At 70.6% G+C, this 57,671-nt stretch carries 52 protein-coding genes (1 of these 52 running past the window's edge); 45 read left to right on the forward strand and 7 right to left on the reverse strand.

The genetic code is table 11. The annotated features are described in order from the left end of the window. Positions 1–270: 270 nt before the first annotated feature. A complete protein-coding gene (locus tag ACFV9O_RS17060) occupies positions 271–999 on the reverse strand; it encodes a 3'-5' exonuclease (protein ID WP_385418206.1) in 729 nt (242 codons plus the stop codon). Positions 1,000–1,319: 320 nt separating this feature from the next. On the opposite strand from ACFV9O_RS17060, the gene ACFV9O_RS17065 reads away from it, so the two are divergent. From ACFV9O_RS17065 to thrS, 3 genes are all read left to right on the forward strand, one after another. Continuing rightward, the gene (locus tag ACFV9O_RS17065) at positions 1,320–1,883 is read left to right on the forward strand and encodes a DUF4365 domain-containing protein (RefSeq protein ID WP_385418209.1); all 564 of its coding nucleotides are present in this window, start codon (positions 1,320–1,322) and stop codon (positions 1,881–1,883) included. Next, positions 1,883–3,151: a hypothetical protein gene (locus tag ACFV9O_RS17070; RefSeq protein WP_385418212.1), complete on the forward strand. Its 1,269-nt coding sequence runs from the start codon at positions 1,883–1,885 to the stop codon at positions 3,149–3,151. The genes ACFV9O_RS17065 and ACFV9O_RS17070 overlap by 1 nt, the downstream gene beginning before the upstream one ends. 439 nt (positions 3,152–3,590) lie before the next feature. Next, positions 3,591–5,567 carry a threonine--tRNA ligase gene (thrS, locus tag ACFV9O_RS17075; protein ID WP_385418215.1) on the forward strand — a complete coding sequence of 659 codons (1,977 nt, stop codon included), beginning with the start codon at positions 3,591–3,593 and terminating at the stop codon, positions 5,565–5,567. 48 nt (positions 5,568–5,615) lie between these two features. Here thrS and ACFV9O_RS17080 read toward each other — a convergent pair whose 3' ends face one another. Further along, positions 5,616–6,302, reverse strand: a complete 687-nt coding sequence (locus ACFV9O_RS17080; protein WP_385418219.1) for a potassium channel family protein — start codon at positions 6,300–6,302, stop codon at positions 5,616–5,618. 66 nt (positions 6,303–6,368) lie between these two features. On the opposite strand from ACFV9O_RS17080, the gene ACFV9O_RS17085 reads away from it, so the two are divergent. Beyond that, on the forward strand, positions 6,369–6,929 hold the full coding sequence (locus ACFV9O_RS17085) for an HIT family protein (RefSeq protein ID WP_385418222.1): 561 nt from the start codon (positions 6,369–6,371) through the stop codon (positions 6,927–6,929). Between the two features lie 36 nt (positions 6,930–6,965). Here ACFV9O_RS17085 and ACFV9O_RS17090 read toward each other — a convergent pair whose 3' ends face one another. Together ACFV9O_RS17090 and ACFV9O_RS17095 are read right to left on the reverse strand one after the other, a co-directional pair. Then, positions 6,966–8,624, reverse strand: a complete 1,659-nt coding sequence (locus tag ACFV9O_RS17090; protein WP_385418225.1) for a hypothetical protein — start codon at positions 8,622–8,624, stop codon at positions 6,966–6,968. 203 nt (positions 8,625–8,827) lie between these two features. Next, positions 8,828–11,035: an elongation factor G-like protein EF-G2 gene (locus ACFV9O_RS17095; RefSeq protein WP_385418228.1), complete on the reverse strand. Its 2,208-nt coding sequence runs from the start codon at positions 11,033–11,035 to the stop codon at positions 8,828–8,830. 257 nt (positions 11,036–11,292) lie between these two features. Here ACFV9O_RS17095 and pgsA point away from each other — a divergent pair, with 257 nt between their 5' ends. The 15 genes from pgsA to ACFV9O_RS17170 all read left to right on the forward strand — a co-directional run bounded on the left by pgsA (position 11,293) and on the right by ACFV9O_RS17170 (position 26,588). Continuing rightward, positions 11,293–11,958 (forward strand): phosphatidylinositol phosphate synthase, encoded by a 666-nt coding sequence (pgsA, locus tag ACFV9O_RS17100; RefSeq protein WP_385418231.1) that lies wholly within the window; start codon positions 11,293–11,295, stop codon positions 11,956–11,958. Next, positions 11,955–12,866 (forward strand): phosphatidylinositol mannoside acyltransferase, encoded by a 912-nt coding sequence (locus ACFV9O_RS17105; protein ID WP_385418233.1) that lies wholly within the window; start codon positions 11,955–11,957, stop codon positions 12,864–12,866. Before pgsA ends, ACFV9O_RS17105 begins: the two co-directional genes overlap by 4 nt. Further along, positions 12,863–14,071, forward strand: a complete 1,209-nt coding sequence (locus tag ACFV9O_RS17110; RefSeq protein WP_385418235.1) for a glycosyltransferase family 4 protein — start codon at positions 12,863–12,865, stop codon at positions 14,069–14,071. The genes ACFV9O_RS17105 and ACFV9O_RS17110 overlap by 4 nt, the downstream gene beginning before the upstream one ends. A 145-nt stretch (positions 14,072–14,216) precedes the next feature. Continuing rightward, positions 14,217–14,759: a hypothetical protein gene (locus tag ACFV9O_RS17115; protein WP_385418237.1), complete on the forward strand. Its 543-nt coding sequence runs from the start codon at positions 14,217–14,219 to the stop codon at positions 14,757–14,759. A gap of 113 nt (positions 14,760–14,872) precedes the next feature. Continuing rightward, positions 14,873–15,799 carry a pyridoxal 5'-phosphate synthase lyase subunit PdxS gene (pdxS, locus tag ACFV9O_RS17120; protein WP_385418239.1) on the forward strand — a complete coding sequence of 309 codons (927 nt, stop codon included), beginning with the start codon at positions 14,873–14,875 and terminating at the stop codon, positions 15,797–15,799. A 6-nt stretch (positions 15,800–15,805) separates the two neighbouring features. Then, positions 15,806–16,393, forward strand: a complete 588-nt coding sequence (gene pdxT / locus ACFV9O_RS17125) for a pyridoxal 5'-phosphate synthase glutaminase subunit PdxT (protein ID WP_385418242.1) — start codon at positions 15,806–15,808, stop codon at positions 16,391–16,393. A 63-nt stretch (positions 16,394–16,456) separates the two neighbouring features. After that, complete coding sequence (locus tag ACFV9O_RS17130) at positions 16,457–17,209, forward strand: YebC/PmpR family DNA-binding transcriptional regulator (RefSeq protein ID WP_385418245.1); 753 nt, start codon at positions 16,457–16,459, stop codon at positions 17,207–17,209. A 163-nt stretch (positions 17,210–17,372) separates the two neighbouring features. Beyond that, positions 17,373–17,906 carry a crossover junction endodeoxyribonuclease RuvC gene (gene ruvC, locus ACFV9O_RS17135; protein WP_385418248.1) on the forward strand — a complete coding sequence of 178 codons (534 nt, stop codon included), beginning with the start codon at positions 17,373–17,375 and terminating at the stop codon, positions 17,904–17,906. Then, positions 17,903–18,514 (forward strand): Holliday junction branch migration protein RuvA, encoded by a 612-nt coding sequence (ruvA, locus tag ACFV9O_RS17140; protein ID WP_385418250.1) that lies wholly within the window; start codon positions 17,903–17,905, stop codon positions 18,512–18,514. The genes ruvC and ruvA overlap by 4 nt, the downstream gene beginning before the upstream one ends. A gap of 121 nt (positions 18,515–18,635) precedes the next feature. Further along, positions 18,636–19,730: a Holliday junction branch migration DNA helicase RuvB gene (gene ruvB, locus ACFV9O_RS17145; protein ID WP_385418253.1), complete on the forward strand. Its 1,095-nt coding sequence runs from the start codon at positions 18,636–18,638 to the stop codon at positions 19,728–19,730. 163 nt (positions 19,731–19,893) lie between these two features. Further along, positions 19,894–20,370, forward strand: a complete 477-nt coding sequence (gene yajC, locus ACFV9O_RS17150; protein ID WP_385418256.1) for a preprotein translocase subunit YajC — start codon at positions 19,894–19,896, stop codon at positions 20,368–20,370. Positions 20,371–20,517: 147 nt separating this feature from the next. After that, the gene (gene secD / locus ACFV9O_RS17155) at positions 20,518–22,263 is read left to right on the forward strand and encodes a protein translocase subunit SecD (RefSeq protein ID WP_385418258.1); all 1,746 of its coding nucleotides are present in this window, start codon (positions 20,518–20,520) and stop codon (positions 22,261–22,263) included. A 1-nt stretch (position 22,264) separates the two neighbouring features. Further along, a complete protein-coding gene (gene secF, locus ACFV9O_RS17160) occupies positions 22,265–23,377 on the forward strand; it encodes a protein translocase subunit SecF (protein WP_385418260.1) in 1,113 nt (370 codons plus the stop codon). Beyond that, positions 23,374–23,916 carry an adenine phosphoribosyltransferase gene (locus ACFV9O_RS17165; RefSeq protein WP_385418262.1) on the forward strand — a complete coding sequence of 181 codons (543 nt, stop codon included), beginning with the start codon at positions 23,374–23,376 and terminating at the stop codon, positions 23,914–23,916. The genes secF and ACFV9O_RS17165 overlap by 4 nt, the downstream gene beginning before the upstream one ends. 167 nt (positions 23,917–24,083) lie before the next feature. Continuing rightward, positions 24,084–26,588, forward strand: coding sequence for a RelA/SpoT family protein (locus tag ACFV9O_RS17170; RefSeq protein WP_385418265.1), 2,505 nt, complete (start codon positions 24,084–24,086; stop codon positions 26,586–26,588). Between the two features lie 113 nt (positions 26,589–26,701). Here ACFV9O_RS17170 and ACFV9O_RS17175 read toward each other — a convergent pair whose 3' ends face one another. Both ACFV9O_RS17175 and ACFV9O_RS17180 read right to left on the reverse strand, forming a co-directional pair. Then, complete coding sequence (locus tag ACFV9O_RS17175) at positions 26,702–27,931, reverse strand: DUF349 domain-containing protein (protein WP_385418267.1); 1,230 nt, start codon at positions 27,929–27,931, stop codon at positions 26,702–26,704. A 174-nt stretch (positions 27,932–28,105) separates the two neighbouring features. Further along, positions 28,106–28,891, reverse strand: coding sequence for a peptidylprolyl isomerase (locus tag ACFV9O_RS17180; RefSeq protein ID WP_385418268.1), 786 nt, complete (start codon positions 28,889–28,891; stop codon positions 28,106–28,108). A gap of 151 nt (positions 28,892–29,042) precedes the next feature. Between ACFV9O_RS17180 and ACFV9O_RS17185 the strand changes: the two genes are divergently transcribed. From ACFV9O_RS17185 to nusB, 19 genes are all read left to right on the forward strand, one after another. Next, positions 29,043–29,756, forward strand: coding sequence for an MBL fold metallo-hydrolase (locus ACFV9O_RS17185; protein ID WP_385418270.1), 714 nt, complete (start codon positions 29,043–29,045; stop codon positions 29,754–29,756). 11 nt (positions 29,757–29,767) lie between these two features. Then, positions 29,768–31,030 (forward strand): histidine--tRNA ligase, encoded by a 1,263-nt coding sequence (gene hisS, locus ACFV9O_RS17190; RefSeq protein ID WP_385418273.1) that lies wholly within the window; start codon positions 29,768–29,770, stop codon positions 31,028–31,030. A 171-nt stretch (positions 31,031–31,201) separates the two neighbouring features. Then, on the forward strand, positions 31,202–31,849 hold the full coding sequence (locus tag ACFV9O_RS17195; RefSeq protein WP_385418275.1) for a vitamin K epoxide reductase family protein: 648 nt from the start codon (positions 31,202–31,204) through the stop codon (positions 31,847–31,849). Between the two features lie 72 nt (positions 31,850–31,921). Next, complete coding sequence (locus ACFV9O_RS17200) at positions 31,922–33,289, forward strand: replication-associated recombination protein A (RefSeq protein ID WP_385418278.1); 1,368 nt, start codon at positions 31,922–31,924, stop codon at positions 33,287–33,289. Positions 33,290–33,660: 371 nt separating this feature from the next. Then, positions 33,661–34,275 (forward strand): 30S ribosomal protein S4, encoded by a 615-nt coding sequence (gene rpsD / locus ACFV9O_RS17205; RefSeq protein WP_351224211.1) that lies wholly within the window; start codon positions 33,661–33,663, stop codon positions 34,273–34,275. A 362-nt stretch (positions 34,276–34,637) separates the two neighbouring features. Then, on the forward strand, positions 34,638–35,072 hold the full coding sequence (locus ACFV9O_RS17210) for a DUF948 domain-containing protein (protein WP_385418281.1): 435 nt from the start codon (positions 34,638–34,640) through the stop codon (positions 35,070–35,072). Between the two features lie 6 nt (positions 35,073–35,078). Beyond that, a complete protein-coding gene (locus ACFV9O_RS17215) occupies positions 35,079–35,438 on the forward strand; it encodes a DUF6167 family protein (RefSeq protein ID WP_385418284.1) in 360 nt (119 codons plus the stop codon). After that, positions 35,438–38,107, forward strand: coding sequence for an alanine--tRNA ligase (gene alaS, locus ACFV9O_RS17220; RefSeq protein WP_385418287.1), 2,670 nt, complete (start codon positions 35,438–35,440; stop codon positions 38,105–38,107). Before ACFV9O_RS17215 ends, alaS begins: the two co-directional genes overlap by 1 nt. A 5-nt stretch (positions 38,108–38,112) precedes the next feature. Further along, positions 38,113–38,577 carry a Holliday junction resolvase RuvX gene (gene ruvX / locus ACFV9O_RS17225; protein ID WP_385418290.1) on the forward strand — a complete coding sequence of 155 codons (465 nt, stop codon included), beginning with the start codon at positions 38,113–38,115 and terminating at the stop codon, positions 38,575–38,577. Between the two features lie 100 nt (positions 38,578–38,677). Beyond that, entirely contained in the window at positions 38,678–40,438 is a 1,761-nt protein-coding gene (gene mltG / locus ACFV9O_RS17230; protein ID WP_385418293.1) for an endolytic transglycosylase MltG, read from the forward strand. Continuing rightward, complete coding sequence (locus tag ACFV9O_RS17235; protein ID WP_385418295.1) at positions 40,435–41,256, forward strand: shikimate dehydrogenase; 822 nt, start codon at positions 40,435–40,437, stop codon at positions 41,254–41,256. The genes mltG and ACFV9O_RS17235 overlap by 4 nt, the downstream gene beginning before the upstream one ends. Positions 41,257–41,540: 284 nt before the next feature. After that, a complete protein-coding gene (gene aroC, locus ACFV9O_RS17240; protein WP_385418298.1) occupies positions 41,541–42,725 on the forward strand; it encodes a chorismate synthase in 1,185 nt (394 codons plus the stop codon). 26 nt (positions 42,726–42,751) lie between these two features. After that, the gene (locus ACFV9O_RS17245) at positions 42,752–43,234 is read left to right on the forward strand and encodes a shikimate kinase (protein WP_385418301.1); all 483 of its coding nucleotides are present in this window, start codon (positions 42,752–42,754) and stop codon (positions 43,232–43,234) included. Next, positions 43,231–44,325 (forward strand): 3-dehydroquinate synthase, encoded by a 1,095-nt coding sequence (aroB, locus tag ACFV9O_RS17250; protein WP_385418304.1) that lies wholly within the window; start codon positions 43,231–43,233, stop codon positions 44,323–44,325. Before ACFV9O_RS17245 ends, aroB begins: the two co-directional genes overlap by 4 nt. After that, a complete protein-coding gene (gene aroQ / locus ACFV9O_RS17255; RefSeq protein ID WP_385418307.1) occupies positions 44,322–44,762 on the forward strand; it encodes a type II 3-dehydroquinate dehydratase in 441 nt (146 codons plus the stop codon). Before aroB ends, aroQ begins: the two co-directional genes overlap by 4 nt. A gap of 133 nt (positions 44,763–44,895) precedes the next feature. After that, positions 44,896–45,732 carry a Pro-rich N-terminal domain-containing protein gene (locus ACFV9O_RS17260; RefSeq protein ID WP_385418310.1) on the forward strand — a complete coding sequence of 279 codons (837 nt, stop codon included), beginning with the start codon at positions 44,896–44,898 and terminating at the stop codon, positions 45,730–45,732. A 337-nt stretch (positions 45,733–46,069) separates the two neighbouring features. Beyond that, complete coding sequence (locus tag ACFV9O_RS17265) at positions 46,070–47,185, forward strand: aminopeptidase P family protein (RefSeq protein WP_385418312.1); 1,116 nt, start codon at positions 46,070–46,072, stop codon at positions 47,183–47,185. Positions 47,186–47,250: 65 nt separating this feature from the next. Beyond that, positions 47,251–47,817, forward strand: coding sequence for an elongation factor P (gene efp, locus ACFV9O_RS17270; RefSeq protein ID WP_385418316.1), 567 nt, complete (start codon positions 47,251–47,253; stop codon positions 47,815–47,817). Between the two features lie 2 nt (positions 47,818–47,819). Beyond that, positions 47,820–48,251, forward strand: coding sequence for a transcription antitermination factor NusB (gene nusB, locus ACFV9O_RS17275; protein ID WP_385418319.1), 432 nt, complete (start codon positions 47,820–47,822; stop codon positions 48,249–48,251). 308 nt (positions 48,252–48,559) lie between these two features. On the opposite strand, the gene bldD is transcribed toward nusB, so the two are convergent. Continuing rightward, positions 48,560–49,060, reverse strand: coding sequence for a transcriptional regulator BldD (gene bldD / locus ACFV9O_RS17280; RefSeq protein WP_017945577.1), 501 nt, complete (start codon positions 49,058–49,060; stop codon positions 48,560–48,562). A 219-nt stretch (positions 49,061–49,279) separates the two neighbouring features. Here bldD and pyrR point away from each other — a divergent pair, with 219 nt between their 5' ends. From pyrR to ACFV9O_RS17315, 7 genes are all read left to right on the forward strand, one after another. Beyond that, on the forward strand, positions 49,280–49,855 hold the full coding sequence (gene pyrR, locus ACFV9O_RS17285; protein WP_385418322.1) for a bifunctional pyr operon transcriptional regulator/uracil phosphoribosyltransferase PyrR: 576 nt from the start codon (positions 49,280–49,282) through the stop codon (positions 49,853–49,855). Positions 49,856–49,998: 143 nt separating this feature from the next. Continuing rightward, positions 49,999–51,006: an aspartate carbamoyltransferase catalytic subunit gene (locus tag ACFV9O_RS17290; RefSeq protein WP_385418325.1), complete on the forward strand. Its 1,008-nt coding sequence runs from the start codon at positions 49,999–50,001 to the stop codon at positions 51,004–51,006. Between the two features lie 3 nt (positions 51,007–51,009). Next, entirely contained in the window at positions 51,010–52,305 is a 1,296-nt protein-coding gene (locus ACFV9O_RS17295) for a dihydroorotase (RefSeq protein ID WP_385418328.1), read from the forward strand. After that, positions 52,302–52,892 carry a hypothetical protein gene (locus ACFV9O_RS17300; RefSeq protein WP_385418331.1) on the forward strand — a complete coding sequence of 197 codons (591 nt, stop codon included), beginning with the start codon at positions 52,302–52,304 and terminating at the stop codon, positions 52,890–52,892. The genes ACFV9O_RS17295 and ACFV9O_RS17300 overlap by 4 nt, the downstream gene beginning before the upstream one ends. Further along, complete coding sequence (gene carA, locus ACFV9O_RS17305) at positions 52,889–54,028, forward strand: glutamine-hydrolyzing carbamoyl-phosphate synthase small subunit (RefSeq protein ID WP_385418334.1); 1,140 nt, start codon at positions 52,889–52,891, stop codon at positions 54,026–54,028. Before ACFV9O_RS17300 ends, carA begins: the two co-directional genes overlap by 4 nt. Next, on the forward strand, positions 54,021–57,329 hold the full coding sequence (carB, locus tag ACFV9O_RS17310) for a carbamoyl-phosphate synthase large subunit (protein ID WP_385418338.1): 3,309 nt from the start codon (positions 54,021–54,023) through the stop codon (positions 57,327–57,329). Before carA ends, carB begins: the two co-directional genes overlap by 8 nt. 55 nt (positions 57,330–57,384) lie before the next feature. Then, positions 57,385–57,671, forward strand: the start of a protein-coding gene (locus tag ACFV9O_RS17315) for a quinone-dependent dihydroorotate dehydrogenase (RefSeq protein WP_385418341.1). 823 nt of this gene lie beyond the right edge of the window; the window shows 287 of its 1,110 coding nt (coding positions 1–287); its start codon is at positions 57,385–57,387; its stop codon lies beyond the right edge, outside the window.

Here is a 57,671-nt window from a genome sequence, read left to right on the forward strand (position 1 = left end):
CCCGTCGGCCCCACAGACGCTGACCGGGCGACCGTGAACGATCCCGCCGATCAGGACCTCCCGGCCAGCTGACGGTTACTGAGACGCGCTCCTAGGCCGTCCTGTGGGTCCGGTCCTGTCGGGCGTCCCGGCAGGACCGGGCCGACCGGCCGGACTCGCCGGTCCGGCCGAGTGCACGACCGTACGGGTGCCCCGAAGCGGCGGGGCACCCGTACCGCGGCACTCGTACCGCGGCACTCGTGTCGCGGCAGTCCCGCCGCGGCACCGAACTCACGCCGCCTGTGCGGGAATCTCCGGCCGCAGCGGCCATGCGGGATCCACCGACTCCTCCGAGCCGTTCCGCGCGAACCACGCCTGCAGGCCCCGCGCCTGCGCCGCGTGCCACACCGCCTGGAGCGTGTGCAGCTCCGCCGGGGACAGCCGCTCCAGGCGCGCGGCGAAGCGCCGCCCCACCGCCCGTACGACCTCCAGTGCGGCGGTCGCGTCCGCCGCGGCGTCGTGCGCCTCGTCCAGCACGACCTCGTACTGGGCGCACAGATCCGTGAGGGTGCGCCGGCCCTTCCGGTAGCGGTCCAGATGCTTGTCGAGGACGCGCGGGTCCAGGACGCACATCGGTACGTGCTCCAGATAGTGCGCCAGCGACGAACACCGGTGGCGACGCAGTTCGCGGTCCACCAGGGTCAGATCGAACGGCGCGTTCATGACGACGAGCGGACGGCCCGCCGCACACTGTTCGGCAAGCGCCCGGCCTATCTCCTCCATCACGGGAGCGGGCCAGCGGCCGTTGCGCTGCAGATGCTCATCGGTCAGCCCGTGAACGGCAGTGGCCTCCGCAGGTACCGGTATGCCCGGATTGACCAGCCAGCTGGTGACGCGCGGGCGACCTCCCGCCGAATCCTGGACGACCAGCGCGGCGGACACGATCCGGTCCGTCTCGACGTCCACGCCCGTTGTCTCCGTGTCAAATGCCGCCAGGGGCCCCTCATACCAGAGTGTCATCCCCGAACTCCTCGCCCATGCCTGGCAGATGGCGTGATCCCCCTGCCCGAATCGGTGATACCCGGACTGTTTGCGCAGTACGCAGGCGGGTGACAACACAGATGACGGGGCGCGAAGTTGACGGCCCGTCGCATGAGCGGAAGGGGCGCGTGGCTGTCGAAAGGGAGATTGCAATCGATATGCGGCTAGCGCCGCGCGTGCGGAGACTGCGAGGAACGAGCAGTCGAGCACGATCGACCGTCGACAGACGCTTGAGCGGCCCGGAAGCGAACAGAGCAAGGGGCAAATCGATCGGCACAGCCCGGAAGGCAGACGGAGCCATGGCGCTCGCGCAGCCCGAACCGGGTGCGCTGCCCGAGCGGACCGTACCGCTGCGCGGAGCACTCGCCACCACCGCCTGCATGGAGACCCTCCAGGTGGGGTACCTCCACGCGGTGGCGGCCGCCGCGGGCTGCTCGCTGTCCCAGCCGTTCCCGGACAACGGGATCGACTGGCACGTCAGCCACAGCGCTCCCGGACACACCGTCGACGACGAAGTCACCATCAAGGTGCAACTGAAGGCGACCTACCAGATCCCGCCGCACCCACCGGGTCCGGCGTTCTCTTTCATCCTCGACAACGAGCACCTGGTGAAGCTGGCCCGGACACCGGTGTCGGTGCACAAGATCCTCGTCGTGATGATCGTGCCGAGAACGCAGGACGAATGGCTCCGGGCCAGCCACGACCGGCTCGACCTGCGGCACTGCTGCTACTGGATCAACCTGGCCGGCCACCCGGTGACGGGCCGGCGCAGGACCACCGTGCGGATCCCGACCTCGCGCATCTTCGACGACCGGGCGCTCTGCGAAATCATGACGCGGGTCGGGACGGGAGGAAAACCGTGATGCACCGGCCGATCGACGAACCCCTGCAGCCGTACGCCGGCTCCCACCCGCTTCCGCACCCGCATCCCCTGCCGCTGCCGCTCCCGGACGACGTGCCCGCGCCCTGGTACGGGAGCGACGGGCCCGATCCCGCGCATGTCGATCCCGTCGTGCTGGGCGCGCTCCTCGACCGGCACGGCTGGCGGCGGCGCGGGGGAGCGGCGGGGCGGTACGCCCGCTGGACCCCACCCGGCCCGGCGGCCGGGGGCACGAGCCTGCTCGTCCCGGAGAGCCGGGCCTTCCCGGACAGCGAGGACCTGCTGAGCGAGGCGCTCACGGCGCTCGCCCGGTCAGCCGCGCCGTCGGCCCGTGAGGTGCTCGTCGGGCTCGCCGTGCCCAGCGACGAGATCCGCTGGTGGCGGGACGTGCCGCAGGGGCCGTCCGGCGCGGCTGCCTGGACCGTGCAGGAACAGCTGCGCGCGGCCGCCCGGCAGATGCTGCTCGCGGGCGCGCTCGCCGCGCGCGGACGGGCCGGGTACTACGGGGCGCGGCACCGCCGGCAGGCGCTGGCCGCGCTGGCGGGGATCCTGGTCGGGCCGGCGCCGGGCGGGCGGGGGCTCACCGCGTTCGTGCCCGCGGAAACCGGGCGGGCCGTCGCCGTCAGACTGCACCACGCGCTGCACGCCACCCGCGAGGCCGTCGACTACCAGCGGGCCACCGGCGGCATGGAGGCCTTCGACACCGCCGTGGAGGCCGGGGTCAGCCGTGAGCTGACCGAGGCCGTCGTGGCGCTCGTGCGCGGGGCGGAGGGCGCGCGGATCGCCCTGGCCTGGTCACCGTCGGCCGGGGTGCCGGAGGGTTGCGCGGCCCGGCCGGAACCCGTCGAGTTCTCGCCGGGTGACCTGCCCGCACTGCGCGAGGCCGGCGCCCGCTATCTCCGCGACGAGCCGTCCGTCCCCGTCCGCATCACGGGTGCGGTGGTACGGATGCGCCGCTCCGGCACGCGCGGCGAGGGCACCGTACGGCTGCGCGTCCTGGCGGGCGCCGAGGTGCCCCACGTCCGTGCGGTCCTCGACGAGGAGTCCTACCGCACCGCCGGCCACGCCCACCTCGTGGGTGTGCCGATCCGGGTCATCGGGCGCCTCGAGAGCCGCGGGGGGTTCAGGCGCCTGACCGATGCGACCGGTGTCGTGCCGGTGCAGGTCGACGAGGCCGAGCGCGACCGCCTGATGAAGTCGCTCCACGAGAACCTCGACTTCTTCGAGGAGGCCTGTGGGGGCGACGACTGACGGGCCCGGGGCCCGTCTCCCCCTCGGGCGTCGCCTGCGGCGGGCCCTGTCCCACCCCGCCCCTTCCCGAACTGGGGCTGAGCCCCTGACCGTCGGGGCTGTGCCTCGGCTCCTTTCCGTACGCCCTGCGGGCGTGGGGGCCGCAAGCGGGGCTGGGTTCTGGACCCGGCTCCAAGCCCCTGCCCCCTTCGCCCTCCGGGCGCGGGAAGCGGCTCCGCCTCATTCGTCGGCGGGGCGTTGAAGCCTGTCAGGCGTTCGAGGACGGACACCCGGGCTCACCGGGCGGTGCCGGGCGCGGTCCCCGGGGGCCGGGGGCTTGCCCCGAGGGCCCCCGCCCCGCCGCGTGGACCGTTTCGCGGGCGGGGCATCGGGCTCGGTAGCATGACGTATTGCGTGCGTCGTACGACAGCGCGCATCCCCCATCAGGCAGGAGAGACCGGTGTCAGACGTCCGTGTGATCATCCAACGCGATTCCGAGCGGGAAGAGCGCGTGGTGACCACGGGCACCACGGCAGCCGAGCTCTTCGCCGGTGAGCGGACCGTCGTCGCCGCGCGCGTCGCCGGTGAGCTGAAGGACCTCGCGTACGAGGTGGAGGACGGCGAGGAGGTCGAGCCGGTCGAGATCTCGTCCGTGGACGGGCTCAACATCCTGCGCCACTCCACCGCGCACGTCATGGCGCAGGCCGTGCAGGAGCTGTTCCCGGAGGCCAAGCTCGGCATCGGCCCGCCGGTCAAGGACGGGTTCTACTACGACTTCGACGTCGAGAAGCCGTTCACGCCCGAGGATCTCAAGGCCATCGAGAAGAAGATGCAGGAGATCCAGAAGCGCGGCCAGCGCTTCTCGCGGCGCGTCGTCACCGACGAGGCCGCCCGTGAGGAGCTCGCGGCCGAGCCGTACAAGCTGGAGCTCATCGGCATCAAGGGCGCCGCGTCCCACGACGACGGCGCCGACGTCGAGGTGGGCGGCGGCGAGCTGACGATCTACGACAACCTGGACGCCAAGACCGGCGAGCTGTGCTGGAAGGACCTCTGCCGCGGTCCCCACCTGCCCACCACCCGCAACATCCCGGCGTTCAAGCTCATGCGCAACGCCGCCGCGTACTGGCGCGGCAGCGAGAAGAACCCCATGCTCCAGCGCATCTACGGCACCGCCTGGCCGTCCAAGGACGAGCTGAAGGCGTACCTCGACTTCCTCGCCGAGGCCGAGAAGCGCGACCACCGCAAGCTGGGCTCCGAGCTGGACCTCTTCTCCATCCCGGACGAGATCGGCTCCGGCCTGGCCGTCTTCCACCCCAAGGGCGGCATCATCCGCCGGGCCATGGAGGACTACTCGCGCCGCCGCCACGAGGAGGCGGGCTACGAGTTCGTCTACACCCCGCACGCCACCAAGGGGAAGCTCTTCGAGAAGAGCGGCCACCTGGACTGGTACGCCGAGGGCATGTACCCCCCCATGCAGCTCGACGAGGGCGTGGACTACTACCTCAAGCCCATGAACTGCCCTATGCACAACCTGATCTTCGACGCGCGCGGGCGTTCGTACCGTGAACTGCCGCTGCGCCTCTTCGAGTTCGGGACCGTGTACCGGTACGAGAAGTCCGGCGTCGTGCACGGCCTCACCCGGGCCCGCGGCTTCACCCAGGACGACGCGCACATCTACTGCACCAAGGAGCAGATGGCGGACGAGCTCGACTCGCTGCTGACCTTCGTGCTGGACCTGCTGCGCGACTACGGCCTGACCGACTTCTACCTGGAGCTGTCCACCAAGGACCCGAAGAAGTTCGTCGGCTCGGACGAGGTCTGGGAAGAGGCCACCGAGGTGCTGCGGAAGGCCGCAGAGAAGCAGGGCCTCCCGCTGACCCCCGACCCGGGCGGCGCCGCGTTCTACGGCCCGAAGATCTCCGTCCAGGCGAAGGACGCCATCGGCCGCACCTGGCAGATGTCGACCATCCAGGTCGACTTCAACCTGCCGGAGCGCTTCGACCTCGAATACACCGGGCCCGACGGCACCAAGCAGCGCCCCGTCATGATCCACCGCGCGCTGTTCGGCTCCATCGAGCGGTTCTTCGCGGTGCTGCTGGAGCACTACGCGGGCGCGTTCCCGGCGTGGCTCGCGCCGGTGCAGGCGCTGGGCATCCCGATCGGCGACGCCCACGTCCCGTACCTGGAGGAGTTCGCCGCCAAGGCCAAGCAGCGGGGCCTGCGGGTCGAGGTGGACTCGTCGTCGGACCGTATGCAGAAGAAGATCCGCAACGCCCAGAAGCAGAAGGTGCCCTTCATGGTCATCGCGGGTGACGAGGACATGGAGAACGGCGCGGTGTCCTTCCGCTACCGCGACGGTTCGCAGGAGAACGGCATCCCGGTCGACGAGGCCATCGCCAAGATCGTCAAGGTCGTCGAGGAGCGCGTACAGCTCTGAGCCGTACAGCTCTGGCCGTACGGCTCCGAGACGCTCGCGCCGAGAAGCTCAGAGGGCCCCCGGAGGACGTCCGTCCCCCGGGGGCCCCTTCTCGTCCTCCCGCGTGAAGACCTGGACCAGCCAGGACGAGAACGAACCGGTCACCGCCCCCAGCAGCGCCAGCCCGCAGATCATCATCCCCACCGCGATCAGCCGCCCCATCGGCGTCACCGGCGTCACGTCCCCGTATCCGACGGTCGTCAGCGTTTCGCACGCCCACCAGAGGGAGTCCCCGAAGGTACGGATCGACGCCCCCGGCGCCGAGCGCTCCTGGTGGTAGACGGCGAGGGCCCCGGAGAAGCCCAGCAGCACGGCCGTCACCCCGGCATACGCGATAACGCGCGCGTACAGGCTGAGCCGCGCCCGGTCCCGCCGTCGCTGCACCGCCGTGTACACCTTCACCAGCCTCAGTGGACGCAGCAGCGGAAGGATCAGGACCACGGTGTCCAGCCAGTGCGTGCGCAGAAACCGCGGCAGTCGCTGACCGCTCAGCCGCAGCCGCACCCCGTAGTCGGCCGCGAAGATCAGCCACATCAGCAGCATCAGGGCGAACGCGAGATTCCGCCAGATCATGTCCACACCGGTGGCCAGCACCCGCACCGAGTATCCGGCCAGGAACAGCAGTGAGCCCCAGAACAGGGGCACCTCGGTGCGCTGCTCCCAGCGCCCCAGCGGGGTGTCTGCCGCGGTGTCCATCGGCCCAGGATGTCCGCCGGCCGCCCGGGTCCGCCCCGGCGACACGCTCCGTACGGGCGAAGTCATATGCTGCACCACATGACGAGTGAGCCGGAGCAGCAGATCGGAGTCGGTATCCAGGACGCCTTCCAGCGTCTGTGGACGCCCCACCGGATGGCGTACATCCAGGGTGAGAACAAGCCGACCGGACCGGGGGCCGACGACGGCTGTCCCTTCTGCTCCATCCCCGCGAAGTCCGACGAGGACGGACTCGTCATCGCGCGCGGCGACAGCGTCTACGCGGTGCTCAATCTGTACCCGTACAACGGCGGGCATCTCATGGTGGTGCCCTACCGGCACGTCGCCGACTACACGGACCTCGACGACGCGGAGACCGCCGAGCTCGCCGCGTTCACCAAGCGGGCGATGACGGCGCTGCGCACGGCCTCCGGGGCGCACGGCTTCAACATCGGCATGAACCAGGGCAGCCTCGCCGGGGCCGGCATCGCCGCCCATCTGCACCAGCACGTCGTGCCGCGCTGGGGCGGCGACACCAACTTCATGCCGGTCGTCGGTCACACCAAGGTGCTGCCCCAACTCCTCGCCGACACGCGGAAGATGCTCGCGGACGCCTGGCCGGACGCGTAACGGTACGTCCGGCCGTCATGTGACGGCCGGACGGCGTCAGGCGTCGTACACGTCGGCCTTGCGCGGGGCCGGGTCCTGGATCAGCCCGCTCACGATCATGGAGCGGTTGCTGAAGCGCTCGGTGTCCACGCCGTTCTCCTCCAGGACCCGCATCGCCGCCGCATGCGTCACCCGCAGCACCGGCGTCGCCGCGCGCATCGCGTCGTCCGCCATGAAGCGGTGCCGCCAGGGCTTGTCCGCCCAGGCGTGCCGCAGACCGAACGGCTCCGGCAGCACGAGCTTCCCGCCCATGAAGTCCAGCAGCGGCGGGTACCAGGTGAACGGCGCCCGCACCATCAGCCGGACCACCTCTTTGGCGTCCACCAGCGGCAGCTGGCGTTTGGTGGTCTCCCAGAACCGGACGGTCTTGGCCACCTCGACGGTCTTGGGCTCGGGCTTGGTGGTGAACAGGGCGTGGACCGGACCGAGGGCGTGCCCGGTCACCTCGATGCGCAGCGTCTGGTAGAGCACCGTCACGGTGATCATCATGGTGATCACCAGCTGGCCGTCCCACAACGTGAACTGCACGCCCAGATAGTGGCGGTTTCCGCTGCCGAACTGCTGGTGGTCGCAGATGCGCTGTATCTCGTGGCGCTTGACCTGGAACTTGTTCTCCACGTCCTGGCCTGCGGGCCTGGCCACTTCCTTCGCGTTCTCCCCGACCGGCACCACGACCCAGTGCTTCACCGAGGGCGGCGGGAAGCCTCCCGTGTTCAGCGGGCCGCGCTGCAGCAGTGTCAGCTGGTCGTGGATGACCTTGATGACGTCCCAGCTGCGGAACTGGTGGAACTCCTTGTTGGGTGCTTTCGGCACCAGCTCCTCGGCGAGCTGCCAGCTGCCCCAGCGGGTGCCCATGCCGAGTATGCCCTTGGGGCCCGCGTAGAAGACCGAATTGGCGTGCTGCTCGGCGGTGAGCAGTTCCAGGCCCTGGCGCAGCTGCTCGGCCGCGGTCTCGTTCGGGTTCCCCGGGACGGCCTCCGGCACCTTCGCGCCGATGCCGCCGCCGGAGAGCAGACTGCCCCAGCGCTCACGCATGTCCTTCGCCGTGGACTCGCAGATCCGCTTCGCGAGCAGCCAGCCGACGACCGGGGCCACGATCATGCCCCGCAGGTAGTAGCCCCAGAACCCGGTGAACGGCAGCCGGAGCAGGAAGACCACCGCCAGCAGGCCGACCCCTGCCAGCAGCGCACCCCCGAGCGCCCCCGTCTTCTTGTCCTGCGCCCCCGCGATCGTCCGGCGCAGCTGGAACACACCGATCCACAGCAGCATCCCGGGCAGGAACAGCAGCCCGAACAGCGCCATGATCCCGGTGAGTTTCGCGTCCCGCTCCTTGCGGATCCGGGTCGCCGCGAGCGCGTGCTCGACCACGGCCTGGGGCTCGGTGCCGAACGACTGGATGAGCGGCTTGCGGCCGCCGCCGAGCATCCGTACCTGGACCGCCCGCGAGAAGGCCTCGCCCAGATTCGGCTCGAACAGCGAGATCTTGGGCTTGGTGACCTTGGACTCGTGCCACTCGCTGTTGGCCTTGAGGATGTCCTCGAGCTTGCCGTCGCGGTACGCGGCAGAGGCGAGGGCGTGCGTCGCCGCCGTCTGACCGGCCGAGCCCTGCAGCGGGACCTGCGCCCCTGGAGAGAAATCGAATGCCTGGTCCGCCACTGCACCGCCCCCATCGCCGCAACCGTCCGCTCTGCGGCCTGTTCCCCACTACGGAGCCCCGCACACCTGCTGAGCTGGGCACCACAGCGTATCGAGGACTCGCCGTGCGTGTGCCGTCACCGCACGGCTTCATCGGGAAAGTGACCCCCGGACCCCCCGAAGTGCCGCCCGCCGCAAGGGGGTACGGCGGGCGGCGCGATCAACTACGAACCTGCTTCGGCCTGTTCGCGGATCTTGTCGGCCAGTTGCGGAGGCATCGCCTCATGGCGCGCGTACGAGCGGTCGAAGCGTCCCGTGCCGTGCGAGATCGACCGCAGATCGACCGCGTACCGCCCGATCTCGATCTCCGGCACCTCGGCCCGCACCAACGTCCTGCCCGGGCCCGCCTGTTCGGTGCCGACCACCCGGCCTCGCCGGCCCGACAGATCGCTCATCACCGGTCCGACGTACTCGTCGGGCACCAGTACCTGCACCTCGGCCACCGGTTCCAGCAGATGTATCCGCGCATCGGCCGCCGCCTCGCGCAGCGCCAGCGCACCCGCCGTCTGGAACGCGGCGTCCGACGAGTCCACCGAGTGCGCCTTGCCGTCCAGCAGCGTCACGCGCACGTCGACGAGCGGATAGCCCGCCGCGACCCCCTTCGCCGCCTGGGCCCGGACGCCCTTCTCCACCGACGGGATGAACTGCCGGGGCACCGCGCCGCCCACGACCTTGTCGACGAACTCGATACCGGAGCCGGCCGGCAGCGGTTCGACCTCGATCTCGCAGATCGCGTACTGGCCGTGGCCGCCGGACTGCTTCACATGGCGGCCGCGCCCCGCCGACGGCCCGCCGAACGTCTCCCGCAGCGACACCTTGTGCGGCACCACGTCGACCTGGACCCCGTAGCGGCTGCGCAGCCGCTCCAGCGCCACGTCCTTATGGGCCTCGCCCAGGCACCACAGCACCACCTGGTGCGTGTCCTGGTTCTGCTCGAGCCGCATCGTCGGATCCTCCGCGACCAGCCGGGCGAGACCCTGCGAGAGCCGGTCCTCGTCCGCCTTGCTGTGCGCCTGGATGGCGACCGGCAGCAGCGGGTCGGGCATGGCCCAGGGCTCCACCAGCAACGGGTCGTCCTTGGAGGACAGCGTGTCCCCGGTCTCGGCCCGCGCCAGCTTCGCGACGCACGCGAGGTCGCCCGCGATGCACTCGCCGAGCGGGCGCTGCTGTTTCCCGAAGGGCTGGGACAGGGCGCCGATCCGCTCGTCGACGTCATGGTCCTCGTGGCCCCGGTCCGTCAGCCCGTGCCCGGACACATGCACCGTCTGGTCAGGGCGCAGCGTCCCGGAGAACACGCGGACCAGCGACAGCCGGCCGACATACGGGTCGGACGCGGTCCTGACCACCTCGGCGACCAGCGGACCCGCCGGGTCGCAGCTGACCGCGGGGCGCTCCTTGCCCTCCGGCGTCGTGACCGCGGGGGCCTGCCGCTCCAGCGGGGTCGGGAAACCGCCCGTGATCAGCTCCAGCAGCTCGACCGTGCCGAGCCCCTGCTTCCCGCCGTCGCCGGCGGGCGCCGCGGCCAGCACCGGATGGAAGGCGCCGCGTGCGACGGCCTTCTCCAGGTCGTCGATGATCGTCTTGAGGTCGATCTCCTCACCGCCCAGATAGCGGTCCATGAGGGTCTCGTCCTCGCTCTCCGCGATGATCCCCTCGATGAGCCGGTTGCGGGACTCCTCGATCAGCGGCAGCTGGTCAGGACCGGGCTCGCTCTCCGTACGAGTGCCGGAGGAGTAGTCGAACAGCTTCTGCGACAGCAGCCCGGTCAGCCCGGTCACGGGCGCGTGCCCGTCCGGCGCCTCGGGGCCGTGCAGGGGCAGATAGAGCGGCAGTACGGCGTCGGGGTCGTCGCCGCCGAAGATCTGTCCGCAGACCTGGGTCAGCTCCTCGAAACCGGTCCTTGCCGTCTCCAGGTGTGTGACCACGATCGCCCGGGGCATGCCGACCGCCGCGCACTCCTCCCACACCATGCGGGTCGAACCCGCGACGGCGTCGGCCTCCTGGGCCGCGGAGACAACGAAAAGGGCCGCGTCCGCGGCTCGCAGACCGGCCCTGAGTTCCCCGACGAAGTCGGCGTATCCGGGGGTGTCCAGCAGGTTGATCTTGTACCCGCCCCATTCGACCGGGACGAGGCTGAGCTGTACGGAGCGTTGCTGCCGGTGCTCGATCTCGTCGTAGTCCGAGACCGTGGCCCCGTCTTCGACCCGGCCGGCCCTGTTGACCGCGCCCGCGGTCTGTGCGAGGGCCTCGACCAGCGTCGTCTTGCCCGATCCACTGTGGCCGACCAGCACCACATTCCGTACGGATGTCGGCCGGTCGGCCGTTGTAGCCCTGCCGGCGGCTCCGGGGTGTGCGTTCGCCTTGTCGCCCATGATGATCCTCCCGACTGCTTGCACGGTGAGGTGTGAGGGCGCGGACCCGGGGGAGCCGACTGGGGATGCCCTCGCCTTGGGCGAGGGGGCAGCTCCGGCGATGCCCGCGGTGGTCTTTCGAGCTTTCCACTCCCGTCATGGTGCGTCCATACGTCGTACGTGACCGGGGGAGTCCGCTGGCGCGGGACGGTCGTGACTACGATGGGCCCGCCGGTGGCCATAAGGGGCCGCGCGGCCCACCGAACCTCGGGAAGGCCATGCTGAACAAGTACGCGCGTGCGTTTTTCACGCGTGTCCTCACACCGTTCGCCGCGTTTCTGCTCCGTCGCGGAGTGAGCCCGGACGCGGTCACGCTCATCGGCACGGCCGGGGTCATGGTGGGCGCGCTGGTGTTCTTCCCGCGCGGAGAGTTCTTCTGGGGGACGATCGTCATTACCCTGTTCGTCTTCTCGGACCTCGTCGACGGAAACATGGCGCGCCAGGCCGGGGTCTCCAGCCGCTGGGGCGCCTTCCTCGACTCGACGCTGGACCGGGTCGCGGACGGCGCGATCTTCGGCGGCTTCGCCCTCTGGTACGCGGGCAACGGCGACGACAACGTGTTGTGTGCGGTGTCCATCTTCTGTCTGGCGAGCGGCCAGGTGGTCTCGTACACGAAGGCGCGCGGCGAGTCGATCGGGCTGCCGGTTGCGGTGAACGGGCTGGTGGAGCGGGCCGAGCGGCTCGTCATCTCGCTGGTCGCCGCGGGCCTCGCGGGCCTGAGCGCCTTCGGGGTGCCGGGCGTCAAGGTGCTGCTCCCGATCGCACTGTGGATCGTGGCGGTGGGGTCGCTGGTCACCCTGGGCCAGCGGGTGGTGACGGTACGCCGTGAGGCGGCCGAGGCGGATGCTGCGGCGTCCTCGGAGGGGAGTGGGGCGGCCTCATGAAGGACCGTCTGACGGACACGCTGTACGGACTCGGCTGGGCCACGGTCAAGAAGCTCCCCGAGCCGGCCGCGGCGGCACTCGGCCGGACCATCGCCGACGCCGCGTGGAAGCGGCGCGGCAAGGGCGTCCTGCGCCTCGAGGCGAATCTGGCCCGCGTGGTGCCCGACGCGAGCCCCGAGCGGCTCGCCGAGCTCTCCAAGGCCGGTATGCGCTCGTACATGCGCTATTGGATGGAGTCGTTCCGGCTGCCCGCGTGGAGCCAGGAGCGCGCCGGGCAGAGCTTCGAGATCACGGGCCTGAACCACCTCACCGACGGCCTCGCCGCGGGCAAGGGGGTCGTCCTCGCACTGCCGCACCTCGCCAACTGGGACCTCGCCGGGGTCTGGCTCACCCGCGCCAAGGGGATCCCGTTCACGACGGTCGCCGAGCGGCTCAAGCCGGAGACCCTGTACGACCGGTTCGTCGCCTACCGCGAGTCGCTGGGCATGGAGGTCCTGCCGCACACCGGCGGCTCCGCCTTCGGCACGCTGGCACGCAGGCTGCGGGACGGCGGTGTGGTCTGCCTGGTCGCCGACCGCGATCTGTCCGCCTCCGGCGTCGAGGTCAAGTTCTTCGGCGAAACGGCCCGGATGCCCGCAGGGCCCGCGCTCCTCGCGCAGCAGACCGGGGCTCTGCTGATGCCCGCGACCCTCTGGTACGACGACACCCCGGTGATGAAGGGCCGCATCCATCCGCCGCTCGACGTACCCGAGACAGGTACGCGGGCCGAGAAGACGTCTGTCATGACACAGGCGCTGGCCGATGCCTTCGCCACCGGGATCGCCGACCATCCGGAGGACTGGCACATGCTGCAGCGCTTGTGGCTCGCGGACCTCGACACCACCGGGCCCGAGGGGCGGCGGACGTGAAGATCGGCATCGTCTGCCCGTACTCGTGGGACGTCCCGGGCGGCGTCCAGTTCCACATCAGGGACCTGGCCGAGCATCTGATCCGGGTCGGGCACGAGGTGTCGGTCCTCGCCCCTGCGGACGACGACACGCCCCTTCCGCCGTACGTCGTCCCGGCCGGCCGCGCCGTGCCCGTGCCGTACAACGGCTCGGTCGCCCGGCTCAACTTCGGCTTCCTGTCCGCGGCGCGGGTCCGGCGCTGGCTGCACGACGGCACCTTCGACGTGATCCACATCCACGAGCCGGCCTCGCCGTCGCTCGGGCTGCTGACCTGCTGGGCGGCACAGGGCCCGATCGTCGCCACGTTCCACACGTCGAACCCGCGGTCGCGGGCGATGATCGCCGCGTATCCGATCCTCCAGCCCGCCCTGGAGAAGATCAGCGCGCGCATCGCGGTCAGCGAGTACGCGCGGCGGACGCTCGTCGAGCACCTGGGCGGCGACGCCGTCGTCATCCCGAACGGTGTCGACGTCGACTTCTTCGCCCGGGCGGAGCCGCGGGCCGAGTGGCAATCAGAAGGGGCGCGAAACTCGGTCGAGGGCGGTGGTGGGAGACGTGCGGGCGGCACGATCGGCTTCATCGGCCGCATCGACGAGCCCCGCAAGGGTCTGCCGGTGCTCATGAAGGCCCTGCCGAAGATCCTCGCGGAGCGGCCGGAGACACGGCTGCTCGTGGCGGGGCGCGGCGACGAGAAGGAGGCCGTCGAGTCCCTCCCGAAGGAGATGCGCTCGCGCGTGGAGTTCCTCGGGATGGTCAGCGACGAGGACAAGGCGCGGCTGCTGCGCAGCGTCGACGTGTACGTCGCCCCCAACACCGGTGGCGAGAGCTTCGGCATCATCCTGGTCGAGGCGCTGTCGGCGGGCGCGCCGGTGCTCGCCTCCGACCTGGACGCCTTCGCCCAGGTCCTGGACCAGGGCGCGGTCGGCGAGCTGTTCACCAACGAGGACGCGGACGCGCTGGCCGCGGCGGCGCTGCGGCTCCTGGGCGACCCGGCACGCCGGGAGGAACTGCGGTCGAAGGGCAGCGCGCATGTGCGGCGTTTCGACTGGTCGACGGTGGCGGCGGACATCCTCGCGGTCTACGAGACGGTGACGGACGGCGCGGCCTCCGTCGCCACGGACGAACGCCCGGGCCTGATGGCCCGCTTCGGCCTGGCGCGGGACTAGGGTCTGTCGGACCGGCGGGCTTCGAGCCCGTCCGGCGTTCGAGGACGGACACACGGGGTGTGCTGGGCGATCCGCCGCCGTCGGCCGGACGGGGCTCGGACGGGGCGAATCGGCCGTGTTCCGCGCCCCGGTAGATTGACCCGCCGTGACCGCAACCCTGATCTGGATCCTCGTCGCACTCGTCGTCATCGGCCTCTACCTCAGCTGGACCGCCGGCCGCCTCGACCGTCTGCACGCGCGGATCGACGCCGCCCGCGCCGCCCTGGACGCGCAACTACTGCGCAGGGCCTCGGTCGCCCAGGAGCTGGCCACATCGGGCGTGCTCGACCCTGCCGCGTCGATCGTGCTGTACGAGGCCGCGCACGCCGCCCGCCAGGCCGACGAGGAGCACCGTGAGGTCGCCGAGAGCGAGCTCAGCCAGGCCCTGCGGGCCGTTTTCGGGGAGCCGGAGCAGGTGGAGGCCGTACGGCAGGCACCCGGTGGCGAGGACGCCGCCAACGAGCTCGCGGCGGCGGTCCGGCGCGTCCCCATGGCCAGGCGGTTCCACAACGACGCCGTACGCGCGGCGCGGGCGCTGCGCCGCCACCGCACGGTCCGCTGGTTCCGGCTGGCGGGCCACGCCCCGTTCCCGCTGGCGTTCGAGATGGACGACGAGCCGCCGACGGCGCTGGCGGACCGTCCCTCGTAGGCGTTCGCCTTCGCCCCCTTTCGCCAAAAAGGAGCCACACGCTCCACATTGGCACTTGCAGTGGCCTGGTGCCGAACGGTTTCCTCTTCGGAGCACCAAGCCGTCGTCACCGAATGAGGTCGATCGTGTCCAGCACGTTCTCCAACTCCCCGCAGGCCCCCGAGACCGGCACCGCGCGCGTCAAGCGCGGCATGGCCGAGCAGCTCAAGGGCGGCGTGATCATGGACGTGGTCAACGCCGAGCAGGCGAAGATCGCCGAGGACGCGGGCGCCGTTGCCGTCATGGCCCTGGAGCGGGTCCCGGCCGACATCCGCAAGGACGGCGGCGTGGCCCGTATGTCCGACCCCAACATGATCGAGGAGATCATCGAGGCGGTCTCCATCCCGGTCATGGCCAAGTCCCGGATCGGCCACTTCGTCGAGGCCCAGGTCCTGCAGTCCCTCGGCGTCGACTACATCGACGAGTCCGAGGTGCTCACCCCGGCCGACGAGGTCAACCACTCCGACAAGTGGGCCTTCACGACCCCCTTCGTCTGCGGCGCCACCAACCTGGGCGAGGCCCTGCGCCGTATCGCCGAGGGCGCGGCCATGATCCGCTCGAAGGGCGAGGCCGGCACCGGCAACGTCGTCGAGGCCGTCCGCCACCTGCGCCAGATCAAGAACGAGATCGGCCACCTGCGCGCCCTGGACCACAACGAGCTGTACGCCGCCGCCAAGGAGCTGCGCGCCCCGTACGAGCTCGTCGCCGAGGTCGCCCAGCTCGGCAAGCTTCCGGTCGTGCTCTTCTCCGCCGGTGGCGTCGCCACCCCCGCCGACGCCGCGCTGATGCGCCAGCTCGGCGCCGAGGGCGTCTTCGTCGGCTCCGGCATCTTCAAGTCGGGCGACCCGGCCAAGCGTGCCGCCGCCATCGTGAAGGCCACCACCTTCTATGACGACCCGAAGATCATCGCGGACGCCTCCCGCAACCTGGGCGAGGCCATGGTCGGCATCAACTGCGACACCCTGCCCGAGACCGAGCGCTACGCGAACCGCGGCTGGTAATCACCCATGAACACCCCCGTGATCGGTGTCCTGGCACTCCAGGGCGACGTACGGGAGCACCTGATCGCCCTGGCCGCGGCCGACGCCGTGGCCAGGCCGGTCCGGCGCCCCGAGGAACTCGCCGAGGTCGACGGCCTCGTCATACCGGGCGGCGAGTCCACCACCATCTCCAAGCTGGCCCATCTCTTCGGGATGATGGAGCCGCTGCGTGAGCGCGTCCGCGCCGGAATGCCGGTCTACGGCACCTGCGCCGGCCTGATCATGCTCGCCGAGAAGATCCTCGACCCGCGCTCGGGCCAGGAGACCATCGGCGGCATCGACATGATCGTGCGCCGCAACGCCTTCGGCCGCCAGAACGAGTCGTTCGAGGCCTCCGTGGAGGTCAGGGGCGTGGACACTCCCGTCGAGGGCGTCTTCATCCGTGCCCCCTGGGTCGAGTCCGTCGGCGCCACGGCCGAGGTGCTCGCCGAGTACGACGGCCACATCGTCGCCGTACGGCAGGGAAACGCGCTCGCCACGTCGTTCCACCCGGAACTGACCGGAGACCACCGCATGCACGGCCTGTTCGTGGACATGGTGCGCGCCGCGCACTGACCAGGTCCCGGTAGGATCACAGGCGAACGCAGCAGAGATTGGTTACGCGAAGGAGACAGGCAGATGTCCGGCCACTCTAAATGGGCCACGACGAAGCACAAGAAGGCCGTGATCGACGCCAAGCGCGGCAAGCTCTTCGCGAAGCTGATCAAGAACATCGAGGTCGCGGCGCGCACGGGCGGCGCCGACATCGACGGCAACCCGACCCTCTTCGACGCCATCCAGAAGGCGAAGAAGAGCTCGGTACCGAACAAGAACATCGACTCGGCGGTCAAGCGCGGTGCGGGTCTCGAGGCCGGTGGCGCCGACTACGAGACGATCATGTACGAGGGTTACGGCCCGAACGGTGTCGCGGTGCTCATCGAGTGCCTCACCGACAACCGCAATCGCGCCGCCTCCGACGTCCGTGTCGCCATGACCCGCAACGGTGGCTCCATGGCCGACCCCGGCTCGGTGTCGTACCTCTTCAACCGCAAGGGCGTCGTCGTGCTGCCCAAGGGTGAGCTGAGCGAGGACGACGTCCTCGGCGCAGTTCTGGACGCCGGTGCCGAGGAGGTCAACGACCTCGGCGAGAGCTTCGAGGTCATCAGCGAGGCCACCGACCTGGTCGCGGTCCGCACCGCGCTCCAGGAGGCCGGTATCGACTACGACTCGGCCGAGGCCAACTTCGTCCCGACCATGCAGGTCGAGCTGGACGAGGAGGGCGCGCGCAAGATCTTCAAGCTCATCGACGCGCTGGAGGACAGCGACGACGTGCAGAACGTCTTCGCCAACTTCGACGTCTCGGACGACGTCATGGAGAAGGTCGACGCCTGACGCAGGCCCGACGAGCACACCGCCGGCCCGACGGATCCTTCCGTCGGGCCGGTCGGCTTTCCGGGTCCGCTCCCCCCGCGACGACGCGCCCCCAGCGCCGCGCCGACCGGCCTGTCAGTGGCACCGGGTAGCCTGCACCAGTTGGCGAAGGTGAGGAGGGGGAGTGCGCGTTCTGGGCGTTGACCCGGGGCTGACCCGGTGCGGCATCGGCGTGGTCGAAGGCGTCGCGGGCCGCCCGTTGACGATGCTCGGCGTCGGCGTCGTCCGCACCCCTGCCGACGCCGACATCGGCCACCGGCTGGTCGCCATCGAGCGCGGCATCGAGGAATGGCTGGATGTGCACCGGCCCGAACTGGTCGCGGTGGAGCGGGTGTTCAGCCAGCACAATGTGCGTACGGTCATGGGTACGGCGCAGGCGAGCGCGGTCGCCATGCTCTGCGCCGCCCGCCGTGGACTGCCCGTCGCGCTGCACACCCCCAGCGAGGTCAAGGCCGCCGTCACCGGCAGCGGCCGCGCCGACAAGGCCCAGGTCGGCGCCATGATCACCCGGCTGCTGCGGCTCGACGCACCGCCGAAACCCGCCGACGCGGCCGACGCACTCGCCCTCGCCATCTGTCACATCTGGCGCGCCCCCGCGCAGAACCGCCTCCAGCAGGCGGTCGCCGCACACCACGCACTGAAAGGCCGTACCGCATGATCGCCTTTGTGAGCGGCCCGGTCGCCGCTCTTGCCCCGACGACCGCCGTGATCGAGGTCGGCGGCATCGGCATGGCCGTGCAGTGCACGCCGAACACCCTGTCGGAGCTGAGGATCGGTCAGGAGGCCAGGCTCGCCACGTCGTTGGTCGTCCGGGAGGACTCGCTGACGCTGTACGGCTTCGCCGACGACGACGAGCGCCAGGTCTTCGAGCTGCTCCAGACCGCGAGCGGCGTCGGCCCCCGCCTCGCCCAGGCGATGCTCGCGGTGCACAGCCCGGACGCCCTGCGCCGTGCGGTGGCCACGGGCGACGAGAAGGCGCTGATGGCGGTGCCGGGCATCGGCAAGAAGGGTGCCCAGAAGCTTCTCCTTGAGCTGAAGGACCGCCTTGGCGAGCCCGTCGGTCCCGCCTCCCGTGCCGTCGGCTCGCCGGTCACCCAGTCCTGGCGCGACCAGCTGCACGCCGCGCTCATCGGCCTCGGCTACGCGACGCGCGAGGCCGACGAGGCGGTCACCGCGGTGACCCCCCAGGCGGAGGCGGCGGCGGGCGAGCCCCAGATCGGCCAGCTGCTCAGGGCCGCTCTCCGGACCCTGAACCGCACCCGCTGAGTCCGCGCCCCGGCGAGGCCGGGGCAGACCGACACCGAGACCGACCACCGGCGGTCCCGCCCGCGCCACATCACCGGCCGCGGACCCGGGAACGGCCCGAGAAGACCGCGAGGCACACCTCATGGATTGGGACGACACCAGCAGCGAGACGCAGGCCGCCGCGGCCGAGCGACTCGTCGGGGCATCCGCCGACGGCGAGGACCAGGCCGTCGAGGCCGCCCTGCGGCCCAAGTCGCTGGACGAGTTCGTCGGCCAGGAGCGCGTGCGCGAGCAGCTCGACCTCGTCCTGAAAGCGGCCCTCGCGCGCGGAGCCACCGCCGACCACGTCCTGCTCTCCGGCGCACCGGGCCTCGGCAAGACCAGCCTCTCCATGATCATCGCCGCGGAGATGGGCGCCCCGATCCGCATCACCTCGGGTCCCGCCATCCAGCACGCGGGCGACCTCGCCGCGATCCTGTCCTCGCTCCAGGAGGGCGAGGTCCTCTTCCTCGACGAGATCCACCGGATGTCCCGGCCCGCCGAGGAGATGCTGTACATGGCGATGGAGGACTTCCGCGTCGACGTCATCGTCGGCAAGGGGCCCGGTGCCACCGCCATCCCGCTGGAGCTGCCGCCGTTCACCCTGGTCGGCGCCACCACCCGGGCCGGACTGCTGCCCCCGCCGCTGCGGGACCGCTTCGGTTTCACCGCGCACATGGAGTTCTACGAGCCGGCAGAGCTGGAGCGCGTCATCCACCGCTCGGCCAGGCTGCTCGACGTGGAGATCGATACGGACGGCGCCGCCGAGATCGCCGGACGCTCCCGCGGCACGCCCCGTATCGCCAACCGGCTGCTGCGCCGCGTCCGGGACTACACCCAGGTCAAGGCGGACGGCCGGATCACCCGCGACATCGCCGCTGTGGCCCTCGGCGTGTACGAGGTGGACGCACGCGGGCTCGACCGGCTCGACCGCGCGGTGCTCCAGGCACTCCTCAAGCTGTTCGCCGGCGGGCCCGTCGGGCTGTCCACGCTGGCCGTGGCCGTGGGGGAGGAGCGCGAGACGGTCGAGGAGGTCGCCGAGCCCTTCCTCGTACGGGAGGGACTGCTCGCCCGCACCCCGCGTGGCCGGATCGCGACACCCGCGGCATGGGCCCATCTCGGCCTCGTACCGCCGCAACACGGCGGTGGAGCGAACGGGACGGGTGCAAGCGGACAACAGGGTCTGTTCGGGGCGTGATGGCGCGGACGGTCGCCGGGCCGGGAACCACGGTGCCATGCTGGGCGTTGTTCCATCGATGCGGACTCGCTTAGACTCCGCCGGTGCCGCCCTTCAAGGTCGGCGTGCCCACCCCCGTAGATCAGGCCGCTACCAGCGCGGTCGTGCGAAGGAATTCCGTCCCGTGGATATCGTGACCCTCCTCCCCTTCATCGTGCTCATCGGGGCAATGTTCCTGATGACCCGCTCTGCCAAGAAGAAGCAGCAGGCGGCGGCGAACATGCGGAACCAGATGCAGCCCGGCACGGGCGTGCGGACCATCGGCGGTCTGTACGCCACCGTCAAGGAGGTCAACGACGACACGGTCCTCCTCGAGGCCGCGCCCGGCGTCCACCTCGTCTTCGCGAAGAACGCCATCGGTGCGGTCCTCGAGGACGCCGAGTACAACCGGATCGTGCACGGCGACGGTGACGACGCCCTCAAGAGCGACACCCCGGTCGTCCCGGACGACGCCTCCTCGCTGACCGAGGACGCGAAGGACGGCAAGATCGACCTCGGCAAGAAGGACGAGGCGGACGACGCCGGCTCCGCCCCCGAGGTCAAGGACGCCAAGGACGCCAAGGACGACGAGAAGACGGACGGCGACACCGACGCGAAGTAACTGCGACCGGGGACCGCGGGCCGCCTGATCGGCGACGGCCGCGGTCCCCGGTTCGTGCCGACACTGCGGGGGCAGGTCCCCACAACACTTCGTGGCCACCCCGTCGCACACCCGGCGCGGGGCGGTTGGACAGGGAGAAACGAGAAGGTGGCAGCACCGAAGAAGGGCCGAAAGGCGCCGGGGGCTCAGGGGAGGCCGGGGCGTACCCTCGCGCTGATGCTGATCGTCATGGCCGCTCTCCTCGGCGGGATGTTCTGGTCCGGGGACACCACGCCGCGACTGGGCATCGACCTCGCGGGCGGTACGACGATCACGCTCAAGGCCGTGGCGGAGCCCGGCAAGGAGAGCGCGGTCAACGAGACCAACATGAACACGGCGGTCGGGATCATCGAGCGCCGTGTGAACGGTCTCGGAGTCTCCGAGGCCGAGGTCCAGACCCAGGGCCGCGAGAACATCATCGTCAACATCCCCAAGGGGACGAACTCGGAGCAGGCCCAGCAGCAGGTGGGCACCACGGCCCAGCTGTTCTTCCGGCCCGTCCTGAATGTCGCGGCCGGTGGCCCGGTGACCCCGGAGCCCACCGCGAGCACCTCCCCGAGCGCCAGCCCTTCGGGCAAGGGTGACGACGGCAAGGACAAGGCGACCGCCCCGTCCGGCACGCCGACCGCCAGCCCCACCACGCAGGGCCGCGCCGTCACCGACGCGCTGAAGGCCCCCTCGCCCACGCCGACCGGCTCCGCGTCGAACCCGCCGGCGGCGACGCCGCCCCCGGCGCCGACGCCCGACCCGGCGACCGCAGCGCTCCAGCAGAAGTTCACCGAGCTGAACTGCCTCGACAAGTCGGCCCGTGTCAATGTGGCCAGGGGCACCAAGCCCGAGGACCCCATCGTCGCCTGTGGCAAGAACAGCGCGGGCCAGTGGGAGAAGTACCTCCTGGGCCCGGCCGAGGTCGACGGCCGTGACGTCGACGACGCCAAGGGCGTGCTCGACCCGCAGCGCGGCATGTGGATCGTCCAGATGGACTTCACGAGCGAGGGCTCGAAGAAGTTCTCCAAGATCACCAGCAAGCTGTCGCAGCAGCCGTCGCCGCAGAACCAGTTCGCGATCGTCCTCGACGGCGATGTCGTCTCGGCCCCGCAGGTCAACCAGACCCTCAGCGCGAGCGCCGAGATCTCCGGCAGCTTCACCCAGCAGTCCGCCCAGGACCTGGGCAACATCCTCAGCTTCGGTGCGCTGCCGCTGAGCTTCGACCAGCAGAGCGTCACCACCGTCACCGCCGCGCTCGGCGGCGAGCAGCTGAAGGCCGGCCTCATCGCCGGCGCGATCGGCCTCGCGCTCGTCGTGATCTACCTGGTGGCCTACTACCGCGGTCTGTCGATCGTCGCCCTGCTCAGCCTTCTGGTCTCGGCGATCCTCACGTACACGCTGATGTCCCTGCTCGGTCCGGCCATCGGCTTCGCGCTGAATCTCCCGGCAGTCTGTGGTGCCATCGTCGCGATCGGTATCACCGCCGACTCGTTCATCGTGTACTTCGAGCGCATCCGTGACGAGATCCGCGAGGGCCGGACGCTGCGCCCGGCCGTCGAGCGTGCCTGGCCGCGCGCCCGGCGCACCATCCTGGTGTCCGACTTCGTGTCGTTCCTCGCTGCCGCGGTGCTCTTCATCGTCACTGTCGGCAAGGTCCAGGGCTTCGCGTTCACGCTCGGCCTGACCACCCTGCTCGACGTCGTCGTGGTGTTCTTCTTCACCAAGCCGCTGATGACGCTCCTCGCCCGCAGGAAGTTCTTCGCGAGCGGCCACCCCTGGTCCGGACTGGACCCGAAGCGCCTCGGGGCCAAGCCGCCGCTGCGCTCGCGCCGTGTCTCCGCCCCCATCGACCCGAAGGAGGCGTGAGATGTCGCGTCTCGGCACCATCGGCGCCAGGCTCTACCGCGGTGAGGTCGGCTACGACTTCATCGGCAAGCGGAAGATCTGGTACGGCATCTCGATCCTGATCACCATCACGGCCATCGTCGGCCTGGCGGTGCGGGGTCTCAACATGGGCATCGAGTTCAAGGGCGGTGCCGTCTTCACCACCCCGAAGACGAGCGTGTCCGTCACCCAGGCCCAGGAGTACGCGCAGGAGGCCTCCGGGCACCCCGCGATCGTCCAGAAGCTCGGCAACGACACGCTGCGGATCCAGGTCAGCGAGCTGGACACCGCCGAGGCCCGCGAGGTGGGCAAGCAGCTCGCCCAGGACTTGAACATCAAGGGCGAGATCAACGCGGAGCTGGTCGGCCCCAGCTGGGGTGAGCAGATCGCCAACAAGGCGTGGACCGGCCTCGGCGTGTTCATGCTCCTCGTGGTGATCTATCTGGCGATCGCCTTCGAATGGCGCATGGCGGTCGCCGCCCTTGTCGCCCTGATCCACGACATCACGATCACGGTCGGTATCTACGCCCTGGTCGGGTTCGAGGTCACGCCGGGTACGGTGATCGGTCTGCTGACCATCCTCGGCTACTCGCTGTACGACACGGTGGTCGTCTTCGACAGCCTCAAGGAAGGCACGAAGGACATCACCAAGCAGACCCGCTGGACGTACAGCGAGATCGCCAACCGTTCCATCAACGGCACGCTGGTCCGTTCGATCAACACCACGGTCGTGGCGCTCCTGCCGGTCGCCGGTCTGCTGTTCATCGGCGGCGGCTTCCTCGGCGCGGGCATGCTCAACGACATCTCGCTGTCACTGTTCGTCGGTCTCGCGGCCGGTGCGTACTCGTCGATCTTCATCGCCACTCCGCTGGTCGCCGACCTGAAGGAGCGCGAGCCGCAGATGAAGGCCCTGAAGAAGCGGGTCCTCGCCAAGCGCGCGGCCGCCGCCGCCAAGGGCGAGTCCGCCGACGACGCGGACGCGGAAGGTGCGGGCGCCGAGCCCCACGACGCGGTGTCCGGCGCGACCGTGGCCGGCACGGTCGTCGGCCAGCGAGGCCATGGCCGCGGACGTCCCTCGTCGGGGAAGCGCCGATGACGGAGAGCAAGCGGGAGTTGCTGCTCAGCCGCATCCGTGACGTGCCGGACTACCCGAAGCCGGGCGTGATGTTCAAGGACATCACGCCGCTGCTGGCGGACCCGGCCGCGTTCACCGCGCTGACGGAGGCCCTCGCCGAGCTGTGCGTCCGCCACGGCGCGACGAAGATCGTCGGCCTGGAGGCCCGCGGCTTCATCCTGGCCGCGCCCGTCGCGGTACAGGCCGGGATCGGCTTCATCCCCGTACGCAAGGCGGGCAAGCTTCCCGGAGCGACCCTGTCGCAGGCGTACGAGCTGGAGTACGGCACGGCCGAGATCGAGATCCACGCCGAGGACCTCGGCACGGACGACCGCGTCATGGTCATCGACGACGTCCTCGCCACCGGCGGCACGGCGGAGGCCTCCCTGGAGCTGATCCGCCGGGCCGGCGCCGAGGTCGCGGGCGTCGCGATACTGATGGAGCTGGGCTTCCTCGGCGGGCGTGCCCGTCTGGAGCCTGCCCTGCGAGGCGCCCCGCTCGACGCTCTGATCACGGTCTGAGCAGCTCAGCACCGGCATACGGCGGTACGGAACGGGCACCCGGGAACACCGGGTGCCCGTTCCGCGTTCTGGACAGTCCCCGTCCCGGGGCGAGGTGAACGCCCGGGGTCGATACCATGGCCTTTCCGGGCCTGACCGGGGGACCCGGATCCGCACGAGGAGTGCTCTTGCCAGACGAGGCCCAGCGCGCCACCGCGCAGCCCGAGCAGCAGGCCGACAGGGCTGTGGCGGTCCCTGCCGCGCCCGAGAAGAAGTCCGCGGAGAAGCCCGAGGCCGCGGCCGCGCCCGAGCGTACGAACGGATCGGCCTCCGCTCCCGCCCCCGTGTCCGCCCCGAAGCCCGCGCCCGCCCCGGCGACGCGCTCCGGCGGTTCGTCGAACCGTGTCCGCGCCCGCCTCGCCCGCCTCGGCGTGCAGCGCTCCAGCCCGTACAACCCGGTCCTGGAGCCCCTGCTCCGCATCGTCCGGAGCAACGATCCGAAGATCGAGACGTCGACGCTCCGCCAGATCGAGCGGGCCTACCAGGTCGCCGAGCGCTGGCATCGCGGTCAGAAGCGCAAGAGCGGCGATCCGTACATCACGCACCCCCTCGCCGTCACCACCATCCTCGCCGAGCTCGGCATGGATCCGGCGACGCTGATGGCGGGCCTCCTGCACGACACCGTCGAGGACACCGAGTACGGCCTGGACACCCTGCGCCGCGACTTCGGCGACCAGGTCGCGCTCCTCGTCGACGGCGTCACCAAGCTCGACAAGGTCAAGTTCGGTGAGGCCGCGCAGGCCGAGACCGTACGCAAGATGGTCGTCGCCATGGCCAAGGACCCGCGCGTCCTGGTCATCAAGCTCGCCGACCGCCTGCACAACATGCGCACGATGCGCTACCTCAAGCGGGAGAAGCAGGAGAAGAAGGCCCGCGAGACCCTGGAGATCTACGCCCCGCTGGCGCACCGGCTGGGCATGAACACCATCAAGTGGGAGCTGGAGGACCTCGCCTTCGCGATCCTCTACCCGAAGATGTACGACGAGATCGTGCGGCTCGTCGCCGAGCGCGCGCCCAAGCGCGACGAGTACCTCGCCATAGTGACCGACGAGGTCCAGTCCGATCTGCGCGCCGCACGCATCAAGGCCACCGTCACCGGCCGCCCGAAGCACTACTACAGCGTCTACCAGAAGATGATCGTCCGCGGCCGTGACTTCGCGGAGATCTACGACCTGGTCGGCATCCGCGTCCTCGTCGACACCGTCCGCGACTGCTACGCGGCGCTCGGCACCGTCCACGCCCGCTGGAACCCGGTACCGGGGCGGTTCAAGGACTACATCGCGATGCCGAAGTTCAACATGTACCAGTCGCTGCACACGACGGTCATCGGACCCAACGGCAAGCCCGTCGAACTCCAGATCCGTACGTTCGACATGCACCGCCGCGCCGAGTACGGCATCGCCGCGCACTGGAAGTACAAGCAGGAGACCGTCGCCGGCGCCTCCAAGATCCGTACCGACGTGCCCAAGGCCGCCAGGGGCAGCGCGGGCCACGACACCGTCAACGACATGGCGTGGCTGCGGCAGCTCCTCGACTGGCAGAAGGAGACCGAGGACCCGGGCGAGTTCCTGGAGTCCCTGCGCTTCGACCTGTCCCGCAACGAGGTCTTCGTCTTCACGCCGAAGGGCGACGTCATAGCGCTCCCCGCGGGCGCCACTCCCGTCGACTTCGCGTACGCCGTCCACACCGAGGTCGGCCACCGCACCATAGGCGCCCGCGTCAACGGCCGTCTCGTACCGCTCGAATCCACCCTGGACAACGGTGACTTGGTGGAGGTCTTCACCTCCAAGGCCACCGGTGCCGGCCCGTCCCGCGACTGGCTCGGCTTCGTCAAGTCGCCCCGGGCGAGGAACAAGATCCGGGCCTGGTTCTCCAAGGAGCGCCGGGACGAGGCGATCGAGCACGGCAAGGACGCCATCGCGCGGGCCATGCGCAAGCAGAACCTGCCGATCCAGCGCATCCTCACCGGCGACTCGCTGGTGACGCTGGCGCACGAGATGCGCTACCCCGACATCTCCTCGCTGTACGCGGCGATCGGCGAGGGCCATGTCGCCGCCCAGGGCGTCGTCCAGAAGCTCGTCCAGGCCCTCGGCGGCGAGGAAGCCGCAACCGAGGACATCGCCGAGTCCGTCCCGCCGTCCCGCACCCGCGGCCGCAAGCGCCGCGCCGCCGCCGACCCCGGTGTCGTCGTCAAGGGTGTCGAGGACGTCTGGGTGAAGCTCGCCCGGTGCTGTACGCCCGTCCCCGGCGACCCGATCATCGGCTTCGTCACCCGCGGCAGCGGCGTCTCGGTCCACCGGGCGGACTGCGTCAACGTGGACTCGCTTTCCCAGCAGCCCGAGCGGATCCTCGACGTCGAGTGGGCGCCCACGCAGTCCTCGGTCTTCCTGGTCGCCATCCAGGTCGAGGCCCTGGACCGCTCCCGGCTCCTCTCGGACGTCACCCGGGTCCTGTCGGACCAGCACGTCAACATCCTGTCGGCGGCCGTCCAGACCTCCCGCGACCGCGTCGCCACCTCCCGCTTCACCTTCGAGATGGGCGACCCCAAGCACCTCGGCCACGTCCTCAAGGCGGTCCGGGGCGTGGAGGGCGTGTACGACGTGTACCGCGTGACATCGGCGCGCCGCCCGTAGCACCTGCGGCGGGCCCACGCGGCGCAGCCGCACAGTGGATGCTGCCCCGACCCGCCCGACACGTACGAAGGCCCCGGTACGGAATCCCGTACCGGGGCCTTCGTCACGACCTGTCAGCCGCCGAACTCCTCCAGGCCCTTCAGGGCCTGGTCCAGCAGCGCCTGCCGGCCCTCGAGCTCCTTCGCGAGCTTGTCCGCCCGGGCGTTGTTACCGGACGCACGCGCCGCGTCGATCTGCTGACGCAGCTTGTCGACCGCCGCCTGCAGCTGGCCCGTCAGACCCTCGGCACGCGCCCGGGCCTCCGGGTTGGTGCGGCGCCACTCGGCCTCCTCGGCCTCCTGGATCGCGCGCTCCACGGCGTGCATCCGGCCCTCGACCTTCGGCCGGGCGTCGCGCGGGACATGACCGATGGCCTCCCAGCGCTCGTTGATGGAACGGAAGGCGGCACGGGCTGCCTTCAGGTCCGTCACCGGGACGAGCTTCTCGGCCTCGGCCGCCAGCTCCTCCTTGAGCTTCAGGTTCTCGGTCTGCTCCGCGTCGCGCTCGGCGAAGACCCCGCTGCGCGCGGCGAAGAAGATGTCCTGGGCGCCGCGGAAGCGGTTCCACAGGTCGTCCTCGTGCTCGCGCTGGGCGCGGCCCGCGGCCTTCCACTCGGTCATCAGCTCGCGATAGCGCGCGGCCGTGGCACCCCAGTCCGTCGAGCCGGACAGCGACTCGGCCTCGGCGACCAGCCGCTCCTTCGTCTGCCGGGCCACCTCGCGCTGCGCGTCCAGCGAGGCGAAGTGCGCCTTGCGGCGCTTGGAGAACGCCGAGCGCGCGTGCGAGAAGCGGTGCCACAGCTCGTCGTCGGACTTCCGGTCGAGCCGGGGCAGGCCCTTCCAGGTGTCCACGAGAGCGCGCAGCCGCTCGCCGGCCGCCCGCCACTGCTCGCTCTGCGCCAGCTCCTCGGCCTCCACGACCAGCGCCTCCTTGGCGTGCCTGGCCTCGTCGGTCTGCTTGGCCTTCTGTGCCTTGCGCTCCTCGCGGCGCGCCTCGACGGTCGCGACGAGCGCGTCCAGGCGCTTGCGCAGGGCGCCGAGGTCACCGACGGCGTGATGCTCGTCGACCTGGTGACGGATGTGATCGATGGCGGCCATCGCATCCTTGGCCGACAGGTCGGTGGTCTTCACCCGCTTCTCGAGGAGGCCGATCTCGACAACCAAGCCCTCGTACTTGCGCTCGAAGTAGGCCAGTGCCTCCTCGGGAGTACCGGCCTGCCACGATCCGACGACCTGCTCGCCCTCGGAAGTCCGCACGTACACGGTGCCCGTCTCGTCGACGCGGCCCCACGGGTCGCTGCTCACAGCGCCTCCTCCACATGATGCCTGCGAGGGGGGTGCTCCCCCTGGGCATCGTCCACAGTTTCCTGGACGGGCCTCGCCCGTCTTCCACAGCGCGGGCCGGGCCGCGCTGCACAACGCCAATCTAGGCGACCGGCTGCCCGGCTGTCCGCACTCGGCGCCGCCGAATTCGCCGGGTCACCCCTTGCTGACCGCCGCCTTCTTGACGGTGACCGCCTTCTTGGGGGCTCCGTCCGTCGCGCCTCCTTCGACGCCGCCGGCCGCGACCGCCTTGACCGCGTCCAGGCCGGTCTTGTCCATGGTGCCGAACGGCGTGTAGCCGGGGGGCAGTTTGCTGTCCTTGTAGACGAGGAAGAACTGGCTGCCGCCGCTGTTCGGCTGTCCCGTGTTCGCCATCGCCACCGTGCCGGCCTCGTACGTGACCGTGCCGTCCGCGCCCGCCTTGCCGAGCCCCGTCAGGTTCTCGTCCGGGATCGTGTAGCCGGGTCCGCCGGTGCCGTCGCCCTTCGGGTCGCCGCACTGCAGCACGAAGATGCCGTCCGTGGTGAGCCGGTGACACTTCGTGCTGTCGAAGAAGCCCTTGTCCGCGAGGTGCTTGAACGAGTTCACCGTGCGCGGCGTCTTCGCCGCGTCCATCGCGATGGAGATGTCGCCCTGGCTGGTCCTGAGCGACATCGTGTACTTGGCCTTGGCGTCGATGGCCATCGCGGGCTCGGGCGTGCTGCTCTCCGTGGGTGTCGCGGAGGGGGTCGAATCGGCCGCCGAGTCATTGCTGTCGGAGCCGCCGTCCGCGAGGCCGACCGAGGCGTACGCCGCGGCGCCCGCGGCGAGCGCCACGGCGAGTGCCGCGGCGATGACGGTGTTGCGGCGCTTGGCCTTGTGCCGTGCCTCTTCCCGGCGCTGCTGCTGCCGCTCGAACTTCTCCCTGGCGAGCTGCCGCCGCCGCTGATCGCTGCTGACCACCGGGTCTTCTCCTCGTAATGGTGTGATCCGTCCGGGCGAGTGTGCCCGTACCGTATACGGGTTGGCTGTGAAATGAGCAGCGCCGGTAGGCTCTGACCTGTTGCAATTCAATACAGCAACATCCCCGTCGGACGACACATCGAGGACGATCGTGCTTATTGCCGGGTTCCCCGCAGGGGCCTGGGGGACCAACTGTTACCTGGTCGCCCCGGCCGCAGGCGAGGAGTGCGTGATCATCGACCCGGGCCACCAGGCCGCCCAGGGGGTCGAGGAGACGCTCAAGAAGCATCGGCTCAAGCCTGTGGCCGTGATGCTCACCCACGGCCACATCGACCATGTCGCCTCCGTCGTCCCGGTCTGCGGGGCCCATGACGTACCGGCGTGGATCCACCCCTCCGACCGGTACATGATGAGCGACCCGGCGAAGGCCCTCGGCCGCTCGATCGGGACGCAGCTCATGGGCGAGCTGACGGTGGGGGAGCCGGACGACGTCCACGAGCTGGCGGACGGCGCCTCGCTGAAGCTGGCGGGTCTGGAGCTGACCGTGTCGCACGCGCCCGGTCATACCAAGGGGTCGGTGACCTTCAGCCTGCCCGAGGCCGCGGACATCCCGCCGGTCTTCTTCTCGGGCGATCTGCTCTTCGCCGGCTCCATCGGACGCACCGACCTGCCCGGCGGTGACATGGCCGAGATGCTCGACTCGCTGGCCCGCGTGTGCCTGCCCCTCGACGACTCGACCGTGGTGCTGTCCGGCCACGGCCCCCAGACGACCATCGGCCGCGAGCGCGCCACCAACCCGTATCTGCGGGAGGTGGCCGGCGGCCAGGGAGACGGAACGACCGCCGCTCCCCGACGAGGAATGTGACGAGACTTTTCGTGAGTACCTTCCAGGCCCCCAAAGGCACGTACGACCTCATCCCGCCGGACTCCGCGAAGTACCTGGCGGTGCGGGAGGCGATCTCCGCCCCGCTGAAGAACTCCGGCTACGGCTACGTCGAGACGCCGGGCTTCGAGAACGTCGAGCTGTTCGCCCGCGGTGTCGGCGAGTCCACCGACATCGTCACCAAGGAGATGTACGCCTTCGAGACCAAGGGCGGCGACAAGCTCGCCCTGCGTCCCGAGGGCACCGCGTCCGTGCTCCGCGCGGCGCTGGAGGCCAACCTCCACAAGGCGGGAAACCTGCCCGTCAAGCTCTGGTACTCGGGCTCGTACTACCGCTACGAGCGCCCGCAGAAGGGCCGGTACAGGCACTTCTCGCAGGTCGGCGCCGAGGCGATCGGTGCCGAGGACCCTGCGCTCGACGCCGAGCTGATCATCCTGGCCGACCAGGCGTACCGCTCGCTGGGCCTGCGCAACTTCCGCATCCTGCTGAACTCGCTCGGTGACAAGGAGTGCCGTCCCGTCTACCGCGACGCGCTCCAGGGCTTCCTGCGCGGGCTCGAGCTGGACGAGGACACCCGCCGCCGTGTCGACATCAACCCGCTGCGGGTCCTCGACGACAAGCGCGACGCGGTCCAGAAGCAACTCGTGGGGGCGCCGCTGCTGCGCGACTACCTGTGCGACGCGTGCAAGGCGTACCACGAGGAGGTGCGCGAGCTGCTCACCGCTGCGGGCGTGGTGTACGAGGACGACGAGAAGCTGGTGCGCGGCCTGGACTACTACACGCGCACGACGTTCGAGTTCGTCCACGACGGTCTCGGCTCGCAGTCCGCGGTGGGCGGCGGTGGCCGCTACGACGGCCTCTCCGAGATGATCGGCGGCCCGGCGCTGCCGTCGGTCGGCTGGGCGCTGGGCGTGGACCGCACGGTCCTGGCGCTGGAGGCGGAGGGGATCGAGCTCGAACTCCCGTCGAGTACCAGCGTGTTCGCGGTTCCGCTGGGCGAGGAGGCCCGCCGGGTCCTCTTCGGCGTCGTCACGCGACTGCGCAAGGAAGGCGTCGCGGCGGACTTCTCGTACGGCGGCAAGGGCCTCAAGGGCGCGATGAAGAGCGCGAACCGCAGCGGCGCACGGTTCGCGATCGTCGCCGGCGAGCGCGACCTCGCGGAGGGCGTGGTCCAGCTCAAGGACCTGGAGTCCGGCGAGCAGGCCCCGGTCGCCGTGGACGCGGTGGTCGCGGAGATCCGGGCGAAGCTCGCCTGAGCACGGCCTGATACGAGGGCCCGGACCGCTTCACCACGGTCCGGGCCCGTCTTCGGGGCCGGCGACCACGCCTGCTCATGTCCCATGCTTATGTCCATCGAACGGTGGACACGGTCTCATGTGCGGCAGAATGACCATGCCCCAGCAGCCACCGAGTGATGGAACAGCGATATGACGACTGCAGCGGTTGACGGCGTGTCCTCCGGCGAGGAATCGGAGCGCGTGCGGGGCGCGGTCGGAGGCAGCCGTGCCTTCGCATGGCTGCTCGTGATCACCGGCGCGGCCGGCCTGCTGGCCGCCTGGATCATCACGATCGACAAGTTCAAGATCCTCGAGGCCAAGATCGCGGGGGAGACGTTCACCCCCGGCTGCAGCCTCAACCCGATCGTGTCCTGCGGCAGCGTCATGGAGAGCGAGCAGGCGTCGGCCTTCGGCTTCCCCAACCCGATGCTCGGGCTCGTCGCCTACGGGATCGTGATCTGTGTCGGCATGAGCCTGCTCGCCGGCGCCCGCTTCCGCCGCTGGTACTGGCTCACCTTCAACGCGGGCACCCTCTTCGGCGTCGGATTCTGCACCTGGCTCCAGTACCAGTCGCTGTACACCATCAACGCGCTGTGCCTGTGGTGCTGCCTGGCCTGGGTCGCCACGATCGTCATGTTCTGGTACGTGACCTCGCACAACATCCGCAAGGGCCTGCTGCCGGCCCCGGAGTGGGCGAAGAACTTCCTCTCCGAGTTCACGTGGGTCCTGCCGGTCCTGCACACCGGAGTCATCGGGATGCTGATCCTGACCCGCTGGTGGGACTTCTGGACCGGCTGACAGGCCCGGTGGCCCGGGCGGGCCGACGGGTCCGGGCCGGGTTGTCAGTCCCCTCACTTAGGCTTCATCCCTGTGGAGCCCGATCTCTTTACCGCCGCTGCCGAGGAACGCCAGGAGAAGGACCCGTCCGCGAGCCCCCTGGCCGTCAGGATGCGTCCGCGCACCCTGGACGAGGTCGTCGGCCAACAGCATCTGCTGAAGCCGGGGTCGCCGCTGCGGCGTCTGGTGGGCGACGGCGGCGGGGGACCGGCGGGCGCCTCCTCCGTGATCCTGTGGGGGCCGCCCGGCACGGGCAAGACGACCCTGGCGTACGTGGTCTCCAAGGCGACCAACAAGCGGTTCGTGGAGCTCTCCGCGATCACCGCGGGCGTCAAGGAGGTCCGGGCGGTCATCGACGGAGCCCGCCGCGCGGCCGGCGGCTTCGGCAAGGAGACCGTCCTCTTCCTCGACGAGATCCACCGTTTCAGCAAGGCCCAGCAGGACTCCCTGCTGCCGGCCGTCGAGAACCGCTGGGTGACGCTCATCGCGGCCACGACCGAGAATCCTTACTTCTCGGTGATCTCCCCGCTGCTCTCCCGCTTCCTGCTGCTGACGCTGGAGCCGCTCACCGACGACGATCTGCGCGGCCTGCTGCGACGGGCGCTGCCCGCCGAGCGCGGCCTCGGCGGGGCGGTGACGCTCCCCGAGGACGCCGAGGCCCATCTGCTGCGGATCGCCGGGGGAGACGCCCGGCGGGCGCTGACGGCCCTGGAAGCCGCCGCGGGCGCGGCCATCGCCAAGGGGGAGCAGGAGATCTCCCTGCAGACCGTGGAGGAGACGGTCGACCGGGCCGCGGTGAAGTACGACCGCGACGGCGACCAGCACTACGACGTGGCGAGCGCGCTCATCAAGTCCATCCGTGGCTCCGACGTGGACGCGGCGCTGCACTACCTGGCGCGGATGATCGAGGCGGGGGAGGACCCCCGGTTCATCGCGCGCCGCCTGATGATCTCGGCCAGCGAGGACATCGGTCTCGCCGATCCGACCGCCCTGCCCACGGCCGTCGCCGCCGCCCAGGCCGTCGCCATGATCGGCTTCCCCGAGGCCGCGCTGACCCTCAGCCACGCCACGATCGCCCTGGCCCTCGCCCCCAAGTCGAATGCGGCGACGACCGCGATAGGCGCGGCGCTGGCGGACGTGCGCGGCGGGCTGGCCGGTCCGGTCCCGCCCCATCTGCGCGACGGCCACTACAAGGGCGCGGCCAAGCTCGGTCACGCTCAGGGCTACCTGTATCCGCACGACGTCCCCGGCGCCATCGCACCGCAGCAGTACGCACCGGATGCGATCCACGGGAGGCGCTACTACCAACCGACGCGCTACGGCGCGGAGGCGCGGTACGCGGATGTGGTGGAGAAGGTCCGCGAGCGTCTGCGAGGCGAGGGCGCGGCCGACGGCCGCTGATCAACGGCGCCGGGTACTCCCGTGTCGGCAGCACCTCGCACGCCCTGTAGACTGGCCCGCAGCGCTGCGTCCCGTGTCCGGTCTCGACCGGCACCACCAGAACGGGACATCCAGCCGGAGTCTCCACTGCTTTCGAGCCGGAGACTCCAGGAGCGTCGCGCACCGTCGAAGGTGTCGCGGGCAGCCCACCACCCCTCCAAAAGGCGGTCGGTGGGCCACTCGCGTGCTGCACGTATGTGCCCAGACCAGGGGAGCGGCTGCCCACCGAGTCTGCCGTTCACGGCAGGACCCGATGGGTTTCCCCGGCTGCGGATGCGACCTCCCTTAACCCTGGTGAAGCCGATTTCACAGAGAACGAGAGAGGTTGGTTCATGCCGAACCAGTCCCGTCCCAAGGTCAAGAAGTCCCGTGCCCTTGGTATCGCGCTGACGCCGAAGGCCGTCAAGTACTTCGAGGCTCGCCCCTACCCGCCGGGTGAGCACGGCCGCGGCCGCAAGCAGACTTCGGACTACAAGGTCCGTCTGCTCGAGAAGCAGCGCCTTCGCGCGCAGTACGACGTCTCCGAGCGTCAGCTGGTCCGTGCCTACGAGCGCGCCAGCAAGGTCCAGGGCAAGACCGGTGAGGCGCTGATCATCGAGCTCGAGCGCCGTCTCGACGCCCTGGTGCTCCGCTCCGGTATCGCCCGCACGATCTACCAGGCCCGTCAGATGGTCGTCCACGGCCACATCGAGGTCAACGGTGGCAAGGTCGACAAGCCGTCGTTCCGTGTCCGCCCGGACGACGTCGTGACGGTCCGCGAGCGTTCCCGCGAGAAGAGCCTGTTCCAGGTCGCGCGCGAGGGTGGTTTCGCCCCCGACGGCGAGATCCCGCGCTACCTGCAGGTCAACCTCAAGGCGCTCGCCTTCCGCCTGGACCGGGAGCCGAACCGCAAGGAGATCCCGGTGATCTGCGACGAGCAGCTCGTCGTCGAGTACTACGCCCGTTGATCCAGCGGTCGTAGCACCACCGGCCTCACGCGCCCGAGCCCGTCGCTTCCCCGCCTGCCTGCGGGGGAGCGGCGGGCTTCCGCGTTCCCGTACCGGCTGCGCCCCGAGCTGTTCGCAACCCGTCGAGCGCGCACGGGAGTTGGCCGCGGACGAGAGGGCCGAGACCGAATTGCCCGGGTCTGCCGGGAGATTGCCGTCGCCGCGGCGTGCACGCTGCGTGCTCGGGTGCGAACAGTCCGTACAATCGGCCTGCGCAACTCCCCTCCGGGACGCGGTCGATCCGGTACAGGCTGCGACCTCCGGCGCGATAGGGTCGGAGGACGACTTTCGAAGGCCCGACGACGAGCAGAGAGCGGTGCAGCGTGACCGGTGGAGAGGTTGCCGGGATCCTGGTGGCCGTCTTCTGGGCGATCCTGGTCTCCTTCCTCGCCGTGGTGCTGGTGAGGCTGGCCCAGACGCTCAGGGCGACCACCAAGCTGGTGGCGGACGTGACGGAGCAGGCCGTGCCGCTGCTGGCGGACGCCTCGCAGGCCGTACGCTCCGCACAGACCCAGCTCGACCGGGTCGACGCCATCGCCTCCGACGTCCAGGAGGTCACCTCCAACGCGTCGGCGCTCTCCACGACCGTCGCCTCGACCTTCGGCGGCCCGCTGGTCAAGGTCGCGGCGTTCGGCTACGGCGTACGCCGGGCGATGAGCCGCAACAAGACCGACGAGGCGCCGCCCGAGCGGGTACGGCGCACGGTCGTCGTCGGCCGCACCGTGCCGGCCGCGAGGCGCCGGAAGCAGAAGGGCTAGGCCGCGATGTTCCGTCGTGCGTTCTGGTTCACCGCAGGCGCCGCCGCCGGTGTGTGGGCCACCACCAAGGTCAACCGCAAGCTCAGGCAGCTGACCCCCGAGAGCCTGGCAGCCCAGGCCGCCAACAAGGCGATCGAGACCGGACACCGCCTCAAGGGCTTCGCCCTCGACGTCCGGGCCGGGATGGTCCAGCGCGAGGCCGAGCTCGGCGACGCACTCGGCATCGGGGCACCCGCCCACCACGGGCTGCCCCCGCAGCGGCGTCTGACCGCCCTCGAGGGCCGACGAGAAAACCACAAGCAGGACGAGAAGCACTACGGGATGCTTGACAAGAAGCACTCGTACAACCGGAATGAGGACCACTGATGGAGTCGGCTGAAATCCGCCGCCGCTGGCTGAGCTTCTTCGAGGAGCGCGGGCACACCGTCGTGCCTTCGGCGTCGCTCATCGCGGACGACCCGACTCTGCTGCTGGTCAACGCGGGAATGGTTCCCTTCAAGCCGTACTTCCTCGGCGAGGTCAAGCCGCCCGCTCCGCGCGCCACCAGCGTGCAGAAGTGTGTGCGTACGCCCGACATCGAAGAGGTCGGCAAGACCACCCGCCACGGCACGTTCTTCCAGATGTGCGGCAACTTCTCCTTCGGCGACTACTTCAAGGAAGGCGCCATCAAGCTCGCCTGGGAGCTGCTCACCGCCCCCGTGGCGGACGGCGGCTACGGGCTGGAGCCGGAGAAGCTCTGGATCACCGTCTACCTCGACGACGACGAGGCCGAGCGCATCTGGCGCGAGATCATCGGCGTTCCCGCCGAGCGCATCCAGCGCCTCGGCAAGAAGGACAACTTCTGGTCCATGGGCGTCCCCGGCCCCTGTGGCCCCTGCTCGGAGATCAACTACGACCGCGGCCCCGAGTTCGGCCCCGAGGGCGGCCCCGCCGTCAACGACGAGCGCTACGTGGAGATCTGGAACCTGGTCTTCATGCAGTACGAGCGCGGAGAGGGGTCCGGCAAGGAGGACTTCGAGATCCTCGGCGACCTGCCGAGCAAGAACATCGACACCGGTCTCGGCCTCGAGCGCCTCGCCATGATCCTGCAGGGCGTGCAGAACATGTACGAGACCGACACCCTGCGCGTCGTCATGGACAAGGCCACCGAGCTCACCGGCGTGCGCTACGGCGCCGACCATGCCTCGGACGTCTCGATGCGCGTGGTCGCCGACCACATCCGGACGTCCGTGATGCTCATCGGCGACGGCGTCACCCCGGGCAACGAGGGCCGGGGCTACGTGCTGCGCCGCATCATGCGCCGCGCCATCCGCAACATGCGGCTGCTCGGCGCCACGGAGCCGGTCGTCGGCGCGCTCATCGACGTGGTCATCAAGACCATGGGCCAGCAGTACCCGGAGCTGGAGACCGACCGCAAGCGCATCGAGACCGTCGCGCTCGCCGAAGAGGCCCGCTTCCTCAAGACGCTGAACGCCGGAACGAACGTCCTGGACGGTGCCGTCACCGAGGCCAGGAGCGCCGGCTCGAAGGTGCTCGCCGGCGACAAGGCCTTCCTGCTCCACGACACCTGGGGCTTCCCCATCGACCTCACCCTCGAGATGGCCGCCGAGCAGGGCCTGACCGTGGACGAGGACGGCTTCCGCCGTCTGATGAAGGAGCAGCGCGAGCGCGCCAAGGCCGACGCCAAGGCCAAGAAGACCGGTCACGCCGACCTGTCCGCCTACCGCGAGGTCGCCGACACCGCCGGCTCGACCGAGTTCACGGGCTACTCCCACAACGGGGGCGAGTCGACCATCGTCGGCCTGCTCGTCGACGGCGTTCCGTCGCCCGCCGCCTCCGAGGGCGACGAGGTCGAGGTCGTCCTCGACCGTACCCCGTTCTACGCCGAGGGCGGCGGCCAGCTCGCCGACCAGGGCCGGATCAAGCTCGACACCGGCGCCGTCATCGAGATCCGCGACGTCCAGCAGCCCGTGCCCGGCGTCTCCGTGCACAAGGGCTCGGTGCAGGTCGGCGAGGTGACCGTGGGCGCCTCCGCCTACGCCGCCATCGACGTCAGGCGCCGCCGCGCCATCGCCCGCGCCCACAGCGCCACGCACCTCACGCACCAGGCGCTGCGCGACGCCCTCGGCCCGACGGCGGCCCAGGCCGGTTCCGAGAACTCGCCCGGCCGCTTCCGCTTCGACTTCGGCTCGCCGTCCGCCGTCCCCGGCACGGTCCTCACCGACGTCGAGCAGAAGATCAACGAGGTGCTCGCCCGTGAGCTCGACGTCCAGGCCGAGATCATGAGCATCGACGAGGCCAAGAAGCAGGGTGCCATCGCCGAGTTCGGCGAGAAGTACGGCGAGCGGGTCCGGGTCGTCACCATCGGCGACTTCTCCAAGGAGCTCTGCGGCGGTACGCACGTGCACAACACCGCCCAACTGGGTCTGGTGAAGCTGCTCGGCGAGTCGTCGATCGGCTCGGGCGTGCGCCGTATCGAGGCCCTCGTCGGCGTCGACGCGTACAACTTCCTGGCCAGGGAGCACACGGTCGTCGCCCAGCTCCAGGAGCTGGTCAAGGGCCGCCCCGAGGAGCTGCCCGAGAAGATCGCCACCATGCTCGGCAAGCTCAAGGACGCCGAGAAGGAGATCGAGAAGTTCCGCGCGGAGAAGGTCCTCCAGGCAGCTGCCGGGCTCGCCGAGGGCGCCAAGGACGTCCGCGGCACGGCCCTGGTCACCGGCCAGGTCCCGGACGGCACCTCCGCCGACGACCTGCGCAAGCTGGTCCTCGACGTCCGCGGCCGCATCCCGGGTGACCGCCCGGCCGTCGTGGCCCTGTTCGCCACGGCCAACGGCCGCCCGCTGACCGTCATCGCCACCAACGAGGCCGCCCGCGAGCGCGGCCTCAAGGCCGGCGAGCTGGTCCGTACGGCCGCCAAGACCCTCGGCGGCGGCGGTGGCGGCAAGCCGGACGTCGCCCAGGGCGGCGGCCAGAACCCGGCCGCGATCGGCGACGCCATCGACGCCGTCGAGCGCCTGGTCGCCGAGACGGCCTGATCGACATGCGCAGAGGACGTCGTCTCTCGATCGACGTCGGGGACGCCCGGATCGGGGTCGCCTCGTGCGACCCCGACGGGGTCCTCGCCACCCCGGTGGAGACCGTGCCGGGACGTGACGTCCCGGCCGCCCACCGGCGGCTGCGACAGCTCGTCGAGGAGTACGAACCGCTCGAGGTCGTCGTCGGCCTGCCCCGCTCGCTCAGCGGCGGCGAGGGCCCGGCGGCGGCCAAGGTCCGTGCCTTCGCCCAGGAGCTCGCACGCGGCATCGCCCCGGTGCCGGTGCGGCTCGTGGACGAGAGGATGACCACAGTGACGGCCGGTCAGGGGCTCCGTGCATCGGGCGTGAAGTCCAAGAAGGGCCGGTCTGTCATCGATCAGGCAGCCGCTGTGATCATCCTTCAGAACGCTCTTGAGACCGAACGGGTATCGGGTAATCCGCCCGGCGAGAGCGTCGAAGTGGTCATCTGATCGCGATACGGTAACGTTCCGCGCGACGCGGCGGCGTTCGAACAGCTGCCGTACACGTAGAGGCGGACCGTCCGGTCCCCTCGCGGCTGTTTGGGGATCGATGACTGAGTATGGCCGGGGCCCCGGCTCCGAACCGTGGCATCCCGAGGACCCGTTGTACGGGGACGAGGGATGGAGAGGTCAGCAGGGCCCGGGCGGCCCTGCCGGACCGTACGGTGCCCAGCAGCCGTACCTGGGCCGGCAGCAGCCGCCCCAGCAGCCGCACCCGGGTCAGCAGCAACCGCCCCAGCCGCAGCAGTACGGCGGCGGCTACCAGGACCCCTACCAGCAGCCGTACGGTGACCAGCACCAGCAGTACGGCGGCGGCCCCCAGGACTACGGCGGTCAGCAGCAGTACGGCCACGGCCAGCAGCAGCCCTACGGCGGCCCGCAGCAGTACAGCGGCCCCCAGCAGTACGGCGACCAGCAGTACGGCGCCGGGGGATGGGACACCGGGCAGCATCCGGTGATGCCGTACGAGCCCGTGCAGGGCGCTCCCTACGGTCAGGCCCCCGACCCCTACAGCACTCCCGAGGCGTACCCGCCGCCCCAGCCGCCCGGCCGCCGCAGGCCACCGGCCCGGGAGCCCGAGCCCGAGTGGGAGACGGAGCACGAGGAGGAGACCCACCCCTTCTTCACCGGTGACGACGGCCCGGACGACGACTACGACGACGAGCCGGGTGGGTCCCGTCGCGGCGGGGGCCGCGACGGCCGCGGCTCGTCCAAGAAGCAGAAGAAGGGCCGCAGCGGCGTCGCGTGCCTCTTCGTCGCCGTGGTCCTGGTGGGTGGCGTCGGCGGCCTCGGCTATGCCGGTTACCACTTCTGGCAGGACCGCTTCGGTGCGGCACCCGACTTCGCGGGCGAGGGCACCGGCAGCGTCCAGGTCGAGATCCCGCAGGGCGCGACCGGCGCCACCATCGGCAACGCCCTGAAGGCGGCCGGAGTCGTGAAGAGCGTCGACGCCTTCGTCGCCGCCCAGGAGAAGAACCCCGACGGGAAGAAGATCCAGGCGGGCGTCTACATCCTCAAGAAGGGAATGTCGGCGGCGAACGCCGTCGAGGCCATGCTCGATCCCGCGAGCCGCAATTCCCTGGTCATTCCCGAAGGCAAGCGGAATTCGTGGGTCTACGAGCAGATCGACACCCGGCTCCAACTCGACAAGGGAACGACCGAGAAGGTCGCGAACGAACAGGCGAAGAATCTCGGCCTGCCCGACTGGGCGACCGGCCAGCCGAACGTCAAGGACCCGCTGGAAGGATTCCTCTTCCCGGCCGCCTACCCGGTCGCCAAGGGCACCAAGCCCGAGGTCGTCCTCAAGGCGATGGTCGCCCGCGCCAACCAGGAGTACAAGAAGAAGGACCTCAAGGCCGAGGCCGCGAAACTCGGTCTGAAATCGCCGCTGGAACTCATCACCGTGGCGAGCCTGGTCCAGGCGGAAGGCAAGTACAAGCACGACTTCGACAAGGTCTCGCGCGTCGTCTACAACCGGCTCAAGCCGGGAAACACGGAGACGTACGGTCTGCTCGACTTCGACTCCACGGTCAACTACGCGAAGAGCGAAAGTACCCTGGACACGGGCGCGGTCAAGGACCTGCGCAAGTTCAAGGACCCGTACAACACCTACTACATCAAGGGCCTGCCTCCCGGCCCCATCGGCAACCCGGGCGCGGCCGCGCTCGCCTCCGCCATCAAACCGGCCCCCGGCCCTTGGTACTACTTCGTGTCGATCACCGAGGAAACGACCCTGTTCGCGGTGACCAACGAGGAGCATGAGCGCAACCGCCAGAAGTACAACGAGGAACGAGAGAAGTCCGGCCAGTGAGTACCCGACACAGGGCGGCGGTGCTCGGATCGCCCATCGCCCACTCCCTGTCCCCGGTCCTGCACCGCGCCGCCTATGAGGCGCTCGGCCTCACGGACTGGACGTACGACCGGTTCGAGGTCAACGAGACGGATCTGCCGGGCTTCATGCAGGGGCTCGACGACTCCTGGGCGGGGCTGTCCCTGACCATGCCGCTCAAGCGGGCCGTCATCCCGCTCCTCGACGCGATCAGCGACACCGCGGCCTCGGTCGAGGCCGTCAACACCGTTGTCATCACCGAGGACGGCCGCCGCACCGGCGACAACACCGACATCCCGGGCATGATCGCCGCCCTGCGCGAGCGGGGCGTCGAGAAGGTGGAGTACGCGGCCGTCCTCGGCGCGGGAGCGACCGCCTCCTCCGCGCTCGCCGCACTGGCGAGGATCTGCACCGGCCCGGTGACCGCGTACGTACGGACGCACACCCGCGCCGACGAGATGCGCGGCTGGGGCGGGCGGCTCGGCATCGAGGTGCACACCGCCGACTGGGCGGAGGCGGCGCACGCCTTCGACGCCCCGCTCGTCGTCGCCACCACCCCCGCCGGAGCGACCGACGCGCTCGTGCCGTACGTACCGGAGCGTCCGGGCACGCTCTTCGACGTGCTGTACGACCCCTGGCCGACCCCGCTCGCCGCTGCCTGGGCGGAGCAGGGCGGAGCCGTCGTGGGCGGCCTCGACCTGCTGGTCCACCAAGCTGTGTTCCAGTTCCAGCAGTTCACAGGCGAGACCCGGTCCCCGTTGGCGGCGATGCGCGAGGCGGGGCGGGCCGCCCTGGCGTGAGCGGCCGACGCCATGACGTGCGCGAACGCGTCCACCGCAGGGAACCCAGTGGCCCCGCGGATCGAGCGATAGATCCACTCGCCCACGACAGAAGTAGGCTTTGAGCCTGCAACAACCGAGGGTGGCCGGTTCTCGCTGTCCGTCGAACCCATGGCTCCCGGCGTCCGCAGGACGGACGGTGGAACCGTGAGGCGCCGCGGACGTGGGAGGATCAGGGGTGGCGGGCCAGGGCCGCGCACCCGGTCGCGCCGTCGCAGTTCCAGGCGCGAGCATGAGGAGCACCGTTGAGCAGGTTGCGCTGGCTGACCGCGGGGGAGTCGCACGGACCCGCACTGGTGGCGACGCTGGAGGGTCTTCCCGCCGGTGTCCCGATCACCACGGAGACGGTGGCGGACCACCTCGCCCGGCGGCGCCTCGGCTATGGACGCGGTGCGCGGATGAAGTTCGAGCGTGACGAGGTCACGTTCCTGGGCGGTGTGCGCCACGGCCTCACCCTCGGCTCGCCCGTCGCGATCATGGTCGGGAACACCGAGTGGCCCAAGTGGGAGAAGGTCATGGCGGCCGACCCGGTCGACCCGGCCGAACTCGCCGAGCTGGCGCGCAACGCCCCGCTGACCCGTCCGCGGCCCGGCCACGCCGACCTCGCGGGCATGCAGAAGTACGGCTTCGACGAGGCACGGCCGATCCTGGAGCGCGCCAGCGCCCGGGAGACCGCCGCCCGCGTCGCCCTCGGCGCGGTCGCCCGCTCCTACCTCAAGGAGACCGCGGGCATCGAGATCGTCTCCCACGTCGTGGAGCTGGCCGCGGCCAGGGCCCCGTACGGCGTCTACCCGACCCCGGCCGATGTCGAGAAGCTCGACGCCGACCCGGTCCGCTGCCTCGACGCCGACGCGTCGAAGGCGATGGTCGCCGAGATCGACCAGGCCCACAAGGACGGCGACACGCTCGGCGGCGTCGTCGAGGTGCTCGCGTACGGCGTGCCCGTCGGCCTCGGGTCGCACGTCCACTGGGACCGGCGCCTCGATGCGCGCCTTGCCGCCGCCCTCATGGGCATCCAGGCCATCAAGGGCGTCGAGGTCGGCGACGGCTTCGAGCTCGCCCGCGTTCCCGGCTCCCAGGCCCACGACGAGATCGTCGCCACCGACGACGGCATCAGGCGCACCTCCGGCCGCTCCGGCGGCACCGAGGGCGGACTGACCACCGGTGAACTGCTGCGCGTACGAGCCGCGATGAAGCCGATCGCGACCGTCCCGCGGGCCCTGAGGACCGTCGACGTCGCCACCGGTGAGGCCGCCGCCGCGCACCACCAGCGCTCCGACGTGTGCGCCGTTCCCGCCGCCGGCATCGTCGCCGAGGCGATGGTCGCGCTCGTCCTCGCCGACGCGGTCGCCGAGAAGTTCGGCGGCGACAGCGTCGCGGAGACCCGCCGCAACGTGCGGTCGTACCTCGAGAACCTGGCCGTCCGGTGAGTCCACAGGTCGTTCTGATCGGGCCCATGGGCGTCGGCAAGTCCACCGTCGGCGCCCTGCTGGCCGAGCGCCTCGGCGCCGGCTACCGGGACACCGACGCCGACATCGTCGCCACCGAGGGCCGGGAGATCTCGGACATCTTCATCGAGGACGGCGAGCCGCACTTCCGCGAGCTGGAGCGCGCGGCGGTACGCGCCGCTGTCGCCGAGCACACGGGCGTCCTCGCCCTCGGGGGCGGCGCGATCCTCGACGAGGGCACCCGCGAACTGCTGGCCGGGCTGCCCGTCGTCTATCTCTCGATGGACGTCGAGGAGGCCGTCAAGCGCACCGGTCTCGGCGTCGCCCGGCCGCTGCTCGCCGTCAACCCGCGCCGCCAGTGGCGCGACCTGATGGACGCCCGCCGCCATCTGTACACCGAAGTCGCCCGGGCCGTCGTGGCCACCGACGACCGCACCCCCGAAGAGGTCGCCCAGGCGGTCCTCGACGCACTCGAATTGAAGGACGCATGACGGACCAGGCAGTGACCCGTATCCAGGTCGGCGGCACGGCCGGCACCGACCCGTACGAGGTGCTCGTCGGCCGGCAGCTGCTCGGCGAGCTCCCCGGGTTGATCGGCCCCAAGGCCAAGCGCGTCGCAGTCATCCACCCCGAGGCGCTCGCCGGGACCGGTGAGGCGGTCCGCCAGGACCTCGCCGACCAGGGGTACGAGGCCGTCGCCATCCAGGTGCCGAACGCCGAGGAGGCCAAGACCGTCGAGGTCGCGGCGTACTGCTGGAAGGCGCTCGGCCAGACCGGCTTCACCCGTACCGACGTCATCGTCGGCGTCGGCGGCGGGGCCACCACCGACCTGGCCGGGTTCGTCGCGGCGTCGTGGCTGCGCGGAGTGCGCTGGATCGCGGTCCCGACCACGGTCCTCGCCATGGTCGACGCGGCCGTCGGCGGCAAGACCGGCATCAACACCGCCGAGGGCAAGAACCTCGTCGGCGCCTTCCACCCGCCGGCCGGAGTGCTGTGCGACCTCGGCGCGCTGGACTCCCTCCCGGTCCACGACTACGTCAGCGGCGTGGCCGAGATCATCAAGGCCGGCTTCATCGCCGACCCGGCGATCCTCGACCTGGTCGAGGCGGACCCGGAGGGTGCGCGCACCCCGGCCGGGCCGCACACCGCCGAGCTGATCGAGCGCTCCATCCGGGTCAAGGCCGAGGTCGTGTCGAGCGACCTCAAGGAGTCGGGCCTGCGCGAGATCCTCAACTACGGCCACACGCTGGCGCACGCCATCGAGAAGAACGAGCGCTACAAGTGGCGCCACGGCGCCGCCGTCTCCGTCGGCATGGTCTTCGCCGCCGAACTCGGGCGGCTCGCCGGGCGGTTGGACGACGCGACGGCCGACCGGCACCGCACCGTCCTGGAGTCGGTCGGGCTGCCGCTGACGTACCGCGGCGACCAGTGGCCGAAGCTCCTGGAGACGATGAGGGTCGACAAGAAGTCCCGCGGCGATCTGCTGCGCTTCATCGTCCTCGACGGCCTGGCCAAGCCGACCGTGCTGGAGGGCCCGGACCCCGCGGTCCTGCTCGCCGCGTTCGGTGAGGTGTCGGCATGAGCCGTCGTGTCCTCGTCCTGAACGGGCCGAACCTCGGGCGGCTCGGCTCGCGGGAGCCCGATGTGTACGGCGCCACGTCGTACGCCGGACTGGTGGACGCCTGCCGGTCGCTGGGCAAGGAGCTCGGCTTCGACGTCGACGTCCGCGAGACGAACGACGAGGCGGAGATGGTCCGCTGGCTCCACGAGGCGGCCGACGGCTCCCTGCCGGTCGTGCTCAACCCCGGTGCGTTCACGCACTACTCGTACGCGATGCGCGACGCCGCGGCCCAGCGGACCGCGCCGCTCATCGAGGTGCACATCTCCAACCCGTACGCACGGGAGGAATTCCGCCACACTTCGGTGGTCGCGGCGGTCGCCTCCGGAACGGTCGCGGGCTTCGGGATCGGCTCGTACCGGCTGGCCCTGCGGGCCCTCGCCGACGAACTCGACGGCTGAACCGGCTCCGACCGGGCACTTCGTACCGGCCCCGGCCGTTCCCACTGTGGCGGCCGGGGAGGGTACCGTTCGGTACGGGCGGGTCAACTGCCGCCCGACCAGCGTGAAGTCGTACGAGACGGAGTGGCACCGGATGCAGCACGGAGTGGGGGGTCCGCCGCCGCCCCAGGGACCCGGGCACGGGCCGGCGGCCGGATGGGAGCACCGGGCCCAGCACCCCGTTCCGCCGCCGCAGCCGCAGGGCCCGCCTCCGCCCGGCTGGACCGGTCCCGCCCCGCAGCACGCCGCCGTGCCACCGTCCCCTGACACCACGGGACATGTGCAGCTGCCCCCGGGCAGGCCGGTTCCCATACCCTCCCCCATGGCTTCGCCCGGGGGGACCCCTACTCCGCCCGTCGAGAGCGGCACCGGCACCGCCACGCTCGCGGTGCTCCTCATCGGCCCCGCCGGCGCGGGCAAGACGACCGTGGCCCGCCACTGGGCCTCCGGCCGCCGCGTACCCACCGCGCACATCAGCCTCGACGACGTCCGCGAATGGGTCTGCTCCGGCTTCGCCGACCCGCAGTCCGGCTGGAACGACCAGTCCGAGGCCCAGTACCGTCTCGCCCGCCGCACCTGCGGCTTCGCCGCCCGCAACTTCCTGGCCAACGGCATCTCCTGCATCCTCGACGACGCGGTCTTCCCGGACCGCCCGGTCGTCGGCCTCGGCGGGTGGAAACGCCATGTGGGTCCTGGCCTGCTGCCGGTCGTCCTGCTCCCCGGCCTCGAGGTCGTCCTCGAGCGGAACGCGGAGCGCAGCGGCAACCGCCGCCTCTCCGACGAGGAGGTCGCCGGCATCCACGGCCGCATGGCCGGCTGGTACGGCTCGGGCCTCCCGATCATCGACAACTCCAAGTACGACGTCGAGACCACGGCCCACATCCTCGACGACGTCCTGGCCCGCTCGATCGCAAGCCCGCCGGCCTGGTAGGCGGGGGCTGTGCCTGCGCCGACCCCTACGCCCTGTGGGCGTGGGGCCCCTCCGGCGCCTGGGAAAGGACGCGTTTCCAGCCTGTCCGGCGTTCGAGGACGGACACTCGGCCCGGCGGACGGCACCGGGGTCACGGCCTTGGGGCCTTGCCCGCAGCTCGGCACCCGGAGGCGGGCGCGGGGGTCCTGGCGCAGGCCACCCGGCGTCCAGGGGTGCGGGGCAGAGCCCGGGGAAACGGGGGCGGGGCGGAGCCCCAGCAGGGGCCGGGGGCAGCGCCCCCACCCCACACGGACGCGCTCGACCGGCCGAATCGGCTCGACGCTCTTAGGCTCGTGGCATGTCCGAGGTGTTCGCTGCCCGGCGCGGGCTGTTGCGGGACCGCTTCGCGGCCGTCGGCAGCTCAGCGGCCCTGGTTTCCCGACCCGCAAACGTCCGCTACCTCGCGGGCGCTGCGCCGCCCGGTGCCGTACTGCTGCTGGGCCCCGGAGGGCCCGCCGCCGACACCGTGCTCTGTCCCAGTGCGCCCACCGGCGACCCCGCTCACGGCAGGATCGACGAACGGCTGCGTCAGGCCGTGCTGCCCAACCACGGAGGCGACGCGGCCGTCGCCGCGGCCCAGGCCGCCCGGGCCGCCGGCGCCGAGTCCCTCGCCGTCGAGGAGCACCACCTCACCGTCGCCCGCCACCGCGCCCTCGGCTCGGTCGCCCCACACCTGCGCTTCTGCGACCTCGGTGGTGCCGTGGAGCAGCAGCGGATGGTCAAGGACGAGGACGAGATCGCCTGCATCCGCATCGCCGCCGAGATCACCGACCAGGCCCTCGGCGAACTGCTCGAATCCATCCTCGTCGGCCGCACCGAGCGGCATCTCGCCCTGGAGCTGGAGCGCCGGCTCGTCGACCACGGGGCCGACGGCCCCGCCTTCCCCACCTCCGTCGCCACCGGCCCCAACGCTGGGCTCGGCCGGCACCGGCCCTCGGACCGCCGTGTCGAGGAAGGCGATTTTCTCGCCGTGTGTCTCGGCGCGAACTACCGCGGCTACTGCTGCGAGATCGCCCGTACCTTTGTCATCGGAACCACCCCGGCCGACTGGCAGATCGAGCTGTACGACCTCGTCTTCGCCGCTCAGCGGGCCGGCCGCGAGGCCCTTGCGCCCGGCACCGAGTACCGCGAGGTCGACCGCGCCGCCCGTCAGGTGCTCGACGCCGGCGGGCACGGCGACGGCCTCCCGCCCTCGACCGGGCACGGCGTCGGGCTCGAAATCGACGAGGACCCGCAGCTGTCGCCTGCCGCCATGGGTAAACTGGACGCTTGTGTGCCGGTCACCGTCGAACCGGGGGTCCACCTCCCGGGCCGGGGCGGGGTCCGGATCGATGACACGCTCGTCGTGCGCCAGGAGGCGGACGGCGGACCCGAGCTACTCACCATCACGACCAAGGAGCTGCTCGCGCTCTAGCGCGCAGCGTGCACTTTCGCACTCCCTGGTCGTCCACCAGCGTCAGTCCAGGAGATTCCGCAACCGTGGCCACCACGAACGACCTCAAGAACGGCATGGTGCTCAAGCTCGACAACGACCAGCTCTGGTCCGTCGTCGAGTTCCAGCACGTCAAGCCCGGCAAGGGCCCGGCCTTCGTGCGCACCAAGCTCAAGAACGTGCTGTCCGGCAAGATCGTCGACAAGACGTTCAACGCCGGCGTGAAGGTCGAGACGGCCACCGTCGACCGCCGCGACATGCAGTTCTCGTACATGGACGGCGACTACTTCGTCTTCATGGACATGCAGACGTACGACCAGCTGCACGTCGCCCGCGCCGCCGTCGGTGACGCCGCGAACTTCCTCATCGAGGGCTTCACCGCCACCGTGGCCACGCACGAGGGCGAGGTGCTCTACGTCGAGCTCCCGGCCGCCGTCGAGCTGGTCATCCAGGAGACCGAGCCGGGCGTCCAGGGCGACCGCTCCACCGGCGGCACCAAGCCCGCCACCCTGGAGACCGGTTACACCATCCAGGTCCCGCTCTTCATCACCACCGGTGAGAAGATCAAGGTCGACACCCGTTCCGGCGACTACCTCGGCCGGGTGAACAGCTAACCGTGGCTGCCCGCAACAAGGCCCGCAAGCGCGCCTTCCAGATCCTGTTCGAGGCCGACCAGCGCGGAGTCTCCGTGCAGACGGTCCTCGCCGACTGGATCCGGCACGCGCGGACCGACGACCGTCAGCCGCCGGTCGGTGAGTACACGATGGAGCTGGTCGAGGGGTACGCGAAGCATGCGGCCCGGATCGACGAGCTCATCGCCACCTACGCGGTCGGCTGGACGCTCGACCGGATGCCCGTCGTCGACCGCAACATCCTGCGGCTCGGCGCGTACGAGCTGGTGTGGGTGGATGAGACCCCCGACGCGGTGGTGATCGACGAGGCGGTGCAGCTCGCCAAGGAGTTCTCCACGGACGACTCCCCGTCCTTCGTGAACGGCCTGCTGGGCCGCTTCAAGGACCTGAAGCCGAGTCTGCGTCGCGACGCCTAGGCCGGCGCCTCGGCCACGGCTGAGCCACGAAGGCCCGCAGCGCATGCGCTGCGGGCCTTCGGCCGTTTCCGCGGGTCGGCGTTCGCGCGTGCCGTTCGGGGGGCGCGGCAGCGTGCCGCCCGCGTCCGGTGGGGCGGTGTGTCCGTCCTCAAGCCCCGGACGGGCTGGTTGTGTACCGCCCACGTTCAGCGGGCGTGTGTCCGTCCTCGAACGCCGGACAGGCTGAAGGTGCCCGGCGTCCCGAACGGCCGCGGCCGGTGGAAGCGTTGCTTCCCCCGGCCCGGCGGTACGTTTCTGCTGGTGTGGCGTCAGCCCTCTTCGTGCGCGACCGCACGGCGCGCATCCGCGTCCAGCACGCCCCAGCTGATCAGCTGCTCGGTGAGGACCGAGGGCGACTGGTCGTAGATGACGGCGAGCGTGCGCAGGTCGTCCTGGCGGATCGAGAGCACCTTGCCGTTGTAGTCACCGCGCTGGCTCTGGATCGTCGCCGCGTAACGCTGCAGCGGACCGGCCTTCTCGGCGGGGACATGGGCCAGGCGCTCCAGGTCCAGGACGAGCTTCGGTGGCGGTTCAGCGGCCCCACCGGGCGTGGTGCCCGGGAGAAGCTCCTGGACCGGGACCCCGTAGAAATCGGCCAGCTCGGCGAGACGCTGCACCGTCACGGCACGGTCCCCGCGCTCGTAGGACCCGACGACGACGGCCTTCCAGCGGCCCTGGGACTTCTCCTCCACCCCGTGGAGCGACAGCCCCTGCTGGGTACGGATGGCGCGGAGCTTGGCCCCGAGCTGTTTTGCGTATTCGCTGGACATATAGCTCCCCGGACACTGTATCGACGTGCGGCTCCGCCGCGCGGCTGGTCACTCACTGTGAGGTTACGCAGCGTTACTTGGCTGCGTCAAGCCGGATGGTCCGTACGACCCTCCCGAGGGTGTGACCAGGGGCCGGGCAGGACCCTGGTACCGTGGACGGCGCAAATCCGACGTCCTTTAAGGTCCGTCCCGTGAGGCGGAGAAGGAGGTCCGTTTCGTATGGACACACACAGCTCAGAAGCGGCGCGCCCTGTTCTTGAGGGCCCCGACATCGCGCGGGTACTGACCCGCATCGCCCACGAGATCGTCGAGCGCGCGAAGGGCGCCGAGGACGTGGTGCTCCTCGGCATTCCGACACGCGGGGTCTATCTTGCCCGCAGGCTCGCCGACAAGCTCGCGGAGATCACCGGCCGCACGATCCCGGTCGGCTCCCTCGACATCACCATGTACCGCGACGACCTGCGGCTCCGTCCCGCCCGCGCCCTCGCGCGCACGGACATTCCCGCCGACGGCATCGACGGCCGTCTGGTCGTCCTCGTCGACGACGTGCTCTTCTCCGGCCGCACCATCCGCGCCGCACTCGACGCGCTGAACGACATCGGCCGCCCGCGCGCCGTCCAGCTCGCGGTCCTCGTCGACCGCGGCCACCGTGAACTGCCCATCCGCGCCGACTACGTCGGCAAGAACCTCCCCACGTCGTTGCGGGAGACGGTCAAGGTCCAGCTCGCCGAGGAGGACGGTCGCGACACCGTGCTGCTCGGTGTGCACGAGACCGCCCCGGCCGGCGAGCAGTAGCACCCGTACGGCCCTCCGAGGCCGAGGCCCCGACCGCAGAAGCCGAGCCGAAGCCGGACCCGAGGCCCGACACCGAAGCCCTACGGGCCCGTGCCTGCACGCCCGCATGCCCCGCAAACCGCCACACACCGGAGCACACCCAGATGAAGCGCCACCTCATCTCGGCCGCCGACCTCACCCGCGACGACGCCGTCCTCATCCTCGACACCGCCGAGGAGATGGCCCGGGTCGCCGACCGGCCGATCAAGAAGCTGCCCACCCTGCGCGGCCGTACCGTCGTCAATCTCTTCTTCGAGGACTCCACCCGCACCCGGATCTCCTTCGAGGCCGCGGCCAAGCGCCTTTCCGCCGACGTCATCAACTTCTCGGCCAAGGGCTCGTCCGTCTCCAAGGGAGAGTCGCTCAAGGACACCGCGCTCACCCTGGAGGCGATGGGCGCCGACGCCGTCGTCATCCGCCACCACGCTTCCGGCGCCCCCTACCGGCTCGCGAATTCCGGCTGGATCGACGGAGCCGTCGTCAACGCGGGCGACGGCACCCACGAACACCCCACCCAGGCCCTGCTCGACGCCTTCACCATGCGCCGCCGCCTCGTCGGCCGGGACGCCGGCATAGGGCGCGACCTCGAAGGGCGCCGCATCACGATCGTCGGCGACGTCCTGCACAGCCGCGTCGCCCGGTCCAACGTCCATCTGCTCACCACGCTCGGCGCCCACGTCACCCTCGTGGCCCCGCCCACGCTGGTGCCGGTCGGCGTCGAGTCCTGGCCGTGCGACGTCTCGTACGACCTCGACGACGTGCTGCAGAAATCCGACGCCGTGATGATGCTGCGTGTGCAGCGCGAGCGGATGAACGCCGCCTTCTTCCCGACCGAGCGCGAGTACTCGCGCCGCTACGGCCTGGACGGCGAGCGGATGGCCCGGATGCCCGAGCACGCCATCGTCATGCACCCCGGCCCGATGAACCGCGGCATGGAGATCACCGCCGAGGTCGCCGACTCCGACCGCTGCACCGCCGTCGAGCAGGTCGCCAACGGCGTCAGCATCCGGATGGCCGTCCTGTACCTGCTGCTGGGCGGGGCCGTGCCCGATGCAAAAGACGTGCCCGCCGTCACCAATGCCACCACCGCCCGTACCGAGGAGACGAAGTAATCCATGAGTGAGCCGAAGAAGACACTGCTCCGTGGCGCGAAGGTACTGGGCGGCGAGGCGCAGGACGTCCTGATCGACGGCGAGACCATCGCCCAGGTGGGTGAAAACCTCGAGGCGGGCGACGCCACCGTCGTCGAGGCCGGCGGCAAGATCCTGCTCCCCGGACTGGTCGACCTGCACACCCACCTGCGCGAGCCGGGCCGCGAGGACTCCGAGACCGTCCTCACCGGTACGCGCGCGGCCGCCACCGGCGGCTACACGGCCGTGTTCGCCATGGCCAACACCTTCCCCGTCGCCGACACCGCGGGCGTCGTCGAGCAGGTCTGGCGGCTCGGCAAGGAGCACGGCTACTGCGACGTCCAGCCCATCGGAGCCGTCACCGTCGGCCTCGAGGGCAAGAAGCTCGCCGAACTCGGTGCCATGCACGACTCCGCCGCCGGGGTCACCGTCTTCTCGGACGACGGCAAGTGCGTCGACGACGCCGTGATCATGCGCCGCGCGCTGGAGTACGTGAAGGCCTTCGGCGGAGTCGTCGCCCAGCACGCGCAGGAGCCGCGGCTGACCGAGGGCGCCCAGATGAACGAGGGCGTCGTCTCCGCGGAGCTCGGCCTCGGCGGCTGGCCCGCCGTCGCCGAGGAGTCGATCATCGCCCGCGACGTCCTCCTCGCCGAGCACGTCGGCTCCCGCGTCCACATCTGCCACCTCTCGACCGCCGGTTCCGTCGAGATCGTCCGCTGGGCCAAGTCCCGCGGCATCGACGTCACCGCCGAGGTGACCCCGCACCACCTGCTCCTCACCGACGAGCTGGTCCGCACGTACAACCCGGTCTACAAGGTCAACCCGCCGCTGCGCACCGAGCGCGACGTCATGGCGCTGCGCGAGGCGCTCGCCGACGGCACGATCGACATCGTCGCCACCGACCACGCGCCCCACCCCCACGAGGACAAGGACTGCGAGTGGGCCGCGGCCGCCATGGGCATGGTCGGCCTGGAGACCGCGCTGTCCGTCGTCCAGCAGACGATGGTCGAAACCGGCCTGCTGACCTGGGAAGGCGTCGCCGACCGCATGTCCTTCGCCCCCGCGCGGATCGGCCGGGCCGAGGGCCACGGCCGCCCCGTCTCGGCAGGTGAGCCCGCCAACCTCACCCTGCTCGATCCGGCATACCGTGGAACCGTGGACCCCGCGGGCTTCGCCTCCCGCAGCCGCAACACCCCCTACGAGGGCCGCGAGCTGCCGGGGCGCGTCACCCACACCTTCCTGCGGGGCCGGGCGACGCTCATGGACGGGAAGCTGGCGTGACACCTGCACTGATCAACCTCGCCGCCGAGGCCTCGGAGAAGCAGTCGGCGGAGGTGACCGACTGGGCCGCCCGCCTCGGCTGGGTGGCCGGGCTGCTGCTCTTCGTCGCCCTCGTCTACTGGCTGATGCGCCAGGGCTGGAAGTGGCGCGGCGAGCTCCAGTCGGGTCTTCCGGCACTGCCCACCGCGCCGGAGCACGCGGGGGAGGCGAAGCTGAAACTGAGCGGCCGCTACCACGGCTCGACCACCGCCGGGCAGTGGCTCGACCGCATCGTCGCCCACGGCCTCGGCACCCGCAGCCGCGTCGAGCTGACGCTCACGGACGCCGGACTCGACGTCGTACGCCCCGGGGCCACCGACTTCTTCATCCCGGCGGCGGCCCTGCGCGGCGCCCGCCTCGACAAGGGCATCGCCGGCAAGGTCCTCGCCGAAGGCGGACTGCTCGTCGTCACCTGGGCGCACGGCGACAAGCAGCTCGACTCCGGCTTCCGTTCCGACCACGCGGCCGAGCACGCCGCCTGGCTCGAAGCCATCGACACAGTCAACTCGACGAACACCACCGACACGACGGAAGGCGCCGCACGATGACGACCTCCACCAGGGGAACCCGCGTTCCCGCCGTACTCGTCCTGGAGGACGGCCGTACCTTCCGCGGCCGCGCCTACGGGGCCGTGGGGGTGACCTTCGGCGAGGCCGTGTTCTCCACCGGCATGACCGGCTACCAGGAGACCCTCACCGACCCGTCGTACCACCGCCAGGTCGTGGTGATGACCGCCCCGCACGTCGGCAACACCGGCGTCAACGACGAGGACCCCGAGTCCTCCCGCATCTGGGTGTCCGGTTATGTCGTCCGCGACCCCGCCCGCGTCCACTCCAACTGGCGCGCCAAGCGCAACCTGGACGAGGAGCTGAGGCTGCAGGGCGTCGTCGGCATCAGCGGCATCGACACCCGGGCCCTCACCCGCCATCTGCGCGAACGCGGCGCCATGCGCGTCGGCATCTTCTCCGGCAACGCGCTGCCCGACGAGGGCACGATGCTGGCCGAGGTGCGCCAGTCGCCCGAGATGACGGGCGCGGACCTGTCCGCCGAGGTCGCCACCAAGAAGACGTACGTCGTCCCGGCCATCGGCGAGAAGAAGTTCACCGTCGCCGCCGTCGACCTCGGCATCAAGGGCATGACCCCGCACCGCATGGCCGAGCGCGGCATCGAGGTGCACGTCCTGCCCGCCACCGCCACCGCCGACGACGTCTACGCCGTCAACCCCGACGGTGTCTTCTTCTCCAACGGCCCGGGCGACCCCGCCACCGCCGACGGCCCCGTCGCCGTCATGCAGGCCGTCCTCGAGCGCAGGACGCCGCTGTTCGGCATCTGCTTCGGCAACCAGATCCTGGGGCGCGCCCTCGGCTTCGGCACGTACAAGCTCAAGTACGGCCACCGCGGCATCAACCAGCCCGTGCAGGACCGCACGACCGGCAAGGTCGAGGTCACCGCGCACAACCACGGCTTCGCCGTCGACGCCCCGCTCGACAAGGTCTCCGAGACCCCCTACGGCCGCGCCGAGGTCTCCCACGTCTGTCTGAACGACAACGTGGTGGAGGGCCTCCAGCTGCTCGACCAGCCGGCCTTCAGCGTCCAGTACCACCCTGAGGCGGCCGCGGGCCCGCACGACGCCGCGTACCTGTTCGACCGCTTCGTTTCCCTGATGGAGGGCCAGCGTGCCTAAGCGCACCGATATCCAGTCCGTCCTGGTCATCGGCTCCGGCCCGATCGTCATCGGCCAGGCCGCCGAGTTCGACTACTCCGGAACCCAGGCCTGCCGGGTCCTCAAGTCCGAGGGCCTGCGCGTCATCCTGGTGAACTCCAACCCGGCGACGATCATGACCGACCCGGAGATCGCCGACGCCACGTACGTCGAGCCGATCACCCCCGAGTTCGTCGAGAAGATCATCGCCAAGGAGCGTCCCGACGCGCTCCTGCCCACCCTCGGCGGCCAGACCGCGCTCAACACCGCCATCGCCATGCACGAGCAGGGCGTCCTCGAGAAGTACGGCGTCGAGCTCATCGGCGCCAACGTCGAGGCCATCAACAAGGGCGAGGACCGCGACCTCTTCAAGGAGGTCGTCGAGGCCGTCAACACCAAGATCGGCCACGGCGAGTCCGCTCGTTCGGTCATCTGCCACTCCATGGACGACGTCCTCAAGGGCGTCGAGACCCTCGGCGGCTACCCCGTCGTCGTGCGCCCCTCCTTCACCATGGGCGGCGCGGGCTCGGGCTTCGCGCACGACGAGGAGGAGCTGCGCCGTATCGCGGGCCAGGGCCTGACGCTCTCCCCGACCACCGAGGTGCTCCTGGAGGAGTCCATCCTCGGCTGGAAGGAGTACGAGCTGGAGCTGATGCGCGACAAGCACGACAACGTCGTGGTCGTCTGCTCCATCGAGAACTTCGACCCGATGGGCGTGCACACCGGTGACTCGATCACCGTCGCCCCGGCGATGACCCTGACCGACCGCGAGTACCAGCGGCTGCGCGACATCGGCATCGCGATCATCCGCGAGGTCGGCGTCGACACCGGCGGCTGCAACATCCAGTTCGCGGTCGACCCCGACGACGGCCGCATCATCGTCATCGAGATGAACCCCCGCGTGTCCCGGTCCTCCGCGCTGGCGTCGAAGGCCACCGGCTTCCCGATCGCCAAGATCGCCGCGAAGCTCGCCGTCGGCTACACGCTGGACGAGATCCCCAACGACATCACCGAGAAGACGCCGGCCTCCTTCGAACCGACGCTCGACTACGTGGTCGTGAAGGCCCCGCGCTTCGCGTTCGAGAAGTTCCCGTCCGCCGACGCCACCCTCACCACCACCATGAAGTCGGTCGGCGAGGCCATGGCCATCGGCCGCAACTTCACCGAGGCGCTGCAGAAGGCCCTGCGCTCCCTGGAGAAGAAGGGCTCGCAGTTCGACTTCACCGCCCCGGTCGGTGACAAGGACGAGCTTCTGCGCGCATCGGTCCGCCCCACGGACGGCCGGATCAACACCGTCGTGCAGGCCATCCGCGCCGGCGCCACCCGGGAAGAGGTCTTCGCGGCCACGAAGATCGACCCGTGGTTCGTGGACCAGCTCTTCCTCATCAAGGAGATCGCGGACGAGCTGGCCGCCGCCGAGAAGCTCGACCCCGAGCTGCTCGCCGACGCCAAGCGGCACGGCTTCTCCGACGCCCAGATCGCCGCGATCCGGGGCCTGCGCGAGGACGTCGTCCGCGAGGTCCGGCACGCCCTCGGCGTCCGCCCGGTCTACAAGACGGTCGACACCTGCGCCGCCGAGTTCGCCGCGAACACCCCGTACTTCTACTCCTCGTACGACGAGGAGAGCGAGGTCGCCCCGCGCGAGAAGCCCGCGGTCATCATCCTGGGATCCGGCCCGAACCGCATCGGCCAGGGCATCGAGTTCGACTACTCCTGCGTCCACGCCTCCTTCGCGCTCAGCGACGCGGGCTACGAGACCGTGATGGTCAACTGCAACCCGGAGACCGTCTCCACGGACTACGACACGTCCGACCGCCTGTACTTCGAGCCGCTGACGCTCGAGGACGTGCTGGAGATCGTCCACGCCGAGACCCTCGCCGGCCCGGTCGCGGGCGTCGTCGTGCAGCTCGGCGGCCAGACCCCGCTCGGCCTGTCGCAGGCGCTCAAGGACAACGGCGTCCCCGTCGTCGGTACCTCCCCCGAGGCGATCCACGCCGCCGAGGACCGCGGCGCCTTCGGCCGGGTCCTCGCCGACGCCGGCCTCCCGGCGCCCAAGCACGGGACCGCGACCACCTTCGCCGAGGCCAAGGCCATCGCCGACGAGATCGGCTACCCCGTCCTCGTACGCCCGTCGTACGTGCTCGGCGGCCGCGGCATGGAGATCGTGTACGACGAGGCCCGCCTCCAGTCGTACATCGCCGAGTCCACCGAGATCAGCCCCGACCGGCCGGTCCTCGTCGACCGCTTCCTCGACGACGCGATCGAGATCGACGTCGACGCGCTCTACGACGGCACCGAGCTCTACCTCGGCGGCGTCATGGAGCACATCGAGGAGGCCGGTATCCACTCCGGCGACTCGGCGTGCGCCCTGCCCCCGATCACGCTCGGCGGCTTCGACATCAAGCGGCTGCGCGCCTCGACCGAGGCCATCGCGCGCGGGGTCGGGGTCCGCGGACTGATCAACATCCAGTTCGCGATGGCCGGCGACATCCTCTACGTCCTCGAGGCCAACCCGCGCGCCTCCCGGACCGTCCCCTTCACCTCGAAGGCGACCGCCGTGCCGCTCGCCAAGGCCGCCGCCCGGATCTCGCTCGGCGCCACCATCGCCGAGCTGCGCGAAGAGGGCCTGCTGCCCGCCAACGGCGACGGCGGCACCCTGCCCATGGACGCGCCGATCTCCGTCAAGGAGGCCGTGATGCCGTGGAGCCGCTTCCGTGACATCCACGGACGCGGCGTGGACACCGTCCTCGGCCCGGAGATGCGCTCCACCGGCGAGGTCATGGGCATCGACTCGGTCTTCGGCACCGCGTACGCCAAGTCGCAGGCCGGCGCCTACGGTCCGCTGCCCACCAAGGGACGCGCCTTCATCTCGGTCGCCAACCGCGACAAGCGCTCGATGATCTTCCCGGCGCGCGAGCTGGTCGCCCACGGCTTCGAGCTCCTGGCCACCTCCGGCACGGCCGAGGTCCTCAAGCGCAACGGCATCAACGCCACCGTCGTGCGCAAGCAGTCCGAGGGCGAGGGCCCGAACGGCGAGAAGACCATCGTCCAGCTCATCCACGACGGCCAGGTCGACCTCATCGTCAACACCCCGTACGGCACCGGCGGCCGCCTCGACGGCTACGACATCCGTACGGCGGCGGTGGCGCGCGGCGTCCCCTGCCTGACGACGGTCCAGGCGCTCGCCGCCGCGGTCCAGGGCATCGACGCACTCAACCACGGCGGTGTGGGCGTCCGTTCGCTCCAGGAACACGCGGAACACCTGACCGCGGCCCGCGACTAGCAGCCAACGAGGGGGACACCGGAAACGGTGTCCCCCTCCTCATGAGGACAGCCATATGTACAAACTCCTGTTCAACCTGGTCTTCAAGCGGATGGACCCGGAGGAGGCCCACTACCTGGCCTTCCGCTGGATCCGGCTCGCGGTCCGCATCCCTGTGCTGCGCACGCTCGTCGCCGCCGTACTCGCGCCCCGCCACAAGGAACTGCGCACCGAGGCGCTCGGCCTGCGCATGCACGGCCCCTTCGGCCTCGCCGCCGGCTTCGACAAGAACGCCGTCGCCGTCGACGGCATGGCGATGCTCGGCTTCGACCACATCGAGATCGGTACGGTCACGGCGCAGGC

Source organism: Streptomyces sp. NPDC059909 (assembly GCF_042730885.1).
Taxonomy (GTDB): Bacteria; Actinomycetota; Actinomycetes; order Streptomycetales; family Streptomycetaceae; genus Streptomyces.

Bases quoted from the DNA above. Each gene is read 5' to 3' on its own strand.
- ACFV9O_RS17095 (WP_385418228.1), bottom strand. From the start codon at position 11,035: ATGGGCGACAAGGCGAACGCACACCCCGGAGCCGCCGGCAGGGCTACA.
- ruvA (WP_385418250.1), top strand. From the start codon at position 17,903: ATGATCGCCTTTGTGAGCGGCCCGGTCGCCGCTCTTGCCCCGACGACC.
- ACFV9O_RS17085 (WP_385418222.1), top strand. From the start codon at position 6,369: ATGCTGCACCACATGACGAGTGAGCCGGAGCAGCAGATCGGAGTCGGT.
- aroB (WP_385418304.1), top strand. From the start codon at position 43,231: ATGACGGACCAGGCAGTGACCCGTATCCAGGTCGGCGGCACGGCCGGC.
- bldD (WP_017945577.1), bottom strand. From the start codon at position 49,060: ATGTCCAGCGAATACGCAAAACAGCTCGGGGCCAAGCTCCGCGCCATC.
- mltG (WP_385418293.1), top strand. From the start codon at position 38,678: ATGACTGAGTATGGCCGGGGCCCCGGCTCCGAACCGTGGCATCCCGAG.
- ACFV9O_RS17215 (WP_385418284.1), top strand. From the start codon at position 35,079: ATGTTCCGTCGTGCGTTCTGGTTCACCGCAGGCGCCGCCGCCGGTGTG.
- ACFV9O_RS17295 (WP_385418328.1), top strand. From the start codon at position 51,010: ATGAGTGAGCCGAAGAAGACACTGCTCCGTGGCGCGAAGGTACTGGGC.
- alaS (WP_385418287.1), top strand. From the start codon at position 35,438: ATGGAGTCGGCTGAAATCCGCCGCCGCTGGCTGAGCTTCTTCGAGGAG.
- pdxT (WP_385418242.1), top strand. From the start codon at position 15,806: ATGAACACCCCCGTGATCGGTGTCCTGGCACTCCAGGGCGACGTACGG.
- ACFV9O_RS17245 (WP_385418301.1), top strand. From the start codon at position 42,752: ATGGGCGTCGGCAAGTCCACCGTCGGCGCCCTGCTGGCCGAGCGCCTC.
- pgsA (WP_385418231.1), top strand. From the start codon at position 11,293: ATGCTGAACAAGTACGCGCGTGCGTTTTTCACGCGTGTCCTCACACCG.
- ACFV9O_RS17195 (WP_385418275.1), top strand. From the start codon at position 31,202: ATGACGACTGCAGCGGTTGACGGCGTGTCCTCCGGCGAGGAATCGGAG.
- rpsD (WP_351224211.1), top strand. From the start codon at position 33,661: ATGCCGAACCAGTCCCGTCCCAAGGTCAAGAAGTCCCGTGCCCTTGGT.
- ACFV9O_RS17080 (WP_385418219.1), bottom strand. From the start codon at position 6,302: ATGGACACCGCGGCAGACACCCCGCTGGGGCGCTGGGAGCAGCGCACC.
- pyrR (WP_385418322.1), top strand. From the start codon at position 49,280: ATGGACACACACAGCTCAGAAGCGGCGCGCCCTGTTCTTGAGGGCCCC.
- ACFV9O_RS17165 (WP_385418262.1), top strand. From the start codon at position 23,374: ATGACGGAGAGCAAGCGGGAGTTGCTGCTCAGCCGCATCCGTGACGTG.
- ACFV9O_RS17130 (WP_385418245.1), top strand. From the start codon at position 16,457: ATGTCCGGCCACTCTAAATGGGCCACGACGAAGCACAAGAAGGCCGTG.
- ruvB (WP_385418253.1), top strand. From the start codon at position 18,636: ATGGATTGGGACGACACCAGCAGCGAGACGCAGGCCGCCGCGGCCGAG.
- ACFV9O_RS17065 (WP_385418209.1), top strand. From the start codon at position 1,320: ATGGCGCTCGCGCAGCCCGAACCGGGTGCGCTGCCCGAGCGGACCGTA.
- ACFV9O_RS17060 (WP_385418206.1), bottom strand. From the start codon at position 999: ATGACACTCTGGTATGAGGGGCCCCTGGCGGCATTTGACACGGAGACA.
- ruvX (WP_385418290.1), top strand. From the start codon at position 38,113: ATGCGCAGAGGACGTCGTCTCTCGATCGACGTCGGGGACGCCCGGATC.
- ACFV9O_RS17105 (WP_385418233.1), top strand. From the start codon at position 11,955: ATGAAGGACCGTCTGACGGACACGCTGTACGGACTCGGCTGGGCCACG.
- secF (WP_385418260.1), top strand. From the start codon at position 22,265: ATGTCGCGTCTCGGCACCATCGGCGCCAGGCTCTACCGCGGTGAGGTC.
- carA (WP_385418334.1), top strand. From the start codon at position 52,889: ATGACGACCTCCACCAGGGGAACCCGCGTTCCCGCCGTACTCGTCCTG.
- ACFV9O_RS17265 (WP_385418312.1), top strand. From the start codon at position 46,070: ATGTCCGAGGTGTTCGCTGCCCGGCGCGGGCTGTTGCGGGACCGCTTC.
- ACFV9O_RS17070 (WP_385418212.1), top strand. From the start codon at position 1,883: ATGCACCGGCCGATCGACGAACCCCTGCAGCCGTACGCCGGCTCCCAC.
- pdxS (WP_385418239.1), top strand. From the start codon at position 14,873: ATGAGGTCGATCGTGTCCAGCACGTTCTCCAACTCCCCGCAGGCCCCC.
- ACFV9O_RS17290 (WP_385418325.1), top strand. From the start codon at position 49,999: ATGAAGCGCCACCTCATCTCGGCCGCCGACCTCACCCGCGACGACGCC.
- aroQ (WP_385418307.1), top strand. From the start codon at position 44,322: ATGAGCCGTCGTGTCCTCGTCCTGAACGGGCCGAACCTCGGGCGGCTC.
- ACFV9O_RS17260 (WP_385418310.1), top strand. From the start codon at position 44,896: ATGCAGCACGGAGTGGGGGGTCCGCCGCCGCCCCAGGGACCCGGGCAC.